40 protein-coding genes and 1 pseudogene (2 of these 41 cut by a window edge) are annotated in these 57,671 nt (G+C 72.8%); 17 read left to right on the top strand and 24 right to left on the bottom strand.

What is annotated here, in order from left to right; all coding sequences use genetic code 11:
• The 9 genes from Sdagh_RS04290 to eccD form a co-directional block, all read right to left on the bottom strand.
• Nucleotides 1-3,136, bottom strand: the start of a protein-coding gene (locus tag Sdagh_RS04290) for a scabin-related ADP-ribosyltransferase (RefSeq protein WP_190077980.1). The gene continues 55,697 nt to the left of window position 1, outside the view; only the first 3,136 of its 58,833 coding nucleotides appear in the window; the start codon lies at nt 3,134-3,136; its stop codon lies off the left edge, out of view.
• 3 nt (nt 3,137-3,139) lie between these two features.
• Nucleotides 3,140-3,484 carry a hypothetical protein gene (locus Sdagh_RS04285; RefSeq protein WP_189421579.1) on the bottom strand — a complete coding sequence of 115 codons (345 nt, stop codon included), beginning with the start codon at nt 3,482-3,484 and terminating at the stop codon, nt 3,140-3,142.
• Nucleotides 3,477-3,896, bottom strand: coding sequence for a YbaB/EbfC family nucleoid-associated protein (locus Sdagh_RS04280; protein ID WP_189421578.1), 420 nt, complete (start codon nt 3,894-3,896; stop codon nt 3,477-3,479). The genes Sdagh_RS04285 and Sdagh_RS04280 overlap by 8 nt, the downstream gene beginning before the upstream one ends.
• A 75-nt stretch (nt 3,897-3,971) precedes the next feature.
• Nucleotides 3,972-7,670 carry an AAWKG family protein gene (locus tag Sdagh_RS04275; protein WP_226534526.1) on the bottom strand — a complete coding sequence of 1,233 codons (3,699 nt, stop codon included), beginning with the start codon at nt 7,668-7,670 and terminating at the stop codon, nt 3,972-3,974.
• Nucleotides 7,671-7,799: 129 nt separating this feature from the next.
• Nucleotides 7,800-8,243, bottom strand: a complete 444-nt coding sequence (locus tag Sdagh_RS04270) for a type VII secretion system-associated protein (RefSeq protein WP_189422666.1) — start codon at nt 8,241-8,243, stop codon at nt 7,800-7,802.
• Nucleotides 8,244-8,289: 46 nt separating this feature from the next.
• The gene (locus Sdagh_RS04265) at nt 8,290-8,604 is read right to left on the bottom strand and encodes a WXG100 family type VII secretion target (RefSeq protein ID WP_189422664.1); all 315 of its coding nucleotides are present in this window, start codon (nt 8,602-8,604) and stop codon (nt 8,290-8,292) included.
• Between the two features lie 48 nt (nt 8,605-8,652).
• Entirely contained in the window at nt 8,653-9,024 is a 372-nt protein-coding gene (locus Sdagh_RS04260; protein ID WP_189422662.1) for a hypothetical protein, read from the bottom strand.
• Nucleotides 9,025-9,337: 313 nt separating this feature from the next.
• A complete protein-coding gene (eccB, locus tag Sdagh_RS04255; protein ID WP_190078636.1) occupies nt 9,338-10,825 on the bottom strand; it encodes a type VII secretion protein EccB in 1,488 nt (495 codons plus the stop codon).
• Nucleotides 10,826-10,847: 22 nt separating this feature from the next.
• Complete coding sequence (gene eccD / locus Sdagh_RS04250; RefSeq protein ID WP_308288732.1) at nt 10,848-12,212, bottom strand: type VII secretion integral membrane protein EccD; 1,365 nt, start codon at nt 12,210-12,212, stop codon at nt 10,848-10,850.
• A 538-nt stretch (nt 12,213-12,750) separates the two neighbouring features.
• On the opposite strand from eccD, the gene eccCa reads away from it, so the two are divergent.
• Entirely contained in the window at nt 12,751-16,749 is a 3,999-nt protein-coding gene (gene eccCa / locus Sdagh_RS04245) for a type VII secretion protein EccCa (protein WP_190078638.1), read from the top strand.
• Between the two features lie 225 nt (nt 16,750-16,974).
• On the opposite strand, the gene Sdagh_RS04240 is transcribed toward eccCa, so the two are convergent.
• Nucleotides 16,975-18,258 (bottom strand): S8 family serine peptidase, encoded by a 1,284-nt coding sequence (locus Sdagh_RS04240; RefSeq protein WP_189422656.1) that lies wholly within the window; start codon nt 18,256-18,258, stop codon nt 16,975-16,977.
• Nucleotides 18,259-18,988: 730 nt separating this feature from the next.
• Here Sdagh_RS04240 and Sdagh_RS04235 point away from each other — a divergent pair.
• From Sdagh_RS04235 to Sdagh_RS04220, 4 genes are all read left to right on the top strand, one after another.
• On the top strand, nt 18,989-21,970 hold the full coding sequence (locus Sdagh_RS04235; RefSeq protein WP_190078635.1) for a hypothetical protein: 2,982 nt from the start codon (nt 18,989-18,991) through the stop codon (nt 21,968-21,970).
• 227 nt (nt 21,971-22,197) lie between these two features.
• A complete protein-coding gene (locus Sdagh_RS04230) occupies nt 22,198-23,565 on the top strand; it encodes a hypothetical protein (protein WP_190078634.1) in 1,368 nt (455 codons plus the stop codon).
• Nucleotides 23,566-23,876: 311 nt separating this feature from the next.
• Nucleotides 23,877-24,464: an alcohol dehydrogenase catalytic domain-containing protein gene (locus Sdagh_RS04225; protein WP_226534524.1), complete on the top strand. Its 588-nt coding sequence runs from the start codon at nt 23,877-23,879 to the stop codon at nt 24,462-24,464.
• 609 nt (nt 24,465-25,073) lie between these two features.
• A complete protein-coding gene (locus Sdagh_RS04220) occupies nt 25,074-28,415 on the top strand; it encodes a right-handed parallel beta-helix repeat-containing protein (protein WP_190078633.1) in 3,342 nt (1,113 codons plus the stop codon).
• 316 nt (nt 28,416-28,731) lie between these two features.
• Here Sdagh_RS04220 and Sdagh_RS04215 read toward each other — a convergent pair whose 3' ends face one another.
• From Sdagh_RS04215 to Sdagh_RS04200, 4 genes and pseudogenes are all read right to left on the bottom strand, one after another.
• Entirely contained in the window at nt 28,732-28,938 is a 207-nt protein-coding gene (locus tag Sdagh_RS04215) for a hypothetical protein (RefSeq protein WP_190078632.1), read from the bottom strand.
• Nucleotides 28,939-29,660: 722 nt separating this feature from the next.
• A pseudogene (locus Sdagh_RS04210) lies at nt 29,661-30,904 on the bottom strand (IS701 family transposase).
• A gap of 142 nt (nt 30,905-31,046) precedes the next feature.
• Nucleotides 31,047-32,381, bottom strand: a complete 1,335-nt coding sequence (locus tag Sdagh_RS04205) for a recombinase family protein (protein WP_229879943.1) — start codon at nt 32,379-32,381, stop codon at nt 31,047-31,049.
• 193 nt (nt 32,382-32,574) lie between these two features.
• Complete coding sequence (locus Sdagh_RS04200; RefSeq protein ID WP_189422650.1) at nt 32,575-32,997, bottom strand: YjbQ family protein; 423 nt, start codon at nt 32,995-32,997, stop codon at nt 32,575-32,577.
• Nucleotides 32,998-33,072: 75 nt separating this feature from the next.
• Between Sdagh_RS04200 and Sdagh_RS04195 the strand changes: the two genes are divergently transcribed.
• Nucleotides 33,073-34,158 (top strand): NAD(P)-binding domain-containing protein, encoded by a 1,086-nt coding sequence (locus tag Sdagh_RS04195; RefSeq protein WP_190078368.1) that lies wholly within the window; start codon nt 33,073-33,075, stop codon nt 34,156-34,158.
• Nucleotides 34,159-34,176: 18 nt separating this feature from the next.
• Here Sdagh_RS04195 and mltG read toward each other — a convergent pair whose 3' ends face one another.
• Both mltG and Sdagh_RS04185 read right to left on the bottom strand, forming a co-directional pair.
• A complete protein-coding gene (gene mltG / locus Sdagh_RS04190; protein WP_190078369.1) occupies nt 34,177-35,049 on the bottom strand; it encodes an endolytic transglycosylase MltG in 873 nt (290 codons plus the stop codon).
• A gap of 62 nt (nt 35,050-35,111) precedes the next feature.
• On the bottom strand, nt 35,112-36,914 hold the full coding sequence (locus Sdagh_RS04185; protein WP_189422644.1) for an ABC transporter ATP-binding protein: 1,803 nt from the start codon (nt 36,912-36,914) through the stop codon (nt 35,112-35,114).
• A 403-nt stretch (nt 36,915-37,317) separates the two neighbouring features.
• Here Sdagh_RS04185 and Sdagh_RS04180 point away from each other — a divergent pair, with 403 nt between their 5' ends.
• From Sdagh_RS04180 to Sdagh_RS04160, 5 genes are all read left to right on the top strand, one after another.
• A complete protein-coding gene (locus tag Sdagh_RS04180; protein WP_189422642.1) occupies nt 37,318-37,782 on the top strand; it encodes a MarR family winged helix-turn-helix transcriptional regulator in 465 nt (154 codons plus the stop codon).
• A gap of 267 nt (nt 37,783-38,049) precedes the next feature.
• A complete protein-coding gene (locus tag Sdagh_RS04175; protein ID WP_190078370.1) occupies nt 38,050-40,026 on the top strand; it encodes an ABC transporter transmembrane domain-containing protein in 1,977 nt (658 codons plus the stop codon).
• Nucleotides 40,023-41,804 carry an ABC transporter ATP-binding protein gene (locus Sdagh_RS04170; RefSeq protein ID WP_189422638.1) on the top strand — a complete coding sequence of 594 codons (1,782 nt, stop codon included), beginning with the start codon at nt 40,023-40,025 and terminating at the stop codon, nt 41,802-41,804. The genes Sdagh_RS04175 and Sdagh_RS04170 overlap by 4 nt, the downstream gene beginning before the upstream one ends.
• Before the next feature lie 416 nt (nt 41,805-42,220).
• Nucleotides 42,221-42,691: a DUF5709 domain-containing protein gene (locus Sdagh_RS04165; RefSeq protein ID WP_189422636.1), complete on the top strand. Its 471-nt coding sequence runs from the start codon at nt 42,221-42,223 to the stop codon at nt 42,689-42,691.
• A 111-nt stretch (nt 42,692-42,802) separates the two neighbouring features.
• Complete coding sequence (locus Sdagh_RS04160; protein WP_190012120.1) at nt 42,803-43,090, top strand: type B 50S ribosomal protein L31; 288 nt, start codon at nt 42,803-42,805, stop codon at nt 43,088-43,090.
• Between the two features lie 44 nt (nt 43,091-43,134).
• On the opposite strand, the gene Sdagh_RS04155 is transcribed toward Sdagh_RS04160, so the two are convergent.
• On the bottom strand, nt 43,135-43,929 hold the full coding sequence (locus Sdagh_RS04155) for a metal-dependent hydrolase (RefSeq protein ID WP_189422631.1): 795 nt from the start codon (nt 43,927-43,929) through the stop codon (nt 43,135-43,137).
• 145 nt (nt 43,930-44,074) lie between these two features.
• On the opposite strand from Sdagh_RS04155, the gene Sdagh_RS04150 reads away from it, so the two are divergent.
• Both Sdagh_RS04150 and Sdagh_RS04145 read left to right on the top strand, forming a co-directional pair.
• Nucleotides 44,075-46,588: a DEAD/DEAH box helicase gene (locus Sdagh_RS04150; protein ID WP_190078371.1), complete on the top strand. Its 2,514-nt coding sequence runs from the start codon at nt 44,075-44,077 to the stop codon at nt 46,586-46,588.
• A gap of 19 nt (nt 46,589-46,607) precedes the next feature.
• Nucleotides 46,608-47,501, top strand: coding sequence for an acyl-CoA thioesterase (locus Sdagh_RS04145; protein ID WP_190012119.1), 894 nt, complete (start codon nt 46,608-46,610; stop codon nt 47,499-47,501).
• A gap of 421 nt (nt 47,502-47,922) precedes the next feature.
• On the opposite strand, the gene Sdagh_RS04140 is transcribed toward Sdagh_RS04145, so the two are convergent.
• Nucleotides 47,923-48,333, bottom strand: a complete 411-nt coding sequence (locus Sdagh_RS04140; protein WP_189422625.1) for a roadblock/LC7 domain-containing protein — start codon at nt 48,331-48,333, stop codon at nt 47,923-47,925.
• A 106-nt stretch (nt 48,334-48,439) separates the two neighbouring features.
• On the opposite strand from Sdagh_RS04140, the gene Sdagh_RS04135 reads away from it, so the two are divergent.
• The 4 genes from Sdagh_RS04135 (at nt 48,440) to Sdagh_RS04120 (ending at nt 51,897) form a co-directional block, all read left to right on the top strand.
• Nucleotides 48,440-48,868 carry a PPOX class F420-dependent oxidoreductase gene (locus tag Sdagh_RS04135; protein ID WP_189422623.1) on the top strand — a complete coding sequence of 143 codons (429 nt, stop codon included), beginning with the start codon at nt 48,440-48,442 and terminating at the stop codon, nt 48,866-48,868.
• Between the two features lie 65 nt (nt 48,869-48,933).
• Nucleotides 48,934-49,686 carry a siderophore-interacting protein gene (locus tag Sdagh_RS04130; protein ID WP_189422621.1) on the top strand — a complete coding sequence of 251 codons (753 nt, stop codon included), beginning with the start codon at nt 48,934-48,936 and terminating at the stop codon, nt 49,684-49,686.
• A 65-nt stretch (nt 49,687-49,751) separates the two neighbouring features.
• Entirely contained in the window at nt 49,752-50,798 is a 1,047-nt protein-coding gene (locus Sdagh_RS04125) for a 3-dehydroquinate synthase family protein (protein WP_189422619.1), read from the top strand.
• Nucleotides 50,799-50,847: 49 nt separating this feature from the next.
• Complete coding sequence (locus Sdagh_RS04120; protein WP_190012117.1) at nt 50,848-51,897, top strand: aldo/keto reductase; 1,050 nt, start codon at nt 50,848-50,850, stop codon at nt 51,895-51,897.
• A 79-nt stretch (nt 51,898-51,976) separates the two neighbouring features.
• Here Sdagh_RS04120 and Sdagh_RS04115 read toward each other — a convergent pair whose 3' ends face one another.
• The 6 genes from Sdagh_RS04115 to Sdagh_RS04090 all read right to left on the bottom strand — a co-directional run.
• Entirely contained in the window at nt 51,977-53,005 is a 1,029-nt protein-coding gene (locus tag Sdagh_RS04115) for a methyltransferase (RefSeq protein ID WP_189422615.1), read from the bottom strand.
• A gap of 155 nt (nt 53,006-53,160) precedes the next feature.
• Nucleotides 53,161-54,585 carry an FAD-binding oxidoreductase gene (locus Sdagh_RS04110; RefSeq protein WP_226534520.1) on the bottom strand — a complete coding sequence of 475 codons (1,425 nt, stop codon included), beginning with the start codon at nt 54,583-54,585 and terminating at the stop codon, nt 53,161-53,163.
• On the bottom strand, nt 54,582-55,928 hold the full coding sequence (locus Sdagh_RS04105) for a sulfate adenylyltransferase subunit 1 (RefSeq protein WP_226534511.1): 1,347 nt from the start codon (nt 55,926-55,928) through the stop codon (nt 54,582-54,584). Before Sdagh_RS04105 ends, Sdagh_RS04110 begins: the two co-directional genes overlap by 4 nt.
• 1 nt (nt 55,929) lies before the next feature.
• The gene (gene cysD, locus Sdagh_RS04100; RefSeq protein ID WP_189422604.1) at nt 55,930-56,817 is read right to left on the bottom strand and encodes a sulfate adenylyltransferase subunit CysD; all 888 of its coding nucleotides are present in this window, start codon (nt 56,815-56,817) and stop codon (nt 55,930-55,932) included.
• Nucleotides 56,814-57,377, bottom strand: a complete 564-nt coding sequence (gene cysC / locus Sdagh_RS04095; RefSeq protein WP_189422602.1) for an adenylyl-sulfate kinase — start codon at nt 57,375-57,377, stop codon at nt 56,814-56,816. Before cysC ends, cysD begins: the two co-directional genes overlap by 4 nt.
• Nucleotides 57,374-57,671, bottom strand: partial view of an FAD-dependent oxidoreductase gene (locus Sdagh_RS04090; RefSeq protein ID WP_190078373.1) — the final stretch only. 1,367 nt of this gene lie beyond the right edge of the window; 298 of the gene's 1,665 nt are visible here — the last part of the coding sequence; its start codon lies beyond the right edge, outside the window; the stop codon is at nt 57,374-57,376. Before Sdagh_RS04090 ends, cysC begins: the two co-directional genes overlap by 4 nt.

Below are 57,671 nucleotides of genomic sequence, written 5' to 3'. Positions count from 1 at the left end.
CGTCGTCTCCGCCGTCGTTCTGCCTCAGGGTGTCCAGACGCTGCTGCAACTGGCGCAGGTCGCGGTAGTCCTGCAGCTGACGCGTCGCCTGTGCGCGGTCCTCCTCGGTGGTGGCCTCGTCGACCTGGCGGCGCAGCGCGTCCTCGTGTTCGTCGGGACGGATGTCGTCGCGCAGCGCGTCGAGGCGTCGCTGCAGCCCGTCGGCGCCGTCCGGGCCGTCCGCCGGCGCGTCGGAGCGCAGCGCGTCCAGGCGGGCGGAGAGTTCCTGCGCCTCTCGCAGGTCCCGAAGTTCCCGCTCGGCGGCAGCCGCCTGTTCGGGGGTGTCCGCGGTGAGCATGCGCTGCCGCAGCACCGCCTCCCGCTGCTGCGTCTCCGTACCGGAGACGGCCTGGTCGAGGCGGTCGCGCAGGCTGTCCGACAGGGGTCGCATCCGCTGGTACTCGCCCAGCGTGTCGCGTCCGCCCCGTCCGGAGAGTAGTTCCTGGCGGAGCCGGGCCACTTCGGGGTCGTGGTGGGTGGGCAGGTCACGGCCCGTCAGCACCTCGACGGGCACGTGCCGTTCGATCAGCGCGGTGTAGTCGCGCAGAGCGCCGTCCACGGCGTCCGGGTCCGCGGTGTGCCACGCCGCGCGGACCGCGTCGGCCCGGCTCTGCCACTGGTCGTGGTCGATGCCCAGCGGCTCCAGCCGCTCGAACCCGCCCTCCATCTGCTCGGTGAACGCCTCGTAGCGGCCGCGCAGGTCCTGCATCCGGATCCCGTCACGGAACGCGGCGACCTCGTCCGCGGCCCGGTGCCAGTCCCCCACCGCGGCGGCCTGCCGCGCCTCCCGCGCGAACACCTCGCGCGCCGCGCCGGGCATGCCCACCTCGCGGGCCAGCGAGTCCAGCCGGGACACCGTCCCCCGCACCTGTTCCACCGGCGACACCGGTCGCGTCACCGGCACCGACGGCGCGTCCTGCACCGGACTGCGCGGCGGCGCCTGCGTGGGCACCGTCAGGCCGTCCAGCCTCCGCAGCGCGTCCGCGCCGGCGGTGTCGTCCTCGCCCCGGTCCGGAACACCGGAGGCATCGCCCCGGTCCGCTAGGCCCGAGTCCTCGCCCCGGACCTGGCCCCGCGGCACCGCGTCCCGCTCCGCCGCCCCCGGCCCCTCGGCCCCGGCCTGCGTGCGCGGGTCCCCGGTTCCCGGACGGTCCGCGGACATGGCCGCCGGCACCGGACCCGGTGTGCCCACCGGGATCGAGGGCACGGACAGATTCCCCAGCCGCGCCAAGGCGTCCGAGCCGGCGCCCGCGCCCGGGTCCGACGCGTCCGGGCCCTCGCCCTGGACAGGGCCGGTGGTGCCGGGGGAGACGGTGAGTCCGCGCAACCGTTCCGAGAGCGCCCGGTACACGGCGTCGTCCTCGCCGCCCGCGCCGGTGTCGTCGGAGCGGTCCGCGACGCCGCCGGTGTTCCCCGCGGCCGTCTCCGCGCCGTTGCCCGTACCGGTGCCCTGGCCGATGGTGTTCGGACGCGTACCCAGCGGCCCCGCGCCCGCGCCCGCGCCCGTGCCGGCAGCCATCCCCGCGCCGGCGATCCCCGCTCCACCCCCCGCGGCTGCGGTCGGTGCGCCGGGCAGGACGCGTCGGGACAGTTGCCGGAGGTCGTCGCCGGGGCGGTCGAGGGGGTGGCCGGAGCTGGGCAGCGTGTTGACCGGGGTGCCGGCCGGCAGGGGCGGCGGTGTGCCGATCCCTGTGCCCTGGCGTATCGCCGTGCCCGCCCGGCCGCCGAACTTGCCGCCCGCGTGCCCCAGCATCGCACCGACGGCGCCGGAGGCGAACGTCCCCCACGACGTCGTGAACCGGCCCGTGGTGAAGTAGTTGTACGTGCCCTCGGCGAGGTTCGTCGCCGCGCCCCAGCCCAGCGTGTTCCCGGCGAACGCGCCGGCCTTGCGCCCCCAGTTCGTCCCGAACGCCCGCGCCACGTCGACCGACAGCGCGTGCCGCAAGCCCTGCGGGAGCCCCCGCACACTCGCCGCCAGCGCGTCACCCAGCCTGCGCGTCCCGACGTTGCCGGTGAACGCCCGCGCCCACTCCCCGCCCATGGCCCGCGCGGCCGGCGCGTCCATCACCCCGTCCAGACGCCGCGCGAACACCTCCCCCATCCCGGAGGCGAACGCGTCCGCGGAGAAGTCCTTCCCGCCCAGCCCACCGAGCCCGCGCGTCTGCAGCCCACGGGCCGCATCCGCCGCGCCCAGCGCCACCTCCGCGCCGAAGGTGTCCGCCAGCGGCCCGCCGCCCCGCCCGGACAGGCCCTGCCGGACCGCGCTCCTGACGGCGTCCTGCCCTACCGCGTCCTTGAGTCCGCCCCTCGCGGCGGCGTCCCGGGCCAGATCCCCGGCACCGGGCTTGCCCAGCCCGGCGAGGGCGTCGTCGAGGGTGTCCCGCAGGCCCTTGAGCGCGTCCCGGCCCAGGTTCTTGCCGATCAGACCGCCCAGCGCACCCCCGGCCAGGGGAACGAACGCGCCGAACAACCCCTGGACCGCACCGAAACCCACCGCCTGCTTCAGGCTGTCCCCGCCGTGCGGCACCGAATGCCCCTGCCGGGCCAGGGCCCAGCGCACGAACACATCCGTCGCCGCCGCCAGCCCGACGTTCATCACCACATGTGACCCGACCGCCGCCACGGCCCGGAACACCAGACTCCGCAGGATCGCCCGGTACACCGCCCGCAGCAACGCCTGCCGCATCAACGCCGCGATCGGATTGAACACCGCCATCACCAGCGTGATGGCCCACTCGATGACGAACTGCACCAACTGCGCGACGATCATCCCGCGCGTGTACCGCACCTGCCCGACCGCGTTCTCACCCGCGTCACCCAGCTGCTTCGCCGTCTCCGCCAGGCGCTGCACGTAATCCGCACCGGTCCCGCTGGCGAACGACGACATCGCCCTCGCGTACGACGCGCTCCACCGGCCGGACACCGAACCCTGCACCGAGTTCGTGACCTGGTGCACCAGCTCCTGGAACTCCCGCAGCCCCTGCTCCACGTCACGGTGGGGCAGCACCACCCGACGTTGGACCTCCGCCGTGTCGAGATCCGGCCACTCCATGCCGGTCAACGCGACGAAGAGACCGTCCAGGGACTGCGAGGGCATGATCTATCGCCGCCCGTCGCCGCTGGTGTCGCCGTGAATGCTGTCCAGGGCGTCACCCTGGGTCCGGGAGAAGTCCTGACCCGACGACACCGTCAGGTTCGCGGCACCACCGAGCGCCAGCCCGAGCTGCAGCATGGCCTCACGCAGGGCAGTGTGCGGGCCTTTGTACTGGGCTTCGAAGGCCGCGCCCAGCTTGTCCCGGCCCCAGGGGGGCCTGGCCGGGTCCCACGACGTCAACGCGTCGAAGCCCTGGTGGAACATCTCCACCAGTCGGGCCACCTGGTCGGTGGCGTCACCGCCGCGCTGGACCTCGTCCGGCAGCGCGGCGAACATGTCGCCGTCAGCCACGGGAACCCCCGCCCCGGTTCGCGCCGTCCGTCGGCATCTCGACGCCGAGGGACTTCAGCATGGCGTCCAGGTCCAGGTCCTCCAGCCCCGACATCGCGAGGCCCGAGCCGATACCCGCGACGGAATCAAGGTGCTCGGTGGCGCGGGCCACCACCTCGGTACGCGCCGCGGTGATCGTCTCCATGACGGCAGCCGCCAGCTTCTGCCCGGACATCTCCTTGTGCTTGTCGTTGAGGAACCGCAGCGCGTTCAGCTCGCCCCCGGCCCCCACGGTGACCTCCACCGCGCGGTCCTTGGACCGCACCGTCACCGACAGCGCCGCCACGTCCTGCTGCGCCCGCATCAGCGCGTCGCGGTGCCGGGCGAACTCCGACAACGCCTCCTGGAGCTCCTGCTCCACCGAATCTTCCACGGTGTTCCTTTCCGGTGCGCTTTCGCGCGCGTGCTTCTAGCCGCCGGCGGACGAGGCCGGCTCTTGGGCGGTCGGTCAGCGGCCGATCGACGCCGGCAGTCCGCCTTCTTCTGTTCCCCACACGTCGTCGCCGTCGTCCGACCACCCCGGGGAGCTGGTGGACGGCCGGTTGTATCCGCCGGGTCCGCCCTGGGAGCGGGCCGGTACACCCAGCAGATCCTCGGGGTCCTCTTCCTCCTCCTCGTACGCGTCCGGCTCCGGCCGGCCGACGGGGCGGGGCTGCTGCTGGTTCGGGAAGAAGACGCCGTCGGACTCGTCGTCGCCGTAGACCTCGCGGATGCGTTCTTGTTCCTTGTTGCCCTGCTGGCCCTGCTGGCCCATGCGGGCCATGCCCATCATCATCATCGGCGAGAGCATGCCGCTCAGACTGGAGTCGGCCCCCGGCCCCGTCCCTGCCCCCGCTCCCGCTGCCGGCTGGCCGACGGCGGCCTGCTGCCGGCTGCCGAAGGCCCGGTTCGGGTCGATCGAGGCTTCGGTGCTCTCGCCCGTGGCGTCGGTGGGACCGCCCGTGGCGTCGGTGAGGCCGGCCGTCGTGGGACTGGGCACGGTCTGGAACTGCCCGTCCGGACCGGCGATGGTGCTGCTGCCGTCGGGGAAGGTGGTGGTGGTGAACCCGTCCGTGCCCGTGGTGGCGGTGGTGCCGCTCGGGTAGTGCACGGTCGTACTGCCGTCCGGGTCCAGGGTGGTGAGCCGGCCTGGGTCGCCGGACGTGGTGGGCAGGTCCGAGAGCGCACCGGGGCCGGTGGTGCCGTCCGGATTCGTGGTGGTGACCGTCCCGTCCGGGTGCAGCGTGTACGTGCCACCGTCGGGCAGGGTGGTCGTCACCGAGCCGTCGGGGCCGATGGAAGTGGTCGACCCGTCGGGGTTGACCAGGCTCTGGCCGGGGTCCAGATGGGTGGTCACGGTCTGTCCGTCCGGGGTGACGGTGGTGACGGTGCCGTCGGGGGCCACCGTCGACACACCTCCGTCGGGGAAGGCGGTGGTCACGCCACCGTCCGGGTTCTGCACGGCGGTGCTGCCGTCGGGGCCGGTCAGCTGCACCTGCCCGTCCGGACCCACCACCTCCGTCACACCGTTGGGGAACTGCGTCACCGACGAACCGTCCGGCTGCGCCGTCGTCACACTCCCGTCCGGATTCGACGTGAACGACGAACCGTCCGGCAGATGCGACGTCACACCACCGACCCCGTCCAGCCCGATCGTCGAACCGTCCGGATTCGTCACCACCTCCCCCGGACCCAGCACACCCACCGAAGTCCGTCCGTCCGGCGACGTCGTCGTCACCGTCCCGTCCGGACCCACCACCACCGAACTCCCGTCCGGGAACCGCGCCGTCAGACCACCATCCGCACCCGGCACGACCGCGCTCCCGTCAGGGCCGGTCAGCTGCACCTGCCCGTCCGGACCCACCACCTCCGTCACACCGTTGGGGAACTGCGTCACCGACGAACCGTCCGGCTGCGCCGTCGTCACACTCCCGTCCGGATTCGACGTGAACGACGAACCGTCCGGCAGATGCGACGTCACACCACCGACCCCGTCCAGCCCGATCGTCGAACCGTCCGGATTCGTCACCACCTCCCCCGGACCCAGCACACCCACCGAAGTCCGCCCGTCCGGCGACGTCGTCGTCACCGTCCCGTCCGGACCCACCACCACCGAACTCCCGTCCGGGAACCGCGCCGTCAGACCACCATCCGCACCCGGCACGACCGTGCTCCCGTCGGAGTTCGTCCTGCCGGGTCCGCCGGTGGTGAGTCCCTGGGCGGAGGCGGACGTGTAGGGCAGCAGCGGCACCGCGCCCAGACCCGTGGCCGTGGTGGCCGCGTCCGCTCCGGTCACCGTCGCGGTGTCGGTCGCGAACGGGTCCGGGGCGCTCAGGGCGGTGTCGGTGGGCAGGGCGGTCGCGTCGAGGGTGGTGTCGCCGGCGAGAGGGGCGCCGGCCAGGGTGGTGGGCGTCTGGACCGTGCTCTCGTCCAGGGTGCTGGGGGTGGGGAGGGCCGAGGTCAGCGAGTCACCGCTGGTGAGGCCGGAGAGACCGCCGGGCAGCCTCCCTGTGCCCCCGTCCGCGCCGATACCGGTCGTGCCGATACCGTCCGCGCCCATGCCGTCCGCGCCGATACCGGTCGTACCGATGCCGTCCGCGCCCATGCCGTCCGCGCCGATGCCGGTCGTGCCGATGCCGTTCTCGGTGAGTGCGGAAGGCGTGCTGACCGTGGTCGTGCCGCTTCCGTCCGGGCCACCGACCGTGGGCACACCGCCGACCGCGGCCGGGTCGTTCACCGCGAGCGTTTCCGGGGCGCCGCTCACGAGAGTGGACGGGTCGGGTGCGGTGACGTCCGTGATGCCCTGACCGATGTTCTGGCCGAGACCGTCGACACTGTCGCCGAAGCCGTCGAGCCCGTTGCCCAGGTCCTGGATGTCGCTTCCCAGGGAGTTCACACCCTGCTGGAAGTCGGTGGACTGCTGGGCGAACTCCTTCTGCGCCTCCTGCTGCTGCTGGAGCGCCTCCTCCTGCTGGTGCAGGGCCTCCTGCTGCTGTTGCTCCGCGATGTCCTGCTGAAGCGTTTCGGCGAGGCTGATCGAGGGGATGTCCTCGAAGGCGAAACGGGTGTTCCACGTCGGGTCGAGGACGCGGCTCCAGCCCTGGCTCAGCTCGGTGACGATGGGGAGCGCCGGCTCGTCGAGATTGGCCCTGAGGTTGTTCGTCCACCGGTCGACCGCCTCCTGCGCGATGCCCGACCAGGTACTGGTGTCCCTCAGATCGCCCCAGTGCGGCTGTGTGGAGAACCCCGCCATCGCCCGCCAGGTGATGACGTCCGGGTCGTCGGCCCGCTGCACCGTCCGCTTGATCGCCTGGATGCGCGAGGTGTTGTACTGCCTGATGAACCAGTCCACATCCCACATCAGTTCGTTCAGGATGCTCTTCGGGTCCGCGGGCGGAACGCGGGAGATCGACTGCCCGTCCGCCTCGTTGACGGTGATGGGCCGGCCGCGGCGCCAGTAGAAGTCGCTGAACTGCTGCAACAACTTGGTATGGGCCTGATGCAGCATGTTCTCCGCGCCGATGATCTGGTCACCGTGGAGCGTGGTCGACGCGAAGCCCGGGGTGGCGACCGACTGGTACTGCGGCTGGAAGCCGGGCGGACGCAGCTGGGCCAGGAAGTGGTCGTACTTGTCGTGCAGGTCCTTGACCAGGTTGTAGAAGACACCCGCCGCGGTGCCCTTCCAGGCGGCGTTCTCGTCGCCGAGGTGATCGAGCCAGTGCTTGAGGACGGCCTCGTGATGGTAGAAGAACTGACCGGCCACGTCGAAGGACCGGGCTGCCTTGGCGAACGAGTGCAGGTCCACGCCGTCCGTGCCCGTGGGTTCACCACCGGAGGAGGACTGGACACCGGTCGTCTGGAACTGGTTGACCAGACGCGACAAGGCTTCCTGGCTGCGCTGCGCGTAGGTGTCGCCCAAGGAGAGGTCCGCGTAGTTGATGTTCGCCTGGTACATGTCCACGCCCTTGCCCTTGAGGACGTAGAACTGGAACGAGGCCCCCGTGTCCCGCAGTTCGGTGCGGGGCTGCAGGGTCGCGGCCACCTTCTTGACGTCGACGTTGATCCAGGGAATGCCGCTGTCGCCTTTGACGCCGGTCACTTCGGAGCGCTCGGGCAGCGACCAGCCCGTGAGCAGCTTGACGATGTGTTCCCAGTTGTCGACAGCCATGTGAGGACTCCAGCGGACGGGGGGTGGGCGGCGGCGCGAGTCGTCCGGGGTACCGCCGCGGCGGCGCCCCGGGGGCGGGGGGATGGCACCCCGGAGGCGGGCGACGCGGCGGTGCCAGGGTGACCGACGTCAGGCCGTCGTCGTGGGCGAGGAGGACAGGCCGGTGCTCTGTTCCCCGGTCATGGCTCCGTCGTACTCGCGGATGGCCGTGAGGAACTTCTGCCCCTCCACCTGCTGGAGGGTCTCGCCCTGCGTCTTGAGCATGCTGTCGATCACTTCCAGGAGGTTGCCCTTCAGCTGATCGAAGGCGGTCGAGTGCCGGTTGAGCACCGTGTCGATCGCCGACGCGGCCTGGGTGGTGTGGGCGACCAGGTTCTTTCCCGCGGTGTCGGAGTCACTCCCCATCGGTCCGATGGCGAAGGGACCCGCCGACGCGTTGGACATGTCGTACAGGGACTGGCCCTGCTCCGGGCTGGAGCCGCGCAGCCTGACAATGTCGTCCTTGAACGGCTGGACTTCCTCGTCGATGAACGAACGGAGGGCGGGAGCGTCCAGTTTGGTCAGATCAGCCATTGCATCCCCTTGTGACGGTGCCGGAGCGACGGTGTGCGACGGGCCGTCAGAACTTGATCTCCTCGAAACCCTGGGCGTTGTCGTTGACCGTCTTGCGGTACATGTCGCGGATGTTGTCCAGCGTCTGCGCGTGCGTCTGCAGAATGGTCGACAGGGCCGTGACCTCGGCCTCCCAGGTGGGCTGGACCTTGTTGATGTACACATCGCGGTCGGGGCCGAGCCACTGGCCGACGATGGGGGCGATCTCGCCCTCCAGCGTGGTCACCACCGTCCTGATCGCCTGGGTCTGGTGGAACATCTCCTCGGCGAAGGTCATGGCCTGGCCGTGGTCGATGTAGATGCCGTCTTCTGCGGCGCCCATGAGGGTCTCCTTCGTTGGTGGGGCGGGGTGCGGGGGGGGCGGTGCGGGTCAGACGCCGCTCATGGCGTTGTAGGCGTCGTTCTGTACGTCGTTGCCGAACGCCGTGAGCTTGCCGCCGGCGACCACCTCTTCCATCGCGCCGGCCTGCGCGCTGTTCGACGCCTGCATGCTGAAGCCGAGCTGGTTCTCCATGGCCTCGCAGGTCCGCTTGATGCGGTCCACCTCGCTCAGCCAGGTCTCCATGACCCGTGCGTACGCGTGACCGTCCGGGCCCTGGTAGTTGGTCTGCAGGGTGGCCTTCGCCGTCTCCACCTGACCCTGGATCCTGGTCATGTTCGACCTGGCGGTCTCCAGACTCCTGATGGCCATGTCGTACGTGGCACTGGATGACTGCTGCTGCGTTCCGCTGGGAGTGCTCATCGTGCCGTTGCCTTCCGCTGTGGGGGGCGAATCATGTGGGGCACGCCACGCTCTGTCGTGGGGCCCGCCGGGGTGCCTGCAAGATACGTGTGCGTTGCCGGAATGTGCCGGGCGCCAAGAGCTGAGCAGGCATCAGTTGATCGAAGTATCCAGATGCTAATCATGTTTGCGCCTCGATCACAAGCGCGGCCAGAACATGTGTTCAACGCATCGGGTGATGCGTTACGCGCATGTGTGAAGACCTCAACTGGTGACATGTGTCTGCGTGTACGGCGTTCGAGATACCGTCGGCCCGCCGGTGCCGGATGTTCCACTACCGGTCATCGCAACGCGACGTGCCGGTGACCTCCTCGTGCCCGGACCGCGCCGATCCGGGGGACAGGTCGGGGCCCGTCGGCAGCATGTCGAGCAGGGGCGAGGGCAGTTCCTGAGCCCGGGTCAGATCGTAGCCGAGCGCCTCGGCGGCCGTCCCGGACGGCACCCGGTACTTCCGTCCGGTGTCGGTGACCAGGTACGTGCTGTCGCCCAGGTCGGAACCCGAGCTGCCCAGCGCCCGGACCAGGCTGCCGCCCGACGGCGGGACCGACACCGCGTCCACCGCCAGACAGGCCGCGGCGAGTGCCCGGCCGGGCGGCGCGGACCGGGCGTCGACGGCCGAGGAGAGCGCGGTCACCAGGCCGACGTCGGTGCCCGTGTCGCCGTGCGGCGTCAGGCGCACGCACAGATCCTGGTCACCGCCGGTGCGCAGGGTGCCGGGCGGCGCGGGAGGCAGGGCCGCGCCGGCCTGTTCGACCCGTCCCGGCTCGCCGGAGGCACTCTTCGGCGCCAGGGCGCCGTCGAGGGCGTTGGAGGACAGGGTGATCGCCTGGGGGGCCTTCCCTCCGTAGGCCCGCTCACGTGTCGCGCTCGCGCCGAGGACCAAGGCCGCCTGCGTGGTGGTGACGGGGGTCAGACCCGAGCGCAACAGCAGGTAGTACTGCTGGTCGGAGCCGGGCGTCACCACGGTGAAGACCTGGCCGACTCGGGTGTCGGCACCGTCCAGACCGGGGCCGGGCGCGCCCTGTCCCGCGACCTTCGGCGGCGCCAGGTCCGGGCCGGCCGGCAGGGCGTCCAGGAAGGCCGCGGAGACCCGCAGCGGGTCGACGGCGCCGTAGCCGAGGGCGGTGGCGGTGGCCTGGCCGCCCGGCAGACGGAAGCGGTTGCCGCGCCAGAGCAGGAACAGTCCCGCGTCCTCGACGCGCACCAGCGCACCGTCGCCGTCCGCCACGGTGGCGCCGGCCAGGTCGGAGTCGACCAGGAGTGTGGTGGTGGTCCTGCCGCCGCCGGAGTCGTCGGTCCGGATGCCCGCGCACACCTGCCAGGGGCCGGCGTCGAGGGCCTTGCCGGACGGGAGGTAGTCGGGGGCGCCCGCGATCCCGACGGGGTCGCCGTGCGGGGTGCCGCGCAGCGAGGCGGTGGAGACCGTGTCGGTCTTCAGGTCCGCCCCGACCAGCAGGCGCGCGGACGCGTAGTTGCGCACCGGCCGCAGCCGCTCACCGTCGAACAGATAGCGCGTGCCGGTGTCCTTCTCCACCACCAGGGTGTGGCCGTCGCGCCAGCCGGTGGCGCCCCCGGGGCTGATGAGCCCGAACACCAGGGCGCCCACGCACAGGACGGCCGCGAAGGCGGCGCCGACCGCGACCGCCTTGTAGGTGCGGCCGGTGGGTGGCTCGGGGGTGTCGGGGTCCTCCCGCAGCAGTCCGGTGGTCAGCCGGGAGACGACGAAGCGATGGGCCTGGACCTGGTCCCGCCGGTTCTGCATGAGGTGCTCTCTCCTAAGCGGTTCAGCCGTTGGCCGAGCGCAGTATCTGGTAGACGCCGAAGGTCCACAGCACGACGGGCAGCAGGGCGAAGGCCGTCACGGACTGCAGCAGGTCCCCGGCCCTCCCCCAGTGGGGCAGCAGGCGGCGGCCGGGGGCCGTCCAGGAGATGACCGCCAGCGCGGCGGCGGACAGCAGCAGAGCGGCCGCCACCACCAGCCGGCCGGTCCCGTCCCAGCGGGCGGCGAGTCCCGCGGCTGCCAGCAGCGGTCCCAGCAGGGCGGGGACCGCCAGGGCCAGCCGCTGCCAGGCGGTGCCCAGGCTGCGTCCGTGCAGGAAGAGCAGCAGCGCCAGCAGGGCGCAGGTGGCCAGCTCCGGTGGCTCCGGGTGCCGGGCCAGGCCGGCCAGGCAGCCCGCGCACACGGCGCCCACGCCCAGGTACAGGGCGCTCATCCAGTGGTCGGTGGCCGCGGCGCGGGCGGCGACGTCCTGCCCGGCGTGCGGTTCGATGCCCTCCTGGAGCTGGTCCGCAGTGGTGGGCAGCGGTGGCAGGCGCAGTCCCGCCAGCGAGAAGGAGAGCCGGGGGACGAAGGCGCCGAAGACGACCGCCGCCACCGCGACGCCTCCGGCCGCGCTCGAGAAGGGCACCTCCACGGTGACCATCAGCACCCCGCCGACGACACCGGCCACGCACACGACGGCCGCGGCGGCGAAGGCGACGGCGAAGACGGACACCACCGTCAGCGCCAGGGCCGTGCCCGCGCCGGCGGCCACGGAACCGGCCAGCAGCTGCGCTCCGGTACGGACGTGAGAGTGCGGCGCGGACCACGGGTCGCCGACGGCCAGGACCCCTGCCAGCCCCAGGAAGGCGCAGGACACCAGCCCGAGCAGCACGCCACCGGGCGGGTCGTCCAGCATCCTGGCCGCCGCACCGGCGCCGGCCATGGCCAGCAGGGCGGCGCCGGCCGTCAGCGCGGCCCGTGACGTGGTGTCACCGGGCAGGGCCAGTACCGCCAGGCAGCCCAGCAGCGTCACGGTCGTCATCAGGCGCAGGGTCCAGCGGCTGACCGCGGGGCTCCACGCGTGCGGCAGGTCGCGCACCGTGCCGGAGACGGCGTCCACCAGGCTGTCGAAGCGCACCGGCGGGAGTGCCTCCGCCTCGGGGCGCAGCAGCAGCACCTCCCCATCGCGCAGGTCGAGGGAGTCGGGCGTGCCCTCGGGGTCCAGTGGCTCGCCACCGATGCGCTGGAGAACCCAGCCGCCGTGCTCGAGTCCGGCTTCCTCCAGTTGTCCGCCCGCGTGGCCGACGACGACCGGCAGCAGGTCGGCGAGCGGGATGTCGGACGGGACGGCCAGGTCGATGGTCTTCTCCGGGGCCCGTATCGTCACGCGACACAGACCTGCGACAGAGCCTTCGCTCATATGTGTCTCACACCTCTCGGGCGGCTCGCGCCATGGGTCGGCAGGGGCGGACGTGGTCCCCGCCCTCAGGGCCGGCTCTGCCACCTACCGGTCACTCGGCCGGTGACGGTGGTTCCCGGGGGCCCACGCCTCGTGGGGAGGGCCGTCGCGCCGCACCGTCGCGGCCGGGACGGCCGGGTTCGGCGCACATCCTGGTCCGGTCGCGGACACGTGTGCGGCGAACCGCTGTTGGACACCTCGGTGGTGCCCGATAGTCTCACAGGTACCGCCTCGCGGCGCCAGGGCCTCATACAGCCCCGGAACGCCGGTCCGCGCGCCCCGGCACACCGCCTCTTCTCGTGGACCGACACTCACACGTGTGCGGACACCGGACACACCCGGTCGGCCCGTCCGGTGCCCGGCCTCAGGAGCTTCCGGCCTCAAGACCGCCAAGGCGCCGACGGCCGGCCGACCGCAGTCCCGCCGCAGGCGGCCGCCAGCATCCCAAGGAGACGTTTCAGTGAGCGTGGTGTTCTTCCGCAGGCCCGCCCGGCGCCGGGGGCCCGACATGCCCGAGGGCGACCTGGCGCTCCAGGAACCCCCGGTGCTGTCGGAGCAGGTGCCCGACAGCGGGTCCGGGATGATGACGTATCTGCCGATGGCCATGATGTCGGGTGCCATGGTGCTGCTCTACGTGCGGCCCGGCCAGGCGTCGAACCCGATGACCTTCGTGGTGGTCGGGGTGATGGCAGTGGCCATGGTCCTCATGCTGGCCGGCCAGATGATGCGCGGTGGCGCGGAGCGCAGACAGAAGCTGCGAGGTGCCCGCCGTGACTATCTGCGCTACCTCGGCGGAATGCGACGCAGGGTCAGGGCGGCGGCGGCCGAACAGCAGCACGCCCTCGCCTGGCGTCATCCCCGGCCCGCCAACCTGTGGTCCCAGGCCCGCACCTCCCGGCTGTGGGAACGCCGCCCCGCCGACCCGGACTTCGGCGAGGTCCGGGTGGCCGTCGGTGAACAGCGCCTCGGCCTGCGTCTGACCACCAAGGCGACCAAACCCGTGGAGGACCTGGATCCGCTGACCGCGCACGCCCTGCGCGCCTTCGTCAACGCCTACTCCACCGTCCCCGACCAGCCCATCGCCCTCTTCCTGCCGGCGTGGTCGAGGGTGCTGCTGCGGGGCGAGCGCGAGGAGATCACGGGCCTCGTACGGGCCGTGCTCGCGCAGCTGGCCGTGGCGCACTCCCCGCAGGAACTGGTGATCGCCTTCTGTGTGTCCGCCGGCCAGGCGGCCGAGTGGGACTGGGCCAAGTGGCTGCCGCACACCCACCACCCCTCCGAGACCGACGGGGCGGGCCCGGTGCGGTTGTTCACCTCCTCCGCCGCCGAGCTGGAGGCCCTGCTGGGCGAGGAGTTCGCCGACCGGCCGGCCTTCGAGACGGACGCCACCGCCGGCACGGACGAGCCGTACACGGTGATCGTCGTCGACGGCGGGCAGGTGCCCTCCGGCCACCGGCTGGGCCGGCACGGGTTCCGCAACGCCGTGGTGCTCGACCTCTCGGGTGAGCTGCCCTGGCGACCCGGTCGTACGACGCTGCGGCTCCAGGCCGAGTCCGGCGAGGTGCGGCTGGCCCGTACCGACCGCAACCGCAAGGAGTCGTTCACCTCGCTGGGCCGGGCCGACCGGCTCGGCCCGGCGGCCGCGCGGGCGCTGGCGGCGGTGCTGGCCCCGATGCGCACCGGGGCCGCCGTCGAGACGGCCCAGCCGCTCTCCACCGACGTGCAGCTCACCACGCTGCTGGGCATCACCGACCTGTACCGGTACGACCCGAGGGCCTACTGGGAGGCGCGGGGGACCTCGGCGGCGCGCCGGCTGCGCGTCCCCCTGGCGGTGGGCGCCGACGGACGCCCGGTGGAGCTGGACATCAAGGAGTCGGCGGAGGGCGGCATGGGGCCGCACGGCATGCTCATCGGCGCCACCGGCTCCGGCAAGAGCGAACTGCTGCGCACCCTGGTACTGGCCCTGGCGCTCAGCCACTCCTCCGAGTCCCTCAACTTCGTGCTGGTGGACTTCAAGGGCGGTGCCACCTTCCTCGGGCTGGACCAGCTGCCGCACACCTCGGCGGTGATCACCAACCTGGCGGAGGAGGCCGCGATGGTCTCCCGCATGCAGGACGCCCTGCACGGCGAGCTGATCCGGCGCCAGGAACTGCTGCGCGCCGCGGGCAACTACACGTCCGCGCTGGACTACGAGAAGGCACGCGCCGCGGGTACGCCGCTGGCGCCGCTGCCGAGCCTGTTCGTGGTGGTCGACGAGTTCAGCGAGCTGCTCTCGGCGCACCGCGAGTTCATGGAGCTGTTCGTGATGATCGGCCGACTGGGCCGTTCGCTGGGCGTGCACCTGCTGCTGGCCTCGCAGCGCCTGGACGAGGGCCGCATGCACCAACTGGAGAGCCACCTGTCGTACCGGATCGGCCTGCGCACCTTCTCCGCGATGGAGAGCCGGGGCGTGCTCGGTGTACCGGACGCCTACGAACTCCCCTCCCAGCCCGGCGCGGGCTTCCTCAAGAGCGGCGTCGAGCCGCTGACCCGGTTCCGCGGCGCCTACGTGTCGGGGGCCTACCGGCAGCGCTCCGGAGCCCTGGCCCAGGCCCAGGTCGCCAGCCAGGTGGTGTCCTGGAGCGGGGAACGGGTGGCCGAGCGAAGCGCTCCGCCGACCGCCGGGGAACTCGCCGCGGCGGCCGGCGGCGAGGACATGGAGGAGGAGGTCCCCTCGCTGCTGTCCATCGCGATCGAACGGTTGCGGGAGTCGGGCCCGCCGGCCCACCAGGTGTGGCTGCCTCCGCTGTCCCAGTCCCCCACGCTGGACCGGCTGCTGCCGCCGCTCTCCCCCGACCCCGTCCTCGGGCTGACCACGGCGGACTGGGCGGGACGCGGTGGTCTGGCGGTCCCCGTCGGCATCGTCGACCGGCCCTTCGAGCAGAGGCGTGACCTGCTCACGGTCGATCTGTCCGCCGCGGGCGGTCACGTCGGCATCGCCGGCGGCCCGCAGAGCGGCAAGTCCACACTGGTGCGCAGCCTCATCGCCGCCCTGGCCCTCACCCACACGCCGCGCGAGGTGCAGTTCTACTGCCTCGACTTCGGCGGCGGCACCCTGACGGCCCTGGCCGGGCTGCCGCACGTCGGCTCGGTCGCGGCCCGGCTGGACAGTGAGCGGGTGGCCCGCACCCTCGCCGAGGTCGCCTCGCTGCTCGCCCGGCGTGAGCGGATGTTCCTGGAGCACGGCATCGACTCGATGGCCACGCTGCGCCGGCGCAGGGCGGCCGGTGAGTTCCCCGACGAGGCACACGGGGACGTGTTCCTGGTGATCGACGGGTGGTCGACGGTCCGGCAGGACTTCCAGGACGACGTCCCCGCGCTGAGCCAGCTCGCGACGCGGGGGCTCAACTACGGCATCCACCTGATCACCACCGTCTCGCGCTGGGTGGAGCTGCCCGCCGCTGTGCGCGACCAGGCCGGCACCAAACTGGAGCTGCGCATGGGGGACGCCATGGACTCCGTGGTCGACATCCGGCGTGCCGCCGCCGTGCCCCGGTCACCGGGACGCGGTCTGACCGTGGAGACGAAGCTGCACTATCTGACGGCGCTGCCCCGGATCGACGGGGAGGAGGCCGCCGACGACCTCGCCGACGGTGTGACCGACATGGTCTCCGCGGTCGCCGAGAGCTGGCCGGGGCCGAGCGCCCCCGCGGTGCGCATGCTGCCGACCCGGCTGTCCGCCCACGAGCTGCCCCCCGTCGCGGCGGACCGCCGGTTCAGGTTCCCGCTGGGTGTGGAGGAGACCGAACTGGGCACCGCGTGGCAGGACTTCTCCGAGACGCCGCATCTGGTGCTGTTCGGGGACAGCGAGACCGGAAAGACCAACCTGCTGCGCCTGATGGCGAAGTCCATCGTGCAGGCGTTCACGCCGGCCGAGGCGCGGATCCTGGTCGTGGACTACCGGCGCCAGCTGGTGGAGGCCGTGCCGGAGGAGTACCGGCTCGGCCACGCGGTCTCGGTGGACCAGCTGCGCAACCAGCTCGCCGGTGTGGGCAAGGCTCTGCGGGAGCGGGTGCCGGGGCCCGACATCTCTCCGAGCCGGATGCGTCTGGCGGACTGGTGGAAGGGGCCGCGGCTGTTCGTCCTGGTGGACGACTACGACCTGGTCGCGCAGCCGATGCAGACTCCGTTCGACGTGTTGCTGGAACATCTGCCGCTGGGTTACGAGGTGGGTGTGCACATGATCGTCGCCAGATCGGCCGCGGGCTCCATGCGGGGCCTCAACGACCCCTTGGTGCGCCGTCTGCTGGAGGTCAACACCCCGGGTCTGCTGTTGTCCTGCCCGCCGTCCGAGGGCGCTGTCTTCGGCGTCAAGCCTCGCCAGCTGCCGCCGGGACGCGGCCAGTACGTGACGCGCAGGTCGACGACGAAGATCCAGACGGCGCTGATGGACACCGCCGACGACCCCGCCCCGACGACGACCTGACCCACCCGTGCCCGTCCCGGCGTCCCGGCTGGAGGACGCCCCCGAGGGGGCGCCACGACGGCCGGGGCGTCCGGGACCGCCAGGACCTCGCCGGTGGTGTCACGCGTGCCCGGCAGGCGCGTGCGACGCGTGGTCCGTCACCGTCACGCCGGGCCGCGCCCCCCTTCGCTGCCGGGACGGCGGGTGTCGCGGAGTATTGCGGGGTGTCGCGGCCCGCCCACGGCCTCAGCCCTGTGCCCCGCGCCCCGGACGTGGTCCCAGACCCCTGTCCCCGGCGATCCGATGGGATCTGCCCGCCGGTCCGTGCCGGGCACCCGCCCGGCGCCGCAGCGCCGACGTCGCCCACAGCCCCATGCCCAACGCACCGCAGGCGCCGGCCAGTGCGCCGGCCCTGAGCACCGCGCCGTCGTCGTCCGGGACGTCGAGCACCCGGATGCCCTGGGCGGGCGCGGGCTGTGCGGCGGCGTGAGCGGGCAGCACACCGGTGAGCGCTCCGTTCACGTCGAGGCGCGGCACGTCGGCCGGGTATCCGGTGCTCGCCATGCGCGCGGCGGTCTGCCGGGCGGTCAGTTCCGGGTGGTAGGCCCGGACCAGGGCGGCGGCGCCCGCCACGTACGCGGCGGCGAAGGAGGAGCCGCTGCCCACGAAGTGACCGCCGCCCGTGACCCCGATGCCGGTCACCTGGTCGCCGGGCGCCGCCAGATCCGCCGCGGCCGGCTCGAACGAGCCGTCGGGGCGTGTCCCGTCCACCCCGAAGTCCACCACCGACAGCACGTCCGGCGCGGCGGCCGGCCAGAACGACGCGGTGGACGCCTGCCCGTCCCGCGCGGTGTCCGCGTCGTCGGGGACGGCGGGGGCGACCAGCAGCACGTCGTGTGCCGTGGCGTGGCGTACGGCGGCGGCGAGCCCGGCGGTGTCCTCGGGCAGCGCGGCGGAGACCGCCACCACCTCGCACCCCGCGTCCACCGCCGCGCGGATCCCGAGGGCCACCAGCGAGGCGGACGGCGTCCCGGTGGCATCGGTGCCCCGGGCCGAGAAGATCCGCGCGCCCGGTGCCACACCGGCCAGACCGACGCCCGCGCGGGGAGCGGCACCGATGATCCCGGCGACGAAGGTGCCGTGCCCCACGCAGTCCGAGTCCGCGCCGGAACGGCCCGTGAGCCGTCCGGACAGCGCGTCCGCCCGCGCCGAGACACCCGTGTCGACGACCCCGACCGTGACTCCTGTGCCGTCGCTGAACAGGCCGGCCCTGCCGAGCCCGAGCAGGCGCTGCGCCCACGGCACCTGTCGCATCACGGTGGCGGACGCCTTCGCGCACCCCTCGGACGAGGAGTCGATCCGGCCCGCGACGACCGGCAGCCGAAGCTGGCTCGGCGACGACGACGGGGAGGGCTCCGGACCGGCCGCGGCGGCCGGTCCGGCGGCGGCGCACAGCAGTACCGTCAGAGCGAGGGCGTGTACGCCCCGGCCGCGGCCCGCCCGTGGGGGCCGGAGAGGGGTGGGGGGCACTGTTCCTCCGTCGCCTGTCGCCGTCGTTCCGGAGTGGAAGCCCCGGGCGGCGGGAGGCCCGGCCGGCTCCGCGCGGGCACCGGCCGTCGGCACGGATGCCGCCACGGGTGGGCACATCGTATCCGTTCGCCGCGGGTACCGTCCCCAGGTGTCCCGCTCACATGTGTCGGCCCGGTAGGTACCCTGCCACTATGCGCGTGTGATGCGCGTGGCACACCAACACACCTGAATGAGAAGACATGCTCCGGGTGTCGGTTCGGCAAATCCACTGTCGCGCCGCGCACTTCGGTTCGAACGCCTGTTACGTTTCTCCATGCACACATGTCACGAGAGCGCCGTCCTCGTGCCCCGTGTCGGCACGTTCTTCGGACCTCCGGCACGGAGAACGCGGAACGCGTCTCGTTGATCGGTTCGGCCCAGGCCGCGGCGTCACGTGCCCCTTCCCGCTCCAGCGGAGCCGGGAGTTCGGGGTGAGCGTTGCGTCGCAGGGCGACGCATGACCCGCGTACCGGGCCTACCCCAGATGAAGGCGAGTGGAGCCGACCATGATCGTTTCACCGGACCCCGTCCCCCGGACGCGGCCGCGAAGCACGCGGCCGCGCGTCACGCCCGTCACCGACCGCTCGTCCCGGACCCTCCGATGAACCGCAGGGCCAACAGGAACACCCGCCGGCCCCGACAGCCCGCCGACCACGGAACAGCCACCCCTTCCCCGTTCACCGTGACCCCGGTGGAGGGCACCTACGTCGTCCACCGCGAGGCACGGTTTCCCGAGCGTCTCGCCGATGTCGCCACCGCTCTGCGGGACGACTCCGAGGGGCGGGCGACCCTGCTGGTGGGGACCGTGCCGGCCGACGACGAACTCGACGAGTTCGCGCGGCGGCTCGCCCCCGTGGTGGGGGAGCTGAGCCTGCGGGACGTACGGCTGCTGGTGCTGGTGATGTCGCAGGGCGCCGTGGACCGCGCGGCGGCGCCCTCACCCGCCCGCCGGCTGTGCGAGGACTGGGGGCTGGAGGTGGTCGCCCCGAGCGGCCGCGCCGTCGTCGTACCGGGCGGCACCCTCTTCTCCCCCGACGGCGCCACCGCTCCGGGGGGCTGGTGGCAGTTCTCCCCGGGGCTGGTGCCCCGGCGGCTGGGGGCCCGGTTCCCCGTCCCCGACTGGGAGGCGCAGCTCGCCCGGATGGACGCCGAGGTCGCCGACGGCCACCTGGTGACGCCGGTGCCCGCCGGACTGCTCGTGCGGCCCGCCGGCGTCCCGGCCGGGGGTACGGACGGGATCGAGTACGCGGTTCCGGTCGACCCGGGGCGGCCGCAACTGCTGGTGGGCGTCGCCGGCGCGCCCCCGGTGAGCGCCGATGCCCTGGCCGGCGTCCTGGCCGCGCTGCCGGGCCGCGTCCGCGGTGCCGTACGGCTGCTGCCGGCCGACGGGCGGGACCTGCTGGCGGTGGGTCAGGAGACCGCGGACGCCCTGGGGCTGGAGGTGGAGGTCGCCAGCGGGCTCCCGGTGCTGCTGGAGGACGACTCCGTGCACGCGGCCGCGCGGACCGTGCTCGTCGGCCCTGACGGCGCCCCGGCCTGGGAGCCGTACGTGGAGAGCGTCCTGTGCGCGCCGACGGAGAGCGGCGGCACTCCGGAGCCGCGCGTCGGCTCCTGGCGGGCGCCGGCCACGGGGCTGGAGGAGGGCCCGGAGCCGGGCGTCTTCCTGCTGGACGACCGGTGGCGGACGTCACTGACCCGGGCCGGGTTGTGGGTGGGCCGGCACGGCGACCGGCCGCCGCTCACCGCCCGGCCGGCCGACAGCGACGTGATGGCGATCGACCTCGGGGTGCCGGGCCGGGCCCTGGACGACTCCCTGTGGCCCGCCCTCGACCTTCTGTTCGCCGCGCTGGAGGGCGAGGCACGCGAGCGTGCCATGATCCAGGTGCACGGCCACACCAGCGCGGACGGGATGCGTGCGCTGCGCCGGCTCGCGGTGCGGCACGGCATGGTGCTCGCGCCCAAGGGCTGGCGATCCGGTGCCGCGCAGGAGGAGGGCGCCCAAGTCCTGGCGGCCCCCCTGTCCGGCGTCGCCGCCCCGCGGACCGAGCCGCCGGCGCAGGTGCCGGCCGCCCCACCGGTGCAGTACGTCACCACCACGGGCGGAACCGCCCCGACCGACCACTCACTGGGCGCCGTTCCCGTACCCGCCGCGGACTCCGGCCGTGGTCCGGACACCGGTCACCTCCCGTACGCGACCGCCGCGGCCGGACTCCCCCGCTCTCCCGCCCCGGCTGCCGGGGCGGGAGCGAGCGCGGGGGCGCACCCGGCGCCCGGGACGGCCGAGGCCGTCCCGGCACAGTCACCTCTACCGGCTCCGGCCGTCACCCCGGCCCCCGTGGCACCCGTTCCGCCCGAGCCCACGGCACCACCGGCACCTCCCCGGCTCCCCGCCGCCGCACCGTCGGCCCAGGAACCGGACCAGGAACCGGACCAGGCCGACGCCGACGCCTACGCCGACGACCCCTACGTACCGGACTGGCCGCCGCCGGTCGCCGCGCGGCCCGCAACGACGGAGCCCGTCGTCGAACCCGAGCCGTTCACCCCGTTGTTCACCTCCTCGGACGCCGTCCTCGGCGGCCCGGGCGCCACCGCTCCGTGGAGCGCGTGGCCCGAGAGCCAGGGCACCGGGCAGGCAGGGCTTGAAGAGGGCGTTGAGCACGCGGACGGCGGACGGCACGAAGAAGGCCGAGAGGGCGGAGACCTCGCCTGCGAGGAGCACCGCGGCGGCACGTCGACGGAGCCCGAGGCGGGCACGTCCGACGACGGCGGGGTAGGCGCCCACCGGGGCCTCGTAGAGGGCACGCCCGAGGAAGACGGGCCAAGTGCCGCGCGGACCGTCCCGCCGGAGCCCGCCGGGGCCGTTCTGCGCGAACTCTCCCACGTGCCCATCGCCCCCTCCCACCGCAGCAGCCCCTCGGAGCGGCAGGCGCTCCGCTCCCACCTGGGCGCGGACTGGGAGCGGCACGCCGGTGCCGTCCAGCGCGCCCTGACCCGGCTGCCCGGCCTCCGCTCGGCCGGCCGGGAGGACGACGAACTCACCGCCGACCTCACCGCCCTGTACGCCTACCTCAGCGCCGGCGAGGGCAGGCTGGACGAACGGGGCCTGTCGGCCGGTCTTGACCGCCGGGACCCCGGCGCACTGGCCTACCTCGGCTGTCTGGCGTCCGCGCTGCGCAGGCTGCCGTCTTTCCGCGGGGCGGCCGTCAGGACCGCGGGCGTCTTCGACGAGGCGACGCGACTGCTGCTGCCCGGTGAGGAACTGGGCGCCGCGGTCCCGGTCAGCGCGAGCGGCTTGGACGACGGGTATCCGTCGCTGCCCGACGACCACTACCTGATCTGGTCGGCGACCGGACGCAGGATCGGGTCCCTGGGCGATAGCGACAGCCCGTTCGACCAGGAGGAAGTGGTGTTCGGTCCGGGTACCCGGTTCCGGGTGCTGGACGTGCGCGAACGGGCCGGTGCCCGCGTGGTGCTGCTGCGCGAGCTGGCCGGCGCCGTGCCCCCGGCCGTCCCCGGCCACCTCGACACCTCCGACGCCCCGGTCCTCGACCGGCTGGTAGCCCTGGCCGACCGGCCGGCCGTCCCGCGCGGTGAACGGCAGTGGCCCGCCCGGTGCGACGGCCTGCTCGGCCTGCTGCCCGAAACACCGCACACCGGCGCCCCGCCCGGGTGACCCGGACCCCACGAGCCCCGTCCGCCCGCGCCGATGGCGCGGTGCCGGACGGTTCCCCTGATCAGTCCTGATCAGCCCCGCCTGACCAGCCCCGTCCGATCAGACCCCGTCTGACCGACCCGCAGCTGATCAGCACACGTTAAGGAGCACCGATGTCATCGACGTACTCGGCGTCCTCCGGCGGACCACCGACCGCGGCGGCCGAGCCGCGCAGGATCCGTCGTGCCGTGGCTCTGCCCTCCGCGGACGATCCCGTGGCCGGCCCGACGACCGCGCGGTCCTCGCGCGACGCCGCCACGGGTCTGGCCGCCCCGGCCGCCGGGGTCGCCCCCGCCGCCCAGCGGACCGGACACGGTCCCTCCGCCCGCCGTCGTCCGCACCCGTCCGGCCCCGAGCGGTCATCCGCCTCCGAGCCGGAGGTCACCCTGGCCGAGGGCATCCCGGGCGTGGTGGCGGCCGGGCGCCGCGCCGGTGCGCCGCCCGCGAACCGGGCGGCGGGCGGACGTCGCACCGGCGGCAAGCCGCTGCTGGTCGCCGCCGCCATGGCCGGAGCCGTACTGGCCACGGTCCCGTTCGTGTCCCACTCCGGCGGCCGGACCAACTACGAGGGGCTCGGCCAGCAGGTCCCCGTCACCTCCGAGTCCCCGGGGGCGGACGGCGACCACGCCTCCGGCCCAGACCAGCAGGCGGGCCTGCCCTTGCAGGACCCCGTCGACGGCGGCGCGGCGCCCGTCATCCCTCAGCCGCGGGCGACCGAGGGCAAGGCGCACGACTCCGAGGAGACGGCACCGGCCTCCCCCTCGGGAACCGGTGCCGAAGCCGGACCCCGGCGGAGCGACGGTCCGCTGTACGGCCCGCCCGTGCCCCCCGCTTCCGGCGATGACGGTCCGGGCCGGGGCAGCGTCCTCGGCATCGGGGTGGCCGGCCCGTCTGCCGGGGAGCGGTCGCGCCCGGCGGACCACACCGTGAAGCACGACAGCGCCTCCGGGGCGTCGTCGCACACCACGGCGGGTCCGGTGGCGCGGGCCGCGAAGCCCGGAACGGTCGTCAGGGCGTCGGCCCCGTCCGCCCCGGCGAAGACGTCCACGCCCACCTCCCAGACGTTCCGCAGCTCCTCCGGGACGGCGTCCGGCGACTCGGCCAAGGCCGCGACGGCCACGACCGCCGCCCCCGTGAAGGCCCCCGCCACCCCGGTGAAGGCCACCGCCGCCCCCGTGCGGGCCGCAGCCCCCACCGAGACGGTCGCCGCCAAGCGGGACTGGAGCACCCGTGTCATCACCGCCACCACGGTGATCGGCCCGGGTGAGAGCGTGGCGTCCGACCGCATGAGCATCACCATGCGCACGGACGGCAACCTCGTCATCACCGACGAGAACGGCACGGTCCGCTGGTCCTCGAACACGCAGGGCACCGGATACCAGGCGGTCTTCCAGGATGACGGGCACTTCGTCGTCTACACCAAGGACGCCCGGACGGTGTGGTCCTCCGGGACCGCCGGCAACCCCGGCGCCCAGCTGGTCATCCAGGCCGACGGCAACGTCACCGTCCTGTCGGCCGGCGGAGCCGTTCTCTGGACGGCGAACACCCAGCACTGACCGCACGATCGCCGCGGCGGCCACCGCAGGCGGCGCGGCCCTCGCGGACGCCCGGCCGGGACCCCCGGCCGGGCGTCCGTCGCCTCGGAGCCCCTCATGCCGGGCGGCGCCACTCACCCCGCTCAAGAAGAACACCACGAGGATTCCACTCCCTGCGGCGAGTCTGGTCCGGTGGATGCGCCGTCCGCCGCGTGGGTCGCCGACCCGGTGCCGGGCGACGTGCCGGGCGACGCTCCGGGCACGCCGGCAACGGCCCGGACGCCGGCGGCCGGCCTTCGAGAGGGACGAGGACGAGCAATGAGTGACACGACATGCGCACCGTCGCCTACCGCAGAAGCCCGCTGGCGAGCGACGGAGAGAGTCCGATCGACGGGGAACCGCCCCTCCCCCTGCCCGGCCCGCGTGAGCTGCCGGTGCGCGTGGAGGCCATCGCCCGGAGCCCGGTGGACCACAGCGCCCGCCAGGACACCGCCCCGGGCGCCGAGCCGAAGGTGCTGGGCCGGGACGCCGCGGGCACGGTCTTCGCGGTCGGCGAGGAGGTGCGGCTGTTCCAGGCCGGCGACGACGTCTACGGCGCCGACGCGGTCGACCGCCCCGGCACCAACGCGCATTTCCGCGCGGTCGACGAACGCATCGCCGCCACCCTCGGCTTCGCCCCCGGCCATGGCGCCGACCCCCTCGTCGACCACCACAAGCCCCTGGGTCCGCGGCTCACCGAGGTCGCCCCACGGGGCCCCGGCTCCGTCCTCGGCACCACCGGCACGCACCGCGACCTCGCGGACCACGCCGGGGCGCTCAGTCCCTTCGGGCGGATCGTCGCCATCGACGACTCCGGCTCCCCGCCGATCGGTTCCGGACCCCCGGCCGGGGCGGCCGGCACCACATCCTCGGCCGGATAGCCCGCCTGGTCGACGCCGGCCTCCTCGACACCACCGCCAAACGGGACCTGGGTCCCGTCGACGCCGTCAGCCTCCGCGAGGCCCACCGCCTCCTGCAGTCCGGCACCACCACGGTCGGCGAGAAGGCCCTCACCGGGTTCCGGGTTCCGGGTTCCGGGTTCCGGGTTCCGGGTTCCGGGTTCCGGGTTCCCGCCGCGGCCCCGCCATGACCCCCGTCACACCCTCCGCGCACGGCGGTACCACGGGATGCTCCCCCATGACCGGCGGGGCCACTCGACCGGTCACACGTGTTCGGGGCGCCATGGACCACCCCGTGACACATCGTCACAGGCATCCGACTCGTTGGGACATGTGTTCCTTGAGTACCCTCAGAAACACATCGCCCGCGCGACGGCACGTTTCCCCGTGGCTGCATCGCGCGCACGGCCCACCGTGGGTGCTTCGCACATCCCGGCCGCGCGGGCGTCCGTCGGCGGTGCGGAGGGTTCCGGGCCGGGCGGCACCCGGTGAGCGGGCTGGGCGGGCGGACCGCCCGGCCACGACGCGGGTGCCGTCCCGCCCGGACCCCGGACCGGGGCGGACCGGGCAGCACACTGAGGAGGATCGGCCGTGGCACGCACGACACTGACCGTTGACCGGGACGGCAGCGGTGAGTACCCGACGATCGCGTCGGCCCTGGCGCGGGCCCGCGCGGGATCGGTGATCAGGGTGCGGCCGGGTGTGTATCCCGAGAACCTGTCCATCCGCGCCCAGGTCACCATCGTCGCCGACGGGCCGCGTGGCTCGGTGGAGATAGCCCCGCGCACGGGGGCCGCCATCACACTCGCCGCGGATGCCGTGCTCCTGACCGACCTGGTGCTGACCGGCGGTGAGGACGACCTCCCGGTGGTCGACGCGGTACGCGGGCAAGTGGCCCTGGACGGCTGCCGGATCGTCGGCACCGGGTGGACGGCGCTGCTCAGCCGGAACACGGGATCACTGGCCATGAGGGGCTGCCAGGTGACCAACCCGGCCGGTGCGGGGGTGGTGGAGACCGGTTCGGCCGGCAGCGTGCTGGAGGACTGCGTCATCGAGCACCTGGCCACCTCAGCCGTCGTCATCAGCGAGGACGGCCGTGCCGTCATCCGCTCCAGCGTCCTGCGCGACGCCCGCGGCAACGGCGTACTGGCCAACGGCCGGTCCGCCGGATCGGTCGAGGACTGCGAGATCTCGGACACCGACAAGCCCGCCGTGGCGCTGGAGGGCTCCACCACCGTCGCCGTGCGGCGCACCACCGTGCACAGCTGTGCCCTCGGCGTCTACGTGGCCAGCTCCGCCGTCACGTCATTGACGGACGTGCGGGTGCGCGACACCACCGGGCACGGCTTCGCGGTCACGGACCGCTCCGACCCCCAGCTGACGGGGTGCGCCACGGAACGCACCGGCGGCAGCGGCCTGTTCGTCACCGACCGGGCCCGGGGACGCTACGCGGACTGTGTCTTCACCGACGCCGCCCTGCCGGCCGTACAGGTCGGGCAGTCCTGCGCCCCGGCACTGACCGGGGTCCGGATCTCCGGCGGCCGGGACATCGGCGTCCTGCTGACCGAGGAGTCGACCGCCGAGATCGACGGGCTGGACGTCTCGGGCACCGGCGGTCCGGGCATCGCGGTGCGGTCGGGCGCGCACCCGGTGCTGCGCCGCGGGCGCGTCCGGGACGTCCGCGGCACCGGCATCCTGGTCGGGGAGAAGGGCAAGGGGCGGTTCGAGGACTGCGAGGTCCGCGGCACCAGCGGCCCGGCACTGCGCGTCGAGCACGCCGGCCGTCCGCAGTTCGCGGCCTGCGCCTTCCACTCCGCCGGCAAGGCGGGGGTGTCCGTGGCCGACGGCGGCGCCGCCGCGCTGCGCGACTGCGAGGTGAGCGCGAGCGCGGGCTCGGGTGTCGCGGTGGACAACGGAGGCGAGGCCTCCCTGGTCCGGGTGCGGGTCACCGGCTCGAAGGCGCACGGCATCCTCGTCTCGGCAGGCGGCCGGGGCACCCTGGACGGCTGCGTGTGCACCGGCAACACCGGCGACGGCATCCGCCTGGACGGCACCGGACCCATCAGCGTCAGCGGCTGCGCGGTCCACTCCAACCAGGGCGCGGGACTGCGCCACACCCGGCCCGGCCCCGCCCTGGAGGTCGACCGGCTGGACAGCTCGGACAACGGGCTCCCCGACTCCTGGCAGCCCGCCGCCCCCGCCGCCGGGCCGTCGCGTCCGGGCGGCGCCACCGAAGGCGGCGCCGCGGAGCAGGCCCCGGCACTCGAGGGCCCGTTCGCGGACCTGGACGCGCTGGTCGGCCTGGGCGGTGTCAAACGGCAGGTCAGTACACTCGTCAGCCTCGGGCGTCTGGCCCAGCGGCGCGTCCAGCTGGGCATACCGGCACCGCCGATGAGCCGTCACCTCGTCTTCGCCGGACCTCCCGGTACGGGCAAGACCACCGTGGCCCGGCTGTACGGCTCCATCCTCGCCAGTCTCGACATGCTGCCCTCCGGACATCTCGTCGAGGTCTCCCGCTCGGACCTGGTCGCCCAGGTCATCGGCGGAACCGCGATCAAGACGACGGAGGCGTTCCGCAAGGCGCTCGGCGGGGTGCTGTTCATCGACGAGGCCTACACCCTGCTCTCCGACAGCAAGGGCTCGGGCGCCGACTTCGGCCAGGAGGCCATCGACACCCTCGTCAAGCTGATCGAGGACCACCGCGACGAGGCCGTGGTCATCGTCGCCGGCTACTCCAAGGAGATGGACGACTTCCTCTCTGCCAACCCGGGCCTGGCCTCCCGCTTCACCCGCACCATCGAGTTCGACAACTACTCGGTGGACGAACTCGTCACCATCACCGAGAACATGTGCGCCGACCACAGCTACGTACTCGCCCCCCTGACCCGCGAGGCGCTGCGCGTGCACTTCTCCCGGATGCGCCGGGACGCGACCTTCGGCAACGGACGCGCCGCGCGGCGGGTGTTCGAGGAGATGGTCGACCGGCAGTCGTTCCGGCTGGCGTCCCTGCCCGACGCGGGCGAGACCGACCTGACCCTGATGCTGCCGGAGGACGTCGGCGAGGACGAGGCCGCCCAGGCCCGGTCCGGGACCGAGGAGGCCGCCGAGAACTCCGACGCGCTCGCCCGGATCCGGGCCATGACCGGGCTCGAGTCCGTCAAGCGGGAGGTCGGGGGCATCGTGGACCTGCTGTCCACCTACCGGCAGCGGGCCGCCGTCGGGCTGCCCACCCCGAGGGTCAGCCACCATCTGGTCTTCTCCGGACCGCCCGGCACCGGCAAGACCACGGTGGCCCGGCTCTACGCCGACCTCCTGCGCTCCTTCGGCATCCTTCCGCGCGGGCAACTCGTCGAGGTGGCCCGCGCCGACCTGGTCGGACGCTACATAGGGCACACCGCGCAACTCACCACCGAGGCCTTCCAGAAGGCCATGGGCGGGGTCCTCTTCATCGACGAGGCGTACACCCTGACACCGGAGAACTCGCCGCAGGACTTCGGCCGCGAGGCCGTGGACACGCTGCTGAAACTCATGGAGGACCACCGCGACGAGGCGGTCGTGATCGTCGCCGGCTACCCGGACGAGATGGGCCGCTTCCTCGACTCCAATCCTGGCCTGGCGTCCCGCTTCACCCGCCGCATCGAGTTCGAGAACTACTCGACGGACGAACTGCTGGCCATCATCGCGCAGCAGACGAGCACCGCGGGCTACGAATGCGCCCCGGAGACACTCGACGCGCTGCGCGTCCACCTCGACTCGCTGCCGCGCTCCCGCACGTTCGGCAACGCGCGCCTGGCCAGACAGCTGGTGGAGCTGATGATGACCCGCCAGGCCGGCCGGCTGAGCGGGCTCACCAGCCCGGACCTCAAGACCCTGACGATGCTGCTGCCTGAGGACCTGCCGGTCGGCGCCGCGCCGGTCACCGGGAGAGGCTGACCGGCCGGCCCGCCGGGATGCCGGTCCGGCATCGGGTCATGACGAACGGGTCTCGGACACCGGATGCCGACGGCTGATCGAAGAAGGATGTTCTCCAGGCTCTACGGGGGTCACGGTCGGCCACCGGCCGGCCGTGCCTGAAAGCCAAGTGATCTGTCGGGGCAGCTCTCCGGCTCGGTCTCGAGCCCGCGGCCTCGCTGCTGGGTGTCACACGGGTGGGATCGGCAAGGACACGGCGAGCGACTTCGCGGATGACCTCGCAGGCGTGCGGGTGCGGTTCGCCGTGATCGCTCCTGCCGCCCCTCACTGTACGCACCTACGGGAAGCCGTAGGAGGGCTGGGACTCGGGGCGGCCGGCGGCACAGGTCTTGACGGTTGCATCACGGTTCCTGCACCGGATGGCGCGCACCTCCGTCTGCGCGCCTCGGACGTCCATGGCGGAGCGGTTCTCGTCGGCAGCGTCGCCGAGGTCCCAGGGGCCGTCATGCCCGTACAAGACGAGCATCTTCTTCTCGCCGCGCATCTTGCGGCGATGTCCAGGCAGTCGACAACGTCGCGGCCCGGCCGATCGACCGCGGCGACGACCGGGCCGTCGTGCGGTCCCCTCCGGTCACGGAGCCACGGGCCGGGACTCGGACGGGGTCCATGGGACCCATGGCGCCGAGCAGGCACTTACCGCACCTCGTCGTGGGGTCGTCCGATCGCACTGAGGTCCGTACCGCGCATGTTGCTCTCCGTACGCGGGCGCACGGTGCGGAGAATGGCGGCACGGCCTCGCCGGGCGATCCTGGTCAGCCGAGGAAGCTCAGCCGGACCTTGCGGTCGGTGTTGTCGACGTTGGTGTCCGCCAACCTCCGTTAAGAAAACCCCAACGATACGACTGACCAGCCCTGCGCCTACAGCCGCCGTCCAGCATGCAGGTCAAGTACAAAAGCCGGGAGCGGATGGCCTCGGCCGGAGCATGTCCGCGAGCGCAGGGTCAACAGTGGCTGCGGGAAGTCGGCGCTGAGCCTGGGCGGAACATCCCCGAGGGCGCGGGGTCGACACTCCGAGACCCTCGCCGACGCGCGGGCCTCGCGGACCATCCCCGCAGGCGCGGGGTCGACACTTCCTGGCCTGCACCTCCACCGCGCAAGGCTGCTGATTTCATTTAGTACTCCAGCAGCGGTTCGTGTCCTGAGCTGCGTTTTCGGTAGGGGCAGTGGCGGGCGACGGCCTGGCGGCGTCTTCTCCAGGCTGACCACTTCAGTGCGTGGGCGACAGGGTCGTGGTCGCTTCGTGGGTGGGGCAGGAAAGTGTCCAGGAGCCGCCGGATCTCTGCCACGGTGAGCGGGACGAGGGCTGATCCGTTTCTGCAGCCCCCTTTGCGGCCTCGCCGCCGGCCTGGGCGGCGAGTGCGGTCAGGACCGCGTGGGCGAGCATGGCCAGGGTGATGTGCCGATACCAGCCGGGATAGCGGCGGACCTCGTACTGGTCGAGGCCGCATTCGTTCTTCGCGGCCTGGAAGCACTCCTCGATCGCCCAGCGGGAGCCGGCGATGCGGGCCAGCTCGACGATCTCGACACCGACGGGGGCGTAGGCGAGGTAGTAGGCGAGTTCGCCGGGGTCGGACAGGCTGCGGCGAGCCATGACCCAGCGGTCATGGGTCGGCGGGTCGGGGTCGAAGATGACATTGGCGGGCAGCTTGGCTGCGGCCCAGTCGTAGACGCGCGGGCCCTTGGCGCCGTCGCCGCAGGAGAGTCTCCGCCAGGCATCGGCAGGGGCGTCCTCGATGAACTGGTCGATGCGCCAGATGCCGGCCAGGGACTTGATCTGCTGCGACTTGGGCACCGCCACCACATAGCCGACGTCGAACTGCTCGAGCAGGCGGCGGAAGTGCCAGTCCTGCCCGTAGGCCTCGTCCGCGGTGACCCAGGCAGCGGGCAGGCCGGCGGCCAGGCAGCGGCGGACGATGTCCCGGGCCAGCCCTCCCTTGGTCGCGAAGCCGCGTTCGTCGGGGATCTTCGCGCCCGGCAGCGGGCGCGGTCGGACGTCCAGGCCTTGGGCAGATAGAGCTCCCGGTCCACCAGGGCCCGGCCCGAACGGGTGGCATAGGCGGCGAACACCCCGATCTGGCAGTTGTCGATCTTTCCCGAGATGCCGGTGTACTGCCGGCCGACCCCGGCCAAGGTGGCGCCCTTCTTGATGAACCCGGTGTCGTCAATGATCAACACTCCATTGAGGCCAAGGGACTCACCGACGTAGGCACGGACATCGTCACGCAGGGCGTCCGCGTCCCAGACACTGCTGTTCAACAGCCGCTGAAAGCCGTCCGGCGTGCGGTGACCGGCCCATTCCGCGAGCTGCCAGCCGTTCTTCCGTGCTGCTTGGCCCAGCAGACCGCGGACGCAGTCCCGCATCCGCCACCGCAGATCCGCCCGAGCGAACCGGCCCGCCACCCGAGCGAACACCGACTCCAACTCGTCGCCCCAGCAACCGACTTCAGTCATGCCCTCCATACCAGGACAACGACAATCAGCAGCTCAGGACACGAACCGCTGCTGGAGTACTAAAGCACAACCGTGGCGTCCTGTTCCGGGCCATGTATGAAGCCGGGCGCCCAGCGAACCGGGGCACTGGCCGGGAAAAGAGTCACCCGCACACCGAAGTCGAGCAGGATCTCCTTGCGGGCTTGTACGTCCGGTGCGCGAAACCACCGGTCGGCGACCGTCTCGCCCGTAGGCCGCCGGACCATACCGGGTGCCCTCTGGGGTTCGGCTTCCAGCGCGGCCAATTCGCGTCCCAGCGCGGCGTACCGGTCCCGGAACCAGGCGGCGTCGTCCGCGCGTCGTAAAGCCCGGCCTCTCGGTCGGCTCGCAGTCGTTCACGGTTGGCCCGGGTCTCCGCGATGCGCTCGGCGATACCATTCCCCGGGTCGTAGACCGTCTCGTAGATCAGGCCGTCTCCAAGTTCCCGCAGGAACCATTCCTCGACATACGCGTCGAGGAGGTGGGCGTAGATGAGCGGCGCCGGGCGACAGTGCTGAGACTGAAGCCAGCCCTTGTTGCGGGCTGTGCACGTATACCGTGGCGGGACATCGTTGGATGTCTGGGTGTACAGGCGTGTATGGCATTGCCCGCACAGGGCGACGTTCGTCAGCAGGTACTCGCGGTTGGAGCGGCGGATCCATGTCGCTTTCCGGTTGGACACGGCAGTTTTCAACGCCTCGTGTGTCGCCCGGTCCCACAGTCCTTCGCAGAGTTTCACGGGATTGCCGTCCTCCCTGCTGAGGACCGGCTTGTTGCGGTGCATCAGGTAGCCGAGGGTGGCTTCCGACAGAAGGATGTTCTTCAAACTCTGCGGGGACCACGGCCGGCCCCCCGCCGGCTTGCCGTACATGACGGCCAGGTGATCCGCAGGCGACAGTTCCCCGGCTCGGTTCAGGCGCGCGGCCTCGCTGCTGGGTGTGACGTCGTCGGGATCGGCCAGGATACGGCGAGCGACTTCGCGGATGACCTGGGAGGCGTGCGGGTGCAGTTCGACGTGATCGATCTTGCCGCCCATCACCGTGCGCACGTACCGGAAGCCGTAGGACGGCTTGCCCTTGGGGCGGCCGGCGGCGCGTGTCTTCACGGTCGCATCACGGTTCCTGCGCTGGATGGCGCGCAATTCCATCTGCGCGCCCCAGGCTTCCATCGTGAAACGGTTCTCATCGGCGGGGTCGTCGAGGTCCCAGGCGCCATCGTGCCCGTACGTGACGAGCATCTTCTTCTCGTCGCGCATCTTGTAGCCGGTGTTCAGGCAGTCGACGACGTTGCGGCCCAGCCGATCGACCGCGGCGGCCACCAGGCCGTCGTACGGGCCCCGCTCGTCACGCAACCACGGGCCGAGGCTCGGACGGGTCATGGGATCCGTGGCGCCGGAAACCTCCCAGTCGTCCGCCCAGCCGATGATGTGCGCCCCGACAGAGGCGGCAGCGGTCAGCACGTTTTCTCGCGCTGACGCTCCGGGGAAGACGTCGCCAGCTTCACGCGCGACAGCCGCCGCACTCCGAGCAGGCACTTGCCGCATCCGTCGTAGGGTCGTTCGATCGCACTGAGGTCCGTATCGCGCATGTTGCTCTCCGTACGCGGGCGCACGGTGCGGAGAATGGCGGCACGGCCTCGCCGGGCGATCCTGGTCAGCCGAGGAAGCTCAGCCGGACCTTGCGGTCGGTGTTGTCGACGTTGGTGTCGACCAGGCACACCGACTGCCACGTCCCCAGTTCCAGACGGCCGGCGATCACCGGCAGGGTGGCGTGCGGGGGGACGAAGGCCGGGAGGACGTGGTCGCGGCCGTGGCCGGGGGTGCCGTGGCGGTGCTGCCAGCGGTCGTCGGCGGGGAGCAGGGTGTGCAGGGCGGCGAGCAGGTCGTCGTCGCTGCCGGCGCCCGTCTCGATGACGGCGATCCCGGCCGTGGCGTGCGGGACGAAGACGTTGAGGAGTCCGTCCCGGCCGGCCGCGGCCTCGCGCAGGAAGCTCTCGCAGTCGCCGGTGAGGTCGACGACCCGCTCCGAGGAGCCGGTGGTGAGGTTGAGGACCCGGGTGGTGAAGGAATCTGGCATGGTTCCATCCTGACGTACGCGGGGCCGGTCGCGGGCGGCGGGAAGATCCGTCCCGGTGACGCTGTTGGCGCCGGTGTGAACCACGTGCGCGAGACCGAGGTCGTCGTCATCGGGGCCGGGCAGGCGGGATTGTCCGCCGCCTACCACCTGCGCCGCACCGGGTACCAGCCCGGGGCGGACTTCGTGGTGCTGGACCACTCCCCCGGTCCGGGCGGCGCCTGGCAGTTCCGCTGGCCGTCGCTGACGTACGGCAAGGTGCACGGGATGCACTCGCTGCCCGGCATGGAGCTGACCGGCGCCGATCCGCAGCGGCCGTCCTCCGAGGTCGTCGCCGGGTACTTCACGGCGTACGAGCAGAGGTTCGAGCTGCAGGTGCGGCGGCCCGTCGATGTCCGTGCGGTGCGGGAGGGCGGGGACGGGCGGCTGCTCGTCGAGACCTCAGACGGGGACTGGTCGACGCGCGCGCTGATCAACGCGACCGGCACCTGGGACCGGCCCTTCTGGCCGCGCTACCCGGGGCAGGAGACGTTCCGCGGGCGGCAGTTGCACACGGCGCGGTACGCCGGACCGCGGGAGTTCGCCGGGCAGCGGGTGGTCGTGGTGGGCGGCGGCGCCTCGGCCACCCAGCACCTGCTGGAGATCGCCCCGTACGCGGCCGCCACCATCTGGGTGACCAGGCGCCCGCCCGTCTTCCGGGAGGGGCCCTTCGACGAGGACGCGGGCCGGGCCGCGGTCGCGCTGGTGGAGGAACGGGTACGGCAGGGGCTGCCGCCGAAGAGTGTGGTGTCGGTGACCGGGCTGCCGCTGAACGACGCGATCCGGGCCGGTCTCGAGTCCGGTGTCCTGGACCGGCGGCCCATGTTCGAGCGGATCACGCCCGACGGGGTGGTGTGGGCGGACGGGCGGCGGGCCGACGCCGACGTCCTTCTGTGGGCGACCGGGTTCCGGGCGGCCGTGGACCATCTGGCACCCCTGCGGCTGCGGGAGCCGGGCGGCGGCATCCGGGTCGAGGGCACGCGGGCGGTCGCCGATCCCCGGGTGCACCTCGTCGGCTACGGGCCTTCGGCCAGTACCGTCGGCGCCAACCGGGCCGGACGCGCGGCCGTGCGGGACATCAGGCGGCTGCTGGCCGGTACCGGCGCGGAGCGGCCGGCCGCGTGATGTCCCGCCGGCCGGAGGTCAGGGCGTGGCGGGGGCGGTGCGCGGCGAGGCACTGCCGGTGACGCGGTGGTTCTCGTTGAACTCGGCCACGTTGCGCTGGTGCTCCCGGTAGTCGGCGGTGAAGCGCGTGTCGCCGGGTTTGACGGTGACGAAGTACAGCCAGTCCCCGGGGGTCGGGCCGATCGCGGCGCGCATGGCGGCTTTGCCGGGGTTGGCGATGGGGGTCGGCGGCAGTCCCATCCGCTGGTAGGAGTTGTAGGGGCTGTCGACCTTGGTGTCGTCCTCGGTGGTGTGCAGAGTGGAGCGGTTGAGGGCGTAATTGAGGGTGGAGTCCATCTGCAACGGCATGCCGCGCTCCAGCCGGTTGAAGATCACCCGGGCCACCTTGCCCATGTCGGCCTCGGTGGCGGCCTCGGCCTGCACGATGCTGGCGATGGTCACCGCCTGGTAGACGTTCATGGCGTTGCGCTCGGCGCCCGCCGCGACCGGGGCGCCGTTGAACTCGCGGTTCGCGGTGTCCACCATCGCCGTCAGCAGCTTCTCGGGGGTGGTGCTGTCGTCGAGCGGATACGTCGCCGGGAAGAGGTAGCCCTCGGGGTTGCCCTCGGCGTCGGCGGGCAGCTTCAGCCGGGCCTTGGCCAGGGACTTCCCCGTGGTGCCGGGCGGCAGGGCGAGGGCCTTGTCGACGGCCTCGTAGACCTGGGCCGCGCGCCGGCCCTCGGGAACGACCAGAGAGGTGGGGCGGGCGTCCTCCTCGCCGTCCCGGGTCAGCAGCGGCACCGCCACGGCGGTGCCGGCGACGACGGCTCCGGCCGCGATCAGGGCGATGCGGCCCCGACGCGTCAGTCGGATCCTGCTCCTCATGCTCCGTGGCGGAGTGTTCGTCTGCATGCGGGCACGGTAACCCCCCTAATCCCCTCAAGCCGTTCATAACAGTCACTCCGGGCATATTTTCAGCTTGTCGGCACTCGTCGTGCGTCCCGTCGGACGAGGGCCGCGTACCGCCCGTCGAGCTCCAGCAGTTCCTCGTGCGTGCCCCGCTCCGCCAGGTGCCCGGAGTCGAGGACGGCGATCTGATCGGCGTCCCGGACGGTGGACAGCCGGTGCGCGATGGTGATCGTGGTGCGGTCGGCGGACAGGGCGTCCAGGGCCTGCTGGACGGCGGCCTCGGTACGGGTGTCCAGGGCGCTGGTCGCCTCGTCGAGGATGAGCACGGGCGGGTCCCGCAGGATCGTGCGGGCGATGGCCAGGCGCTGCTTCTCGCCGCCGGAGAAGCGGTGCCCGCGCTCGCCGACGACCGTGTCGTAACCGTCGGGCAGCGCCGCGATGTGGTCGTGGATCTGCGCGGCCCGCGCGGCCTCGACCAGTTCCTCGTCGGTGGCGTCCGGCTTGGCGAAGCGCAGGTTGTCGGCGACCGAGGCGTGGAAGAGGTACGTCTCCTGCGAGACGACGCCGACCGCGCGGGTGAGGGTGTCGAAGTCGAGGTCGCGCACGTCGACCCCGTCGAGGGTGACCCGGCCGCCGGTGACGTCGTAGAGGCGGGGCACCAGGTAGCCGAGGGTGGACTTGCCGGCACCGGTCGGGCCGACGACGGCGAGGCCGCCGCCCGCCGGGACGGTGATGTCGATGCCGTCGAGGACCGGCCCTCCCTTGCCGTCGTAGCGGAACTCGACGTTCTCGAAGCGGACCTCGCCCTTGATCTGGTCGAGGTGGACGGGGTTCTCGCGTTCGGTGATGTCGAGGGGCAGGTCGAGGTACTCGAAGATGCGCTGGAAGAGCGCGAGCGAGGTCTGGATCTGGACGCCGGTGGACAGCAGGCTGACCGCCGGGCGGAACAGGCCCTGCTGGAGCGAGACGAAGGCGACGATCGTGCCGATGGAGACGTCGGGCCCGCCGAGCTGGAGGGCCAGTCCCGCGGTCCAGTAGATGACGGCGGGGAGGGCGGCCATGACGATGGTGATGACCGCCATGCGCCAGCGGCCCGCCATGTTGGACCGCACCTCCAGATCGACCAGTCGCTCGGACTCGCCGGCGAAGGAGCGGGTGAGCGAGTCGGAGCGGCCCATGGTGCGGCCCAGCAGGATGCCACTGACCGAGAGCGACTCGGTGACCGTGGCGGCCATCGCGGCCATCTGCTTCTGACGCTGCGTGGTGATCTTCTTGCGCTCGTTGCCGACCCGGCGGCTGACCCAGACGAAGACCGGCAGGAGCAGCAGCGAGACGACGGTGAGGCGCCAGTCGAGGGCGATCATCGCGACGACGGTGGCGATGACGCTGGTGGCGTTGGAGACCAGGGAGGTGGCGGTGGAGGTCACGGTGGCCTGCATGCCGCCGATGTCGTTGGCGATGCGGGACTGGACCTCGCCGGTGCGGGTGCGGGTGAAGAAGGCGAGCGACATGCGCTGGAGGCGGCCGTAGACGGCGGTGCGCAGGTCGTGCATGACGCGCTGGCCGACGGTCGTGGAGATCAGCGTCTGGAGTACGCCGAAGACGCTGGTGAGGACGGCGCCGAGGATCATGCCGAGGGCCAGCAGGCTCAGCAGGCCGGTGCGGCCCTCGGGGATGGCGACGTCGAGGATCTCCCTGATCAGGAACGGAGTCGCGACCGAGACCAGCGACGCGGCGCCGACGAGTGCGCCGACGACCGCGAGGCGGCCCCGGTAGGGGCGGAAGAGTCTCAGGATGCGCCGCACCTGCCGGGGCTGTTCCCGTGCGTCGGCGGGCGGGGTCCAGGAGATGTCGTGCTCGGGTTTCATGGGCTCCTTCGACAAGTGCGGGACGGTGGGCCCGGCGGCGGCCGGCCCGGGCGGCGGGACGGGGACGGGGCGGAGGTGCGGCGCGGGCCGCTCCCGGACCATCACCGCCGTCCACCCCGCCCCCGCGGCCTGCGGCGGTTCTCGCGGCGAAGCGACCGGGCGCGGTTTCCGACCGTACGGCGACCGGCCGCCGTACGGTCACACGCGGCTGCCGGGGCGGGGGCGGATGACCGGCGTGCCGGTCCATCGGCGGCCGGCACCGCGGCCGTCGACGGGCGGACCGTCGGCCGTGCGCGGTGATGCCTTCCTCGCCGCGAAGGTCATGGGGTGGGCGGAGTTTTCAGGGATCATAGCTCACTGTTACCTACACTCACAATGAATGTCGTCCTGATATTGTTCCCGCATGACCGCCCCCGATCCCGACGGTGTCCTCGCCGAGCAGTTGCTGCGGCTCACCCGCCGGGTGCACCGCATCCAGAAACGCCATCTGGAACACGGTGACCTCGGCATCACCCCCGCCCAGTCCCGCCTGCTGCGCACCCTCGCCCACTACGGCTCCCCGCCTCGGATGGCCGACCTGGCGGAGCGCCTGGAGGTGGTCCCCCGGGCGGTGACGACACTCGTCGACGGGCTGGAGACCGCCGGGATGGTGCGCCGGGTGCCGGATCAGGCCAATCGCCGGGTGATCCGCATCGAACTGACGGACACCGGGCGCACGGCCCTGCTCGAACTGCGCCGTGCGCGCCGCTCGGCGGCCGAGGAGATCCTGGCGCCGCTCAGCACCGAACAGCGCGCGGCGCTCGGCGCGCTCCTGGACACCCTGATCGACGGGGCCGCCGTCGTGCGCCCCGGCACCGGCGCGGACTGAGCCCGCAGGCCACACCGGGGCCTTCGTTCCGGGAGAACGGTCCCCGATCGAGTCGTCCCGCTCCGAGCAGTCGTTCCGCGCCGCCGGGACCGGCGCGGTGGCGTTCCGGCCGGGCGTCCCGCCAGTCGTGCGGGGAGCACAGCCGGATCTCGGCGCCTCCGGGGAAAACCGCTTGATTCCGAGCGCACGGCGACGCGAACCTGTCACGGTTTGCTGCCCTTCGATGCCGCGCCGAGCGGCACCCCTGACACGAGCCACTGGGACCTCATGCAGATCCAAGACCTTCCGTATCCCCACCCGGGCGTGCCGGACGCACGCTCGGGCCCCCGATTCCTGTGGTGGCTCTTCCGGAACCAGCTGGGCGGACAGCTCAAAGCCCTGGCCTGGGGACTGCTGCACTTCGCCTCCGTCTCCGCACTGCCCTTCTGCGTGGGCATCGCCGTCCAGGCCGTCGTCGACCGGTCCGGCGCCCGGCTCGCCCTGGCGGGCGCCCTGCTGGCCGTCTGCTGCGCCGGCAACGCGCTCGGCGACACCTTCCTGCACCGCGCCGCCATCACCAACTGGATCACCGCCGCCGCCCGAGTCCAGCAGTTGCTGGCCCGCAAGGCGGCCCTGCTGGGCTCGGCGCTGACCCGGCGGGTCGCGGCCGGTGAGGTCGTGGCCGTCTCCACCGGCGACGTCGAGAAGATCGGCTGGTTCGTGGAGGCGGTGTCCCGGTTCACCGCGGCGGCGCTCACCATCGTGCTGGTCTGCGTCGGCCTGCTCGTCTACCAGCCGGCCCTCGGCGTCGTCGTCATCATCGGCCTGCCGGTGCTGGCGCTGGCCGTGCTGCCGCTGCTGCCCCGTGCCACACGCCGCGCCGACGTCCAGCGGGAGAAGGCGGGGCGGGCCACCGAACTCGCCTCGGACACCGTCGCCGGACTGCGGGTGCTGCGCGGCATCGGGGGCGAGCAGCTGTTCCTCGACCGCTACCGCCGTGCCTCCCAGGAGGTCCGGCACGCCGCCGTGCGCAGCGCCCGCATGTGGTCACTCATCTCCGCCATCCAGGTGCTGCTGCCGGGGCTGCTGCTGATCGCCGTGGTGTGGCACGGCGTCCACCTGGCCCGGGACGGCCGGATCGGCGTCGGCGAACTGGTCACCGTCTACAGCTCGGTCATGATCCTCACCTATCCGCTGCGGCACTTCGAGGAGATCGCCATGGCGTACTCCTTCTCCCGTCCCTCGGCCAAGCGGGCCGCGCGGGTGCTGTCGCTGGAACGGGCCACCGACACCGGCGGCTCGCGGGCCGCCGGCACCCTGCCCTCCGGAGACCTGCACGACCCGGACACCGGGCTGCTGGCCACGGCGGGCCGTCTGACGGCCGTGGTGTGCGGTGATCCCGACGCGGCGGGCCGGCTGGCCGAACGGCTCGGCGGCCACCCCTCGGAGAAGGGCACGCCGGTCACCCTGGGCGGGGTGCCGCTGGACGAGCTGCCCCTGGACTGCGCGCGCACCGCCGTGCTGGTCCAGGACAAGGACCCGGTGCTGCTCTCGGGCACCCTGCGCGAACTCCTCGACGTGCCCGCCTCCGGCGCCGTCGAGCCCTCGGAGGCCCTGGCCGCCGCCCGGTGCGAGGACGTGCTGGCGGCGCTCGCCCAGGGATCGGTCGGCGCGGAGGACCCGATGGACGCCCGGATCACCGAGCGGGGCCGCTCGCTCTCGGGCGGGCAGCGCCAGCGGCTCGCGCTGGCCCGGTCGTTGGTGGCCGATCCCGAGGTCCTCGTCCTGGACGAACCCACCTCGGCCGTGGACTCGCACACCGAGGCACGCATCGCGGAGGGCGTGCGCGGTCTGCGGGACGGCCGCACGACCGTCGTCTTCACCTCCTCGCCGCTGCTGCTGGACCGCGCCGAACGCGTGGTGTTCCTGCACGAGGGCCGGGCCGCGGCCGTCGGCACCCACCGCGAGCTGGTGCGCGCCGATCCCCGGTACCGGGCCGTGGTGACTCGTGAGACCGATGAGGAGGCCGACGCGCGGACGGCGGGCGCGGACGGGGCCGGCTGGGACGCGGCCGGCTCGGACGTGGCCGGCGTGGAGACGGTCGGCGCGGGCCGGGGGCGCGCCCTGAACAGCGACGGTCGGCAGGGCGGCCCGGAGAGCGACCGCCGGGAGGACGGCCGCCGGGAGGGCGGCCGTCTGACGGACGACCGCCTGGCGGACGACGACGTACTGCACCAGCTCGAAGAGATCGAGGAGACGGCATGATCGGCGTGGCGCCACCGTCGTACGACCCCGCGGCACCGACCACGGCGAGCACCCTGCCCGTCGGCACCTCCGCGACCGTGCGCGGCTACGTGACGGAGCTGCTGCGGCGGCACCGACGCGCGTTCCTGCTCCTCGTCACCGTCAACACCGTCGCCGTGGTCGCCTCCATGGCCGGTCCGTACCTGCTCGGCGGGCTCGTGGAGCGGGTCTCCGACGACGCTCGCGAGCTGCGCCTCGGCGTGACGGTCTCCCTGTTCGTGGGGGCCCTGGTCCTCCAGGCCCTCTTCATACGCCAGGTCCGGTTGCGCGGCGCGGTGCTCGGTGAGCGCATGCTGGCCGACCTCCGGGAGGACTTCCTCGTCCGCGCGGTCGGGCTGCCGCCGGGCGTCCTCGAACGGGCCGGCACGGGTGACCTGCTGTCCCGGATCACGACCGACATCGACCGGCTCGGCAACGCCATGCGCGAGGCCGTGCCCCAGCTGGCGATCGGCGCGGTGTGGGTGGTGCTGCTGCTGGGCGGCCTGGTGGTCACGGCACCGCCGCTGGCTCCGGCCGTCCTGCTCGCGGTGCCGCTGCTGGTGATCGGGTGCCGCTGGTACTTCCGGCGGGCGCCCGCCGCCTACCGGTCGGAGGCCGCCGGGTACGCCGCCGTGGCCGCCGCGCTCGCCGAGACCGTGGACGCCGGACGCACGGTGGAGGCGCACCGTCTCGGCGACCGGCGCATCGGGCTGTCCGAGCGCCGGATCAAGGAATGGACGGCCTGGGAGCGCTACACGCTCTGGCTGCGGTCGGTGCTCTTCCCGGTCATCAACGTCACCCATGTGACCGTCCTCGCCTCGGTGCTCATGATCGGCGGAGTGTTCGTGCTCCAGGGCTGGATCGGGGTCGGACAGCTGACCACGGCCGCCCTGATCGCGCAGATGCTCGTCGATCCGGTGGGTCTGATCCTGCGCTGGTACGACGAGCTGCAGGTGGCCCAGGTGTCGCTGGCCCGGCTGGTCGGCGTGCGCGAGATCGAGCCCGAGACGGGCGACGCGGAGCTGACCCCCGCCGGCCGCGACGTACGGGCCGACCGGGTGCACTTCGGTTACATCGAAGGCGTGGACGTCCTGCGCAAGGTATCCCTGGACGTCGCCCCCGGCACCCGTCTCGCACTGGTGGGGCCCTCCGGGGCGGGCAAGTCCACTCTCGGCAGGCTGCTCGCCGGTATCTACGCCCCGCGGGACGGCCGGATCACCCTGGGCGACGCCGAACTGTCCCGGATGCCCGCCGAGCGGGTCCGTTCGCACGTCGCTCTCGTCAACCAGGAGCACCACGTCTTCGTCGGTTCCGTGCGCGACAACCTCCGGCTGGCCCGCGGCGGCGCGACCGACGCCGAGCTCTGGGCGGCCCTGGGCGCGGTCGACGCGGACGGCTGGGCCCGCGCGCTCGACGAGGGACTGGACACCGAGGTCGGCTCGGGCGGTTTCGGGCTCACCCCGGCACAGGCCCAGCAGATCGCGCTGGCCCGTCTGGTGCTGGCCGACCCGCACACACTGGTGCTGGACGAGGCGACGTCGCTGCTCGATCCCCGGGCCGCCCGTCACCTGGAACGGTCCCTCGCCCGTGTGCTGGACGGCCGTACCGTCATCGCCATCGCGCACCGGCTGCACACCGCGCACGACGCGGACGTCATCGCCGTCGTCGAGGACGGCCGGATCAGCGAGCTGGGCAGCCACGACGAACTGGTCGCGGCGGGCGGGGCGTACGCGGCGTTGTGGCGCTCGTGGCACGGCTGACCGAGAAGTTCCGTAGGGGCGGGGCGGTTCTTGCCGGTGGGGAGGGGCGGGAGCCTGCGGGCCGGGCGGGAACACCGGCCGCTCGCGGCCGTCCGTTCCGGACCGGCCCTCCCGCCGGGTCCAGCCACCCGAGCCGGCCCGGCCCTCACAGTGGGCCCGGCCGCCCGAGCCATCCCTGCCTTCCTGTCCGCCCCCTCCGTCCGGTCGGGGCCCCGGCCACCGGGGCAGCGCCCCCGGCCGGGGCCCGTGCCGTTGCGCGGTTCCCCGAGGGGGTGGAAATCTGGGAGAAGGCACCGGCGCGGGGAACGTCCCCGGACCGGCCGTCCCCTCGCCGGACGACGCCCCGGCACCACGCCGCGGCGGCCTGCCGCCGGCCATGCCGAGAAGGGTCCCGGCCGCACCCGCTGGAGGTATCCGTGAACAGTGCCGACGGATGGGGCGACGACGTCTACCAGCCCGACGGTTCCGAACAACGGGAGGACACCGGGCTGCTCGACGCGGAGGACACCCTGGAGTACGACGGTGTCGACGACCCGCTCGACGTCGGCTACTCCCCGCCGGAACGCCCCTGGGCCGTGGAACACGACGGCGTGACGGCGGCCGAGCGCCGGTACGGCGAGACGCTGGAGCAGCGGCTCGCGGAGGAGATACCGGACACCGCGGCCCCCGACGGTGACGGTCTCGGCGACTCCGAGGACACCGACGGCGAACTGCTGGACGACGAGGTCGGTGCCGCCCGCTCCGGTCGGCTCGTGGCTCCCGACGAGGGGGCGCGCGAGGACGAGGAGGCCGCTCTGGTCGCCAGGGACGTGGGGATCGACGGCGCGGCGGCGTCCGCCGAGGAGGCCGCGATGCACGTCGTCGACGAGGACTCCCTCCCTCGCTGACCCCGGGCGTGCGGCCCATCCCCGGCACCCGTGCCGACCCGGTCCGCCCGGCCGGGCCGGTCCCCCGGCGTCGCGCCTCCCCGCGCCGCCACCGCCGTACAAGGAGCACTCATGCAACAGGACAAGCACCCCGACTACCATCCCGTCGTCTTCCGGGACCGCGCCGCCGGCTACGCCTTCCTCACCCGGTCCACGGCGACGAGCGACCGGACCATCGAGTGGGACGACGGCCGGAGCTACCCGGTCGTGGACGTGGAGATCTCCTCGGAGAGCCACCCCTTCTACACGGGGCAGGCCCGGACGGTGGACACCGAGGGACGCGTCGCCCGGTTCGAGCGACGCTACGGCGGCGGGGACCAGGGAGGCGGCACCCAGAGCGGTGGCGGCCGCCCCGCCTGAGACACCGCTGTGAGGTGACGCGCGGCGCGGTTCGGGGCTGGGCGTCAGATCACGTTGAGCGCCGCCGCGCAGCCCACCCCGCCCAGCAGCATGAACGCCGGCATCAGGACCTTCAGCTCCACCCAGCTGCCCGCCCGGAAGCGCAGCGCCTTGGGCGGCCCGATCGGGTACCAGCGCTTGCGGCCGACGGGTATGGGCCACAGGACCGGACAGCCGGAGACGGTCAGCGCGTCCCCGATGTCGTGCACCAGCGCCCCCAGCACGACGGGCAGCCCCAGCCACACGTACTCCTGGCCCGGCGCGGTGAACAGCCAGTCCGACCCGCTCCCCGGCTCGTCCAGGACGCCCGCGATGATCCAGGCACTGGTCGCGGCCAGCAGCCAGACCAGGACGTCGCTGCTGGAGCCGCGGGCCGCCCGCCACAGCAGCCCCTCGATGGCCAGCACCATGTGGACGAAGAGGATCGCCAGCACACCCCACCGGTCCCCGGTGACCGCCACGGCCGAGCAGCCCGCGCCGATCAGGACCGCCCACAGCCAGGTGTGGGTGAGCGTGCGGTGACCGCCGGAGCGGCGCGGGTCGCCCTGCTTCTTGGTCGCCTTGTAGACAGCGTAGGAGAGCTTGTCGACGATCTCGCACAGGCCCCGGGAGACCGGTCCGAAGGCCCGCGAGATGGTGGCCGCCTTGTGGTCGAGGTCCGGCGCCAGCGCCGCGCCGGCGCAGATCAGGGCTCCGGTGAGCAGGACCGGCCAGGGCATCGGGTGCCCGGCGGCGGCGGTCGCCGCCCCTACCCCAAGCCAGGCCGCGGCACCCGACAGTGAGTGTGCTGGTCCCATCATCGCCGTCGCCCGCCCCATTCCTCGTGTGCCGCTGTCCAGTTGACCAGGTCCGCCGGCATGCCGTCGGCGCCCCAGCGTAACGGTCATGATCTTCGGTCCCGCATCCGATTCCCGCATCGGGGCCGGGGCCAGGCAAGATGGGGGTGTGACCCTCATCGATCGCCTGCCGAAGACCGCCGACCCCGACGCCCTCTACGAAGCCTTCGAGTCGTGGGCCGAGGAGCGCGGTCTCACGCTCTACTCCCATCAGGAGGAGGCGCTGATCGAGGTGGTGTCCGGGGCGAACGTGATCGTCTCGACGCCCACCGGCTCCGGCAAGAGCATGATCGCGGCCGGGGCGCACTTCGCCGCCCTGGCACGGGACGAGGTCACCTTCTACACGGCACCGATCAAGGCGCTGGTCTCGGAGAAGTTCTTCGAGCTGTGCAAGCTCTTCGGTACCGAGAACGTCGGCATGCTGACCGGCGACGCCTCCGTGAACGCCGACGCCCCGGTGATCTGCTGCACCGCCGAGGTGCTGGCCTCCATCGCGCTGCGGGACGGCAAGGACGCGGACATCGGCCAGGTCGTGATGGACGAGTTCCACTTCTACGCCGAAGGGGACCGCGGCTGGGCCTGGCAGATCCCGCTGCTGGAGCTGCCGCAGGCACAGTTCGTCCTGATGTCCGCCACGCTCGGTGACGTCTCCTTCTTCGAGAAGGACCTGGCCCGCCGCACCGGCCGCCCCACGTCGGTGGTCCGGTCGGCGACCCGCCCGGTCCCCCTCTCCTACGAGTACCGGTACACCCCGCTCACCGAGACGCTCACCGACCTGCTGACGGCCAAGCAGGCTCCGGTCTACATCGTGCACTTCACGCAGGCGCAGGCCGTGGAGCGGGCGCAGGCCCTCATGAGCATCAACATGTGCACCCGCGAGGAGAAGGACAGGATCGCCGAGCTGATCGGCAACTTCCGCTTCACCACGAAGTTCGGCCGCAACCTCTCCCGCTACGTGCGGCACGGCATCGGCGTCCACCACGCCGGCATGCTGCCGAAGTACCGGCGGCTGGTGGAGAAACTCGCCCAGGCCGGTCTGCTGAAGGTGATCTGCGGGACCGACACCCTCGGTGTCGGCGTCAACGTGCCCATCCGGACGGTGCTGTTCACCGCTCTGACCAAGTACGACGGCAGCCGGGTGCGGACACTGCGGGCCCGGGAGTTCCACCAGATCGCCGGGCGGGCCGGGCGCGCGGGCTTCGACACGGCCGGGTTGGTCGTCGCACAGGCGCCCGAGCACGTCGTCGAGAACGAGAAGGCCCTGGCCAAGGCGGGCGACGACCCGAAGAAGCGCCGCAAGGTGGTCCGCAAGAAGGCGCCGGAGGGCTTCGTCGGCTGGAGCGAGCAGACCTTCGACAAGCTCATCGGCTCCGAGCCGGAGCCGCTCACGTCCCGTTTCCGGGTGACGCACACGATGCTGCTGTCGGTGATCGCCCGGCCGGGCAACGCCTTCGAGGCGATGCGGCATCTGCTGGAGGACAACCACGAGCCGCGCAAGCAGCAGCTGCGGCACATCCGGCGGGCCATCGCCATCTACCGTTCGCTGCTGGACGGCGGCATCGTCGAGAAGCTGGACACCCCGGACGCCGACGGCCGTATCGTCCGTCTCACGGTCGACCTCCAGCAGGACTTCGCGCTGAACCAGCCGCTGTCCACCTTCGCCCTGGCCGCGTTCGAGCTGCTGGACCCCGAGTCGCCGTCGTACGCGCTGGACATGGTGTCGGTGGTGGAGTCCACACTGGACGACCCCCGGCAGATCCTGGCCGCGCAGCAGAACAAGGCGCGCGGCGAGGCCGTGGCCGCGATGAAGGCCGACGGCGTCGAGTACGAGGAGCGCATGGAGCGCCTCCAGGAGATCACGTACCCGAAGCCCCTGGAGGAGCTGCTCTTCCACGCGTACAACACCTACCGCAGGAGCCACCCCTGGGTCGGTGACCATCCGCTGTCGCCGAAGTCGGTGATCCGGGACATGTACGAGCGGGCGATGTCCTTCACCGAGCTGACCTCCCACTACGAGCTGGCGCGGACCGAGGGCATCGTGCTGCGCTACCTCGCCGGCGCCTACAAGGCGCTGGACCACACCGTCCCCGACGACCTGAAGTCCGAGGACCTGCAGGATCTGATCGAGTGGCTCGGTGAGATGGTGCGCCAGGTCGACTCCAGCCTGCTGGACGAGTGGGAACAGCTCGCCAACCCGGCGGAGATGACCGCCGAGGAGGCCCAGGAGAAGGCCGACCAGGTACGGCCGGTGACCGCCAACGCGCGTGCCTTCCGCGTCCTCGTCCGCAACGCCCTGTTCCGGCGGGTGGAGCTGGCCGCGCTCGACCAGGTCGGGGAGCTGGGCGAGCTGGACGGCGACGCCGGGTGGGACGCCGACGCCTGGGGCGAGGCCATGGACAAGTACTGGGACGAGTACGACGACCTCGGCACCGGGCCCGACGCCCGCGGCCCCAAGCTGCTGGTGATCGAGGAGCAGCCGGAGAACCGGCTGTGGCGCGTACGGCAGATCTTCGACGACCCGAACGGCGACCACGACTGGGGCATCAGCGCGGAGGTCGACCTGGTGGCCTCCGACGCCGAGGGCCGGGCAGTCGTCCGGGTCACCGACGTCGGCCAGTTGTGAGCACAGGAGAACAGCACCCATGACGTCCGAGACGAACCCGGCCGACCGCCTGGTCGACCTGCTCGACCTGGAGCAGATCGAGGTCAACATCTTCCGCGGCCGGAGCCCGCAGGAGTCCCTGCAGAGGGTGTTCGGCGGCCAGGTGGCCGGGCAGGCGCTCGTCGCGGCGGGGCGCACCACGGAGGGCGACCGCCCGGTGCACTCGCTGCACGCGTACTTCCTGCGGCCGGGGCGGCCGGGCGTGCCGATCGTGTACCAGGTCGAGCGGGTCCGGGACGGGCGGTCGTTCACGACCCGCCGGGTCACGGCGGTGCAGCAAGGCCGGACGATCTTCAACCTCACCGCCTCCTTCCACCAGCCTGAACAGGGAAGTTTCGAGCATCAGCTGCCGCCCGCCCGCAAGGTGCCGGACCCGGAGTCCCTGCCGAGCGTCGCCGACGAGGTCCGGGAGCACCTGGGTGCGCTGCCGGAGCAGTTGGAGCGGATGGCACGGCGACAGCCCTTCGACATCCGTTACGTCGACCGGCTGCGCTGGACGGCCGGGGACATCCGGGACGCCGAGCCGCGCAGTGCCGTGTGGATGCGCGCGGTCGGGCCCCTCGGTGACGACCCGCTCGTGCACACCTGCGCCCTGACCTACGCCAGCGACATGACCCTGCTGGACGCCGTGCGCATCCCGGTCGAGCCGCTGTGGGGACCGCGCGGCTTCGACATGGCCTCCTTGGACCACGCCATGTGGTTCCACCGTCCGTTCCGCGCCGACGAGTGGTTCCTGTACGACCAGGAGTCGCCGATCGCCACGGGCGGGCGGGGGCTGGCCCGCGGCCGGATCTACGACGCGGAGGGCCGGTTGCTGGTGTCCGTGGTGCAGGAAGGGTTGTTCCGCGCTCTGCCGTCCGGGCCGGCCGCGTAGTCCCGTCCGCTGCCTCGGAACGGCGTCAGGACGGTCGGGACGCGGGCGCGAAGCTTGCGCGGGCACGGAACCGGTCGGTCTCGGCCCGGGTGACGCACCCGTCCCCCGCCTCCCTCGCCGGGCACGGTGGTGAGCCGGCCGAGGCACGGCGCGATGCCGGACTCGCCGGGCCCCGGGCCCGGTTCGCGTGCGGCTCGGCCCGGAGCGGGCTGTCGGTCGTCATGCCTGGCGGCGTCCCGGTCGACGGTGGTGCCGGCTTCCGGTGTGAGGATGTCTGCGGACATGGCCGTCTCCCCCGTGGAGTCTGCTCGGACGGCGCCCGGTGCGCTCGCCCGAGAAAACCGTAGCCGTTCGCCCGGCATCCCGTCGGGGGCTGTGGACAACCTCGCGGACGCTCCCGGCACGCGTACGGAACAGCGGGTCATGGCTCCAGGGAACTGCTCCCGGGGTTGCGGGCATCGACCCCGAGGTGCTCCCCGACCCGGTTCACCAGCAGCGTCATCTCGTACGCGATCTGCCCGATGTCGGCCTCGGCGCCGCTCAGTACACACAGGCAGCTGCCAGAACCGGCCGCGGTGACGAACAGGACGGCGTCGTCGAACTCGACCATGGTCTGACGCACCCGCCCGGCGCCGAAGTGCCGGCCCGACCCCTTGGCCAGGCTGTGCAGTCCGGAGGAGACCGCGGCCAGGTGCTCGGCGTCCTCGCGCCGCAGGCCGGTGCTGGCGCCTGTCACCAGCCCGTCGTTGGACAGCAGCATCGCGTGCCGCACGTGCTCGACGCGTTCGGTCAGCTCGTCCAGCATCCAGCCGATCCCCTGGTTCTGCGCCATGGTCCCGTCGCCCCCTGTGCTCCCCGTGCGTGGTCTCCCCCCTGGCCGGGGGATCTGCCCCGCCAGCCTTCCCCACGGTGGGGCTGCGGGCAAGCAGGATGGAGCCATGGCACAGAAGATGACTGACGACGAATGGCGGGCCTTCGTCTCGTACGGCACCCGCACCGGGAAGCTCTGCACCGTGCGCGCCGACGGCAGCCCGCATGTGGCGCCGATCTGGTTCCTGCTCGACGGGGACGAGATCGTGTTCAACACCGGCGAGGAGACCGTCAAGGGACGCAACCTGGCCCGTGACGGCCGGGTCGCGTTGTGCGTGGACGACGACCGGCCCCCGTTCGACTACGTGGTGATCCAGGGGCGGGCCCGGATCTCGGAGGAGCCCGACGAACTGCGGCACTGGGCGGCCCGGCTCGGTGCCCGGTACATGGGTGAGGAACGCGCCGAGGAGTTCGGGGCCCGCAACGGGGTCCCCGGGGAGCTGCTCGTCCGGGTGTCCGTGGACAAGGTGCTGGCGCAGAAGGGTGTGGCCGACTGACGGCGGCGGCATACTGAACGGCGACGGGGTCCGGCCGGCCGGGACGAGCGAGGAGGACGGAACGGGTGAGTGTCTCCAGGATGCCCCCGCGCGGCCCGGGGCAGGGCCGGCGGTTCCATGACACCCGGATGCTGGAGGTGAGGGTCGCCGAGGCGCACGATGTCACGCCGGGCATGCGGGAACTGACGCTCACGGGACCCGCGTTGGCGGTTCTGCGCAGCAAACCGGGTGCGCACCTGCCGCTGGAGGTGCCGGACGTGGACGGCGTACCGCGGCTGCGGACGTACTCCGTGTGGACGCACGATCCGTCGCGCGCCAGCCTGACGCTGCGCATCGCACGGCACCGGCCGGAAGGGCCGGGCAGCCGGTGGGCGGCTTCCGTGGCAACGGGGACCCGGACCCGCGTAGGGGCGCCGCGCAATCGCATCACGCTGGAGCCCCGGGCCCGTTACCACGTGTTCATCGGTGAGGAGACCGGCGCCGTCCCCCTGTTGACCATGCTCGCCGCGCTGCCCGCCGGTGCGGCGGCCTCCGGCGTGCTGGAGACGACCGGGCCGGACGGCGACTTCTCCGCCCCGCACGGTCCCCGCGGTCTTCCCTGGGTGCACCGGGGCGGTGCCTCCGCCGTGGGATCACGGGTGCTGCTGGAGGCCGTACGGCGGCTGCGGCTGCCGCCCGAGCCGGGCATCGCCTACGTCGCGGGCGAGGCGACGACCTGCCGCGCCGTGGTGCGTCACCTGTGCGGTGAACGCGCCTGGCCCCGCTACGCGGTGAAGACCCAGGTCCATTGGGCGGCGGGGCGGACCGGCATCCTCTGAGCCAGGCCGGCGGTGGCGGAAAAGGGGGCCTCGCGTGGGGCGCACGGGGCGCGTATAAAGAGCGCATGACGCGTACACGGCACGCATCTGCGGTTCAGCGCATCGACGTGTCGCTGGGCGCGCGTTCCTACCCCGTGCACATCGGCCCCGGAGCCCGGGACCTGCTGGCCCCGCTCGTCCGGGACCTCGGGGCACGCCGGGCCGCCGTCGTCACCGCCCGGCCCGTGGACGAGGCACCCGACCCGGGCGTACCGGCACTGCGGCTGCCGCTGGCCGACGGCGAGGACAACAAGACCCTGGCCACGGTGGAGCGGTTGTGCGACGCGTTCGCCGGCCACGGGCTCACCCGGGCCGACGTGGTGGTCTCCTGCGGCGGCGGTACCACCACCGACACCGTGGGCCTCGCGGCCGCGCTGTACCACCGCGGCGTGCCCGTGATCCACCTGCCGACCACCCTGCTCGCCCAGGTCGACGCGAGCGTCGGCGGCAAGACGGCCGTGAACCTCGCGCACGGCAAGAACCTGGTCGGCGCCTACTGGCAGCCCGCCGCGGTTCTCTGCGACACCGACTACCTGCGCACCCTGCCCGAGCGGGAGTGGCGCAACGGCTACGGCGAGATCGCCCGCTGCCACTTCATCGGCGCCGGCGACCTGCGGGGGCTGCCGGTCACCGGGCAGATCGCCGCGAGCGTGCGGCTGAAGGCCTCCGTGGTGGCCGCGGACGAACGGGACACGGGCCTGCGGCACATCCTCAACTACGGCCACACCCTCGGCCACGCGCTGGAACGCGCCACCGGATACGCGCTGCGGCACGGTGAGTGCGTGGCGATCGGCACCGTGTTCGCGGGACGCCTCGCCGGTGCCCTCGGGCGGATCGGTCCCGACCGGGTCGCGGAGCACGAGGAGGTGGTACGCGCCTACGGACTGCCCGCCGCCCTGCCGCCGGACGTCGATACCGCGGCCCTGATCCCCCTGATGCGGCTCGACAAGAAGGCGACCCGCGGTCTGGGCTTCGTCCTCGACGGGCCGGACGGGGTGGAACTGGTGCGGGACGTACCGGAGGACGACGTGGCCCGCACGCTCGCCGGCATGCCCCGCACCGGGCGGCCGTAGCGGAAGAAACCCTGCTCAGCACGCGAGACGACCGGAGGGCGAACGACGCATGGAACGGCGTATTCTCGGCGACACCGGGATCTCGGTCAGCGAACTGGCCCTGGGCACCATGATGTTCGGTTCCTGGGGCAACCCCGACCGGCGGGAGGCGAGCACGGTCATCGGCATGGCCCTGGACGCGGGTGTCAACCTGGTGGACACCGCCGACATCTACGGCGAGGGCGGCACCGAGGAGATCGTCGGCGAGGCGCTCAAGGGCCGGCGCGACGACATCGTCCTCGCCACCAAGTTCCACGGCCCCATGGGTCCGGACGACAACCACCGGGGGAACTCCCGGCGTTGGATCATGCGGGCGGTCGAGGACAGCCTGCGCCGGCTGGGCACGGACCACATCGACCTCTACCAGGTGCACGGAGTCGACCCCGACACCGACATCGACGAGACGCTCTCCGCCCTGTCGGACCTGGTGCGGTCGGGAAAGGTCCGGGCGATCGGCACCTCCAACTTCCCCGCCGACCAGCTGGTCGAGGCCCGCTGGACCGCCGAGCGGCGCGGCCATGTGCACTTCCGCTCCGAGCAGCCCGCGTACTCCGTCCTCAGCCGGAGCGTGGAGATGCACGTCCTGCCGACCGCGCGGCGGCACGGCATGGGCGTCCTCGCCTGGGGACCGCTGAGCGCGGGCTGGCTCTCGGACCGTGACGCCACCCCGGGCGAGGGCCGTACGGTGCTGGAACCGCAGCGGTTCGACCCCGCCGTGCCCGCGAACGCGGCCAAGGCACGGGCGGTGGGCCGGCTGCGGGCGCTGGCGGCGGAGGCCGGGATGCCGCTCACCCATCTCGCTCTCGGCTTCGTCCAGGCCCACCCGGCCGTGACCTCGGTGATCATCGGGCCCCGTACCGTGGACCAGCTCACCGACCTGCTCGCCGGTGCCGGGACGGTCCTGGACGACGAGGTCCTCGACCGGATCGACGAGATCGTGCCACCCGGCAGCGACCTCAACCCCGTGGACAACCACTCCGTGCGGCGGCTGCTCGCCGACACGGCGCAGCGCCGGCGGCCGGTTCCCCGCAGGTCCGTGCGGGAGACGGCCCGCCGCTGAACCCCGGGCGCCCCGCGCCGGACCCGTGGGTCCGCGCGGGGCGCCCGGCCGCTCGGGCCGATCGGGCCGATCGGGCCGCTCAGGCCCGGACCGTCTCCAGGATGCGCAGATCGCCGCCGACCGGGATGCTGCGCCGTACCGTGAGGCCCGCCCGTCCGGCCAGTTCCCGGTAGTCCGACTCGGGCCGGTCCTGACCGCCGACCAGCACCGTCAGCAGCAGCCCCCGGAACAGCGCCTCCTGGTCGGAGGTCTCGTCCACCATGCTCTCCATGATCAGCAGCGGTACGCCGGGTCGCATGGACCGCGCTGTCCGCGCCAGGATGCGCACGATGGTGTCGTCGTCCCAGTCGTGCAGTGCCCGCTTGATCGTGTACACGTCCGCACCTGCCGGTACGTCCTCGAAGAAGTCCCCGGCGATCGTCTCGTAGCGCCCGTCGACGCCCGCCTTCGCCAGCAGTTCCTCGGCCAGCGGCACGATCTCCGGACGCTCCAGGAGCGTGCCGCGCACCGTCGGGTGCTCGGTGAGGACGGCCGCCAGCAGACTGCCGAGTCCGCCGGCGACGTCGACGACGTGGGCCCCGGCCGGGAAGCCGTAGGCCCGGGCTATACCGGCGCTCTCCGCCTCCGAGACCGCGCTCATCGCGGCGTTGAACCGCTGCTTGGCGTCGGGGTCGCTCTTGGTCAGCTCCCAGAAGGAGGTCCCGTTCGCCTTCTCGAAGGACGACTCACCGGTGCGGACCGTGTGCAGCAGGTCGCCCCAGGCGGCCCAGTGCCAGTTCGCCGCCATGAAGCGGGCGTCGGTCGATTCCGGATTGGCCGGCTCGGCGACCAGTACGGCCGACAGGGGCGTCTGGGCGTAGGTCTGCCCGTCCGGCAGCCGCCGGAACACCCCGAACGTGCTCAGCGCCCGCAGCAGCCGGCCCAGCGTCGGCGCGTGCGTGCCGGTGAGTCCGGCCAGGTCGGCCACCGTACGCTCGCCCTGGGCCAGCAGGTCGGGAAGACCCAGTTCGGCGGCGACATGGACGGCCCGCGCCCGCCAGGCCCCTTGGAGCAGCTCCACCATCTGCCGGTTGACGCCCTGGTCCGCGGTCTTGACGTGCTCGGTCATGGCAATCTCCGCAATCGCTCGTCGGGTGATCGGTGGGACGAAGCAGGGCGCCCGAGGGCGCTGGGGGGCGGGCCTGGTGCGGGTGGCCGCCCAGGCCGTGTCAGCGAAGTCCCTCCGTCCACCCGGGGGGGCGGGAGGGACTTCGCGGACACGGTCTAGTTCCCGGCCGTCCGCGGCGGGATGTTGTGGTTGAAGCGGAACGTGTTGCCCGGGTCCCAGACCGTCTTCAGCTCGGCCAGCCGCTGGTACGCCTCGGCCGTGTACGCCTCCCGCACGTCGGCGGGGTCGGTGTGGGCGATGCCCGCCATGAAGTTGAGCATCCGGGTTCCCGTGGCCCACGGCGCGAGCGTCGCCACGACCCGGTCGTGGCCCTCGTACACCGCGTCGTCCTCGCCGTTGCCCAGGACCCCGGCCGAGTACACCTGGAAGCGTGCCTCGGGCACGTGCGCGACCGCGTTGGGCACCCGGGGCGGGCGGCCCAGGGCCCCTCCGAGGTTGCGCACCTCCAGGCTGACCGCCCTCTTCGTGCCGGGGCCGACCAGTGCGAGCATGGCGTCGACCGTGTCCTCGTCCAGCGTGGTGAGCTGGAAGTTGTTGATGTGGTACGAGCCCGAGACCGGCGGGTCGTTGTGGATGGTGCCGACCTCGGTGTACGGGATGTCGGTGACCGTGTCCAGCAGGATCGGCGCCACCTCGCGCAGCGGCCGGATCAGCCGTTCGCCCTCCGCCGGGTCGCCGGCGTAGCTCAGTCGCAGGTGCAGGGCGAAGCGTCCGCGCAGCTCCTCGGGTACGCCGTCCACGTCCGGCCAGTCCAGCATGAAGAAGGAGGAGGCCATCTCCTCCGGCACGCCGGTGACCCAGGTGCGGTACAGGTGCAGCGCGTCCCGTACCGACTCCGCCGGGTACCACAGGCCACCGCCGTACAGCCGGGCGACCTCCATCAGCTCGACCTCGATCGCGGTCACCACACCGAAGTTGCCCTTGCCGCCGCGCAGCGCCCAGAACAGGTCCGGGTTCTCGTCCTGGTCGGCGACGCGGAGTTCGCCGTCGGCGGTGACCACCTCGATGCGCCGGACGTGGTCGGCGGCGTAGCCGTAGCGCCGGGAGAGGACGCCGACGCCGCCGCCCAGTACGTAGGAGACGGCGCCGACGAAGGGGGCCGAGCCGTTCAGCGGGGCGAGTCCGTGCTCGGCGGCGAGCGGGATGACGTCCTGCCAGAGCACGCCGGCCTCCAGCCGCGCGGTGCGCTGCCCGGGGTCCACCCGGACGCCGTTCATGGCACGGGTGGAGAGGTACACCGAGCGCTCGTCGGCGGGGAGGCAGGCGCCGTGCCCGGTGAGCTGGACGGCGACGCCGAGCCCGTGGTCGCGGGCGAAGCGGACCGAGGTCACCACGTCGTCGGCGTTCGCCACGGCCACCACCAGCGCGGGCCGGTGCTCGACCGCCCGGTCGAAGCCGTCGGTGTGCTCGGCGTAACCGGGCTCGCCCGGCAGGAACACGGGGCCTTCCAGGTCCTCGCTGAGTCGCCGCAGGCTCTCCGGGTCCAGGACCGCCGCGTTCACCGGGTTCAACTCGCTCACAGGGTTTCCTCTTCCTCGTCGTCCGGAGCTGTGCGGGTGCCTGCGGGGCCGGCGCGGTACACCGGCCCGGGGCCCGCCATGCAGGCGGTGAGCGTACTGCCGTCGTCCGGATCGATGAGCAGTAATGAGCCAGTGCGCCGGGAGTCCCGGTAGGCGTCCGGGGCGAGGGGTTCGGCCGTGTGCAGCACCACGCGTCCGATGCCGCCCGCGTCGATCCGGTCCGGTGCCGGTTCCTCGTCGAGCAGGCTCGGGCCGCGCCGTGCGGGGATGTCCGCGACCAGGGCGCGCACGGTCCTCGTGGTGTGTTTGACCAGGACCCGGTCGCCCCGGCACAGCGGTCGTTCGTGCAGGTGGCAGGCGGTGACTTCGAGGGTTCGGGTGAGCGGCGGCTCCTGGCCGGCGGGCACGATCAGATCGCCGCGCGCCACGTCGACCTCGTCGGCGAGCAGCAGCGTGACCGACCGCGGTGCCGAGGCCCGCTCCACCGGTACGCCGAGGGCGTCGATGCCGCTGACGGTGGTGGTCGAGCCGGAGGGCAGGACGGTCACCCGGTCGCCGACGCGGAACGTGCCCGCGGCGATCCGGCCCGCGTAGCCCCGGCGGCCGCGGGGTGCGGCGGTGTGCGGCCGGATGACGTACTGGACCGGGAACCGGGCCGGCGCACCGGCCGGTTCGGGGGCCGCCGACACGGACTCCAGATGGTGCAGCAACGCGGGACCGTCGTACCAGGAGAGCCGTTCCGAGGGGGTCACGACCTGGTCGCCGAGGAGTGCCGACAGCGGGATCGCGGTCGTCTCCGGGATGCCCAGCGCGCGGGCCAGCCCGGTGAACTCCCGCGCGACCCGGGCGAACGCTCCCTCGTCGTAGTCCACCAGGTCCATCTTGTTGACGGCGAGCACGACGTGCGGGGTCCGCAGCAACGCGGCCACGGCGGCGTGCCGGCGGGTCTGCGCCACGACGCCGTTGCGGACGTCCACGAGGATCACCACGAGGTCGGCGGTGGACGCGCCGGTGACCGTGTTGCGGGTGTACTCCACGTGCCCGGGGGTGTCGGCCATGACGAACCGGCGCCGGGGCGTGCCGAAGTAGCGGTACGCCACGTCGATGGTGATGCCCTGCTCGCGCTCGGCCCGCAGACCGTCGGTCAGCAGCGCGAGGTCCGGGCCGCCCCCGCCGGGGGCCGCCCCGATCGCCGCGAGCTGGTCGGCGAGGACGCTCGCGGAGCCGTACAGCAGGCGTCCGGCGAGCGTGGACTTGCCGTCGTCCACGCTGCCCGCGAGGGCGAACCGCAGCAGTGCGGTGTCCGCGGGTGCTCCGCCCGTGGGCGGTGTCGTGATCGGCACGCTAGAAGTACCCCTCCCGTTTGCGGTCCTCCATCGCGGCGTCGGAGACCTTGTCATCGGCGCGGGAGGCTCCGCGTTCGGTCAGCGGGGAGGCCGTGATCTCCCGGACGACCTCCGCCACCGTGGTCGCGGCCGAGTCGACGGCCCCGGTGCACGACATGTCGCCGACCGTGCGGTAGCGCACCTGCCGCTTCTCCGGGCGCTCGCCGTCACCGGGTCCGCCCCAGTCGCCGGCGGTGAGCCACATGCCGTCGCGCCGGAAGACCTCCCGGTGGTGGGCGAAGTAGAGGTCCGGCAGCACGATGCCCTCGCTGCCGATGTACTGCCAGACGTCGAGTTCCGTCCAGTTGGAGAGCGGGAACACCCGCACGTGCTCGCCCGGGGCGTGCCGGCTGTTGTACAGCTCCCAGAGTTCCGGGCGCTGCCGCCGGGGGTCCCAGACGCCCCACTCGTCACGGAGGCTGAACACCCGTTCCTTGGCACGGGACTTCTCCTCGTCGCGCCGGGCGCCGCCGAACACCGCGTCGAAGCGGTGGGCCCCGATGGCGCGCAGCAGGCACGGGCTCTGCAGGGCGTTGCGGCTGCCGTCGGGGCGTTCCCTCAGTTCGCCGCTGTCGATGCGCTCCTGCACCGAGGCCACGTGCAGCCGCAGCCCGAACCGGGCCACCGTCCGGTCGCGGTAGGCGATCACCTCGGGGAAGTTGTGCCCGGTGTCGACGTGGAGCAGGGGGAACGGCAGCGGAGCGGGGGCGAACGCCTTCAGCGCGAGGTGCAGGACGACGGCGGAGTCCTTGCCGCCGGAGAACAGCAGCACCGGTCGCGCGCACTCGCCGGCCGCCTCCCGGATGATGTGGACGGCCTCCGACTCCAGTTGGGCCGTGTGGTTCACGCGAGTCCCCGCTCCTGGAGCAGACCGAGCAGCAGGGCGGACGACTCCGCCGGACGCTGTCGATGGGCCGGGACGGTGAGGTCGGGGGCGCGCGGTGCCTCGTAGGGGTCGTCGACGCCGGTCAGGCCCTTCAGGTCGCCCGCGGCCTGGCGGGCGTACAGCCCCTTCACGTCCCGTTCGGCGCACACCTCGACCGGGGTGGCGACATGGATCTCCAGATAGGGCGTGCCGGACTGCTCATGGCGCTTGCGGACGGCCTCCCGGGCGTCGGCGTAGGGGGCGATCACCGGGACCAGGGCGAGGACCCCGTTGCGGGCCAGGACCTCCGCGACCAGTCCGATGCGCTGCACATTGACGAAACGATCCTCCCTGCTGAAACCCAGACCGGCGGTGAGCAGGGCCCGGTTCTCGTCGCCGTCGAGGATCTCCACTCTGCGTCCCTGGGGCGTCAGCCGGCGCGCCAGCTCCCTGGCCAGGGTCGACTTGCCGGCGCTCGGCAGCCCGGTGAGCCACACGGTCGCGCCGGGCCAGCAGGTGCAGTGGGGGCTTGGGTGCGTCATCGGCCACTCCGCAACGTCAGGGGATGGATACCGGTGCCGGCCGCGTCCCCGTGGAGCATCCGCCGGACGGCCGTGGCCAGCAGGTGGTGTCGCCGGGTGGCGGCCGGGAGCGCGGCGGCGGTGCAGCGCCAGGCCACGAAGCCGTCCGGCCGCACCAGCAGGGCACCGCCCGGACCGGTGCCGCAGACCGTGGTGAGGGGGACCGGGGGGCGCAGGACCCTGGCGACGAGGGGGACGGCGAGCTTCCCGGCGACCTCGGCCGCCGTACGCCGCCAGCCGTCGTCGCTGCCGAGC

Source organism: Streptomyces daghestanicus, from assembly GCF_020521275.1.
In the GTDB taxonomy this organism is placed as follows: domain Bacteria; phylum Actinomycetota; class Actinomycetes; order Streptomycetales; family Streptomycetaceae; genus Streptomyces; species Streptomyces griseoviridis.
The sequence above is the reverse complement of the archived record's forward strand: the minus strand, read 5'-3'. Positions and strand labels throughout refer to the sequence as shown.

Bases quoted from the DNA above. Each gene is read 5' to 3' on its own strand.
- Sdagh_RS04275 (WP_226534526.1), bottom strand. From the start codon at position 7,670: ATGGCTGTCGACAACTGGGAACACATCGTCAAGCTGCTCACGGGCTGG.
- Sdagh_RS04270 (WP_189422666.1), bottom strand. From the start codon at position 8,243: ATGGCTGATCTGACCAAACTGGACGCTCCCGCCCTCCGTTCGTTCATC.
- Sdagh_RS04265 (WP_189422664.1), bottom strand. From the start codon at position 8,604: ATGGGCGCCGCAGAAGACGGCATCTACATCGACCACGGCCAGGCCATG.
- Sdagh_RS04260 (WP_189422662.1), bottom strand. From the start codon at position 9,024: ATGAGCACTCCCAGCGGAACGCAGCAGCAGTCATCCAGTGCCACGTAC.
- eccB (WP_190078636.1), bottom strand. From the start codon at position 10,825: ATGCAGAACCGGCGGGACCAGGTCCAGGCCCATCGCTTCGTCGTCTCC.
- Sdagh_RS04225 (WP_226534524.1), top strand. From the start codon at position 23,877: ATGCGCACCGTCGCCTACCGCAGAAGCCCGCTGGCGAGCGACGGAGAG.
- Sdagh_RS04215 (WP_190078632.1), bottom strand. From the start codon at position 28,938: ATGCGCGGCGAGAAGAAGATGCTCGTCTTGTACGGGCATGACGGCCCC.
- Sdagh_RS04200 (WP_189422650.1), bottom strand. From the start codon at position 32,997: ATGCCAGATTCCTTCACCACCCGGGTCCTCAACCTCACCACCGGCTCC.
- mltG (WP_190078369.1), bottom strand. From the start codon at position 35,049: ATGCAGACGAACACTCCGCCACGGAGCATGAGGAGCAGGATCCGACTG.
- Sdagh_RS04185 (WP_189422644.1), bottom strand. From the start codon at position 36,914: ATGAAACCCGAGCACGACATCTCCTGGACCCCGCCCGCCGACGCACGG.
- Sdagh_RS04180 (WP_189422642.1), top strand. From the start codon at position 37,318: ATGACCGCCCCCGATCCCGACGGTGTCCTCGCCGAGCAGTTGCTGCGG.
- Sdagh_RS04175 (WP_190078370.1), top strand. From the start codon at position 38,050: ATGCAGATCCAAGACCTTCCGTATCCCCACCCGGGCGTGCCGGACGCA.
- Sdagh_RS04170 (WP_189422638.1), top strand. From the start codon at position 40,023: ATGATCGGCGTGGCGCCACCGTCGTACGACCCCGCGGCACCGACCACG.
- Sdagh_RS04160 (WP_190012120.1), top strand. From the start codon at position 42,803: ATGCAACAGGACAAGCACCCCGACTACCATCCCGTCGTCTTCCGGGAC.
- Sdagh_RS04155 (WP_189422631.1), bottom strand. From the start codon at position 43,929: ATGATGGGACCAGCACACTCACTGTCGGGTGCCGCGGCCTGGCTTGGG.
- Sdagh_RS04145 (WP_190012119.1), top strand. From the start codon at position 46,608: ATGACGTCCGAGACGAACCCGGCCGACCGCCTGGTCGACCTGCTCGAC.
- Sdagh_RS04140 (WP_189422625.1), bottom strand. From the start codon at position 48,333: ATGGCGCAGAACCAGGGGATCGGCTGGATGCTGGACGAGCTGACCGAA.
- Sdagh_RS04135 (WP_189422623.1), top strand. From the start codon at position 48,440: ATGGCACAGAAGATGACTGACGACGAATGGCGGGCCTTCGTCTCGTAC.
- Sdagh_RS04125 (WP_189422619.1), top strand. From the start codon at position 49,752: ATGACGCGTACACGGCACGCATCTGCGGTTCAGCGCATCGACGTGTCG.
- Sdagh_RS04120 (WP_190012117.1), top strand. From the start codon at position 50,848: ATGGAACGGCGTATTCTCGGCGACACCGGGATCTCGGTCAGCGAACTG.
- Sdagh_RS04115 (WP_189422615.1), bottom strand. From the start codon at position 53,005: ATGACCGAGCACGTCAAGACCGCGGACCAGGGCGTCAACCGGCAGATG.
- cysC (WP_189422602.1), bottom strand. From the start codon at position 57,377: ATGACGCACCCAAGCCCCCACTGCACCTGCTGGCCCGGCGCGACCGTG.